This window comes from Streptomyces sp. NPDC025806, from assembly GCF_055558275.1.
Genome location: NZ_JBVHMU010000012.1, coordinates 102,778 through 157,306, shown reverse-complemented (window position 1 = coordinate 157,306; position 54,529 = coordinate 102,778). Strand labels below are relative to the sequence as shown.

The window sequence follows — 54,529 nt, the reverse complement described above, 5'->3', positions numbered from 1 at the left end:
TCCGTCTTCCGGAGCGCCGTCCGAAACGCCTCGTACCTCACCGGAGAGGGGCAGAGCGTGCGAGGCGGTGATGTGCCGTCAAATCGGTCATCTCCCAGGTGGAAGGGGCGAATGCCTCCTACCGGACCCCCTCTCCGGGTGCCGGGGAAGATGTGCCAGAGTTGCCACGTCCGGCCTGTCAGCACGTACCGTACGGCGGAACAGGCGTTACGGCGGGTAGGACGGTCGCGCGCGGACCACGCGGGGCCCAGGCCGCCGCCGATGCGCACGGCCGGACATCGGGAAGGGGCAGCCGGCTTTGACCACGCACGCACCGCAGGCGACACAGGCCGCGGTACTTCCGGGTTCGCTCGACGAGGCGGTCGCGGCGCTCGCCGCCCTGCCCGCCGCCGTGCCCGTCGCCGGCGGCACCGATCTCATGGCGCAGGTCAACGCGGGTCAACTCCGTCCCGCCGCCCTCGTCGGACTCGGCCGGATCAGCGAGATCCGCGGCTGGCAGTACCAGGACGGGCACGCGCTCCTCGGCGCCGGACTCACCCACGCCCGCATGGGCCGCCCCGACTTCGCCGCGCTCATCCCCGCCCTCGCCGCCGCCGCCCGCGCCGCCGGACCGCCCCAGATCCGCAACGCCGGCACCCTCGGCGGCAACATCGCCTCCGCCGCGCCGACCAACGACTCGCTGCCCGTGCTCGCCGCCCTCGAGGCCACCCTCGTCATCGCGGGGCCCGGCGGCGCCCGGCGCGAGGTGCCGGTCTCGCACCTGCTCGCCGGCATGGAGATGCTCCGGCCCGGCGAACTCATCGGCTTCGTACGGGTACCGCTGCTGCACGCCCCGCAGGTCTTCCTCAAGGCGACCGGCCGCACCGGGCCCGCCCGCGCGACCGCCTCCGTGGCCCTGGTGCTCGACCCGGCCCGGCGCGGGGTGCGCTGCGCCGTCGGAGCCATCGCGCCCATGCCGCTGCGGCCCCTGGAGGCCGAGCAGTGGGTGGCCTCGCTCATCGACTGGGACGGGGAGCGCGGGGCGCTCGTGCCCGAGGCCGTGCAGGCGTTCGGCGAGTACGTCGCCGCGGCCTGCATCCCCGATCCGGAGCCCGACGCGGACGGCACGCAGCAGCAACTGCCGCCCGCCGTACTGCATCTGCGGCGCACCGTCGCCGTACTGGCCCGGCGTGCACTTGGGAGGGCGCTGTCGTGACGAACGAGTACCACGGTCCGGGACCCGACCCCTCCGGTTCTGACGTCCCCGGCGCCGACGGCTGGCAGCCGGTGCCGCCCGGCGAGTACGACTCCGACGCGACCGCCTTCGTCCAGCTGCCGCCCGAGGGCTTCCCGGAGACCGCGCCGCTGGCCGCGCCCGGGCACAACTACGTCCCGCCGCAGATAACGGTGAGCCCGGCCACGGGCGCCGCCGCGGTCGATCCCGCGGCGACCGGGGTGTGGGTGCTTCCGCCCGAGCTGACCGGCGCCGCGCCGGAGCAGCCCCCGCATCCCGAGCACGTAGAGCACGCCGAGCACGTCGAACGCGCCGAGCACGCCGAGTATCAGACCGGGCAGTGGTCGATCCCTGTCGTGTCGGAGGGTGAACTCGCGGACGACTCCGGCGAGTTCACGACCTCGTCGATCGCCGAGCAGTGGGGCGACCGGACCCCGCCGCCCGCCACGCTGCCGGGCGGCGCGACCGCGCCGTGGGCCCACGAGGCCTGGGCCCAGCCCGGTCCGGAACCGGAGCCCGTACCGGTCGAGGTCCCGGAGCCGGTGGAGGCCGCCGCAGCGCCGGAACCGGAACCCGAAGCGGAACCAGAACTGGAAGCGGCGGTGGGCGGGGCCACCGAGCCGGCCGCCGACGGCACACCCGGTGACGGCGACAGTGATGGTGGGACCGAGGTCGAGGCCGAAGGTGACGGTGACGCCGCCGTCGAGGAGGCCGCCCCCGCCCCCGCCGTCATGCCCCTGCACGACGACCACCCCCTGGTCAGTTACGTCCTGCGGGTCAACGGCAGCGACCGCCCCGTCACCGACGCCTGGATCGGCGAGTCCCTGCTCTACGTGCTGCGCGAGCGCCTCGGCCTGGCCGGCGCCAAGGACGGCTGCTCACAGGGTGAGTGCGGCGCGTGCAACGTCCAGGTGGACGGCCGCCTCGTCGCCTCCTGCCTCGTCCCGGCGGCCACCACCGCCGGCAGTGAGGTCCGTACGGTCGAGGGCCTGGCCGCCGACGGGCAGCCCTCGGACGTGCAGCGGGCCCTCACCGCCTGCGGCGCCGTCCAGTGCGGCTTCTGTGTGCCCGGCATGGCGATGACCGTCCACGACCTGCTCGAGGGCAACCCGGACCCGAGCGACCTGGAGGCCCGCCAGGCGCTGTGCGGCAACCTGTGCCGCTGCTCCGGCTACCGCGGTGTGCTGGACGCGGTGCGCCAGGTGACCGCCGAGCGCAAGGCGTCCGCCGAGGCCGGCGAGCCGAGCGAGACCGACGGACCGGGCCTGCCCGAGGGCGGCGAACCACGCATCCCGCACCAGGGCGGCCCCGTGCACGGCGAGGGCGTGGCCCCGCCGCCCGGCGCACCCGGCCCGTACGGCGAGACCGGCGCGGGCGACGGCGCATTCGGTGACTTCCGGAACGGAGGGCAGGCATGACGAACGAAGCGACCGAGGCCACCACCCTGCTCACCGGGACCACGCCGGTCCCGGGCACGCCCCCCGGTCCGCCCGAGACCGAGGAACTCCCGCACGGCCTCGGCGTCACGCTGCCGACCGTGGAGGCGGCCCCCAAGGCCGAGGGCACGTTCCCGTACGCCTCCGACCTGTGGGCCGAGGGACTGCTCTGGGCCGCCGTGCTGCGTTCCCCGCACGCCCACGCGCGCGTGGTGTCCATCGACACCACCCACGCGCGCGAGATGCCCGGCGTGCGCGCCGTCGTCACGCACGAGGACGTCCCCGGCGGGCCCGTGCCCGGCCATCGCGCCGCCGACCGCCCGGTGTTCGCCTCCGACCTCGTGCGCCACCATGGCGAGGCGCTCGCCGCCGTCGCCGCCGACCATCCGGACACGGCCCGGATCGCCGCCGCCGCGATCATCGTCGAGTACGAGGTCCTCGAACCCGTCACCGATCCCGAACAGGCCTTCGCTGCCGAGCCGTTGCACCCCGACGGCAACCTGATCCGGCACATCCCGCTGCGCCACGGCGACCAGGAGGCGACCGGCGAGACAGTCGTCGAGGGCCTCTACCGCATCGGCCGCCAGGACCCCGCCCCCATCGGCGCCGAGGCCGGCCTCGCCGTCCCGCGCCCCGACGGCGGCGTCGAGCTGTACATCGCCTCGACCGACCCGCACGGCGACCGCGACCTCGCCGCCGCCCGCTACGGCCTGGAGCCCGAGCGCGTGAAGGTCGTCGTCACGGGCGTCGCCGGCGCGACCGCCGACCGCGAGGACCCGAGCTTCCACCTCCCGCTCGGCCTGCTCGCGCTGCGCACCGGCCACCCGGTCAAGCTCACCGCCACCCGCGAGGAGTCCTTCCTCGGCCACCCGCACCGCCACCCGACGCTGCTGCGCTACCGCCACCACGCCGACGCCGAGGGCCGGTTGGTGAAGGTCGAGGCGCAGATCCTGCTCGACGCGGGCGCCTACGCCGACACCTCCTCCGACGCCCTCGCGGCGGCCGTCTCCTTCGCCTGCGGCCCGTACGTCGTGCCGAACGCCTCGATCGAGGGCTGGGCGGTCCGTACGAACAACCCGCCCTCCGGTCACGTACGCGGCGAGGGCGCGCTCCAGGTCTGCGCCGCCTACGAGGCCCAGATGGACAAGCTCGCCAAGAAACTGAACCTCGACCCGGCCGAGCTGCGCCTGCGCAACGTCCTGGCCACGGGCGACGTCCTGCCCACCGGCCAGGCCGTCACCTGCCCGGCCCCCGTCGCCGAACTCCTCACCTCGGTACGGGACTTCCCGCTCCCCGAGCTGCCCATGGACACCCCGGAGGAGGACTGGCTGCTGCCCGGCGGCCCCGAGGGCGCGGGCGAGCCGGGGGCCGTGCGGCGCGGTGTCGGCTACGGCATCGGCATGGTGCACATGCTCGGCGCGGAGGGCGCCGACGAGGTCTCCACCGCCACGGTGAAGGTCCACGACGGGGTCGCCACCGTCATCTGCGCGGCCGTCGAGACGGGCCAGGGCTTCACGACGCTCGCCCGCCAGATCGTCCAGGAGACGCTCGGCATCGACGAGGTCCACGTGGCGCCCGTCGACACCGACCAGCCCCCGGCGGGCCCCGGCTGCCGGGGCCGGCACACCTGGGTCTCGGGCGGCGCGGTGGAGCGGGCGGCCAAGATGGTCCGCACCCAGCTCCTCCAGCCGCTGGCCCACAAGTTCGGCATGTCGACCGAGCTGCTCCAGATCGCCGACGGCAAGATCACCTCCTACGACGGCGTCCTGTCGACCACGGTCGAGGAGGCCATGGACGGCAAGGAACTCTGGGCCACCGCCCAGTGCCGCCCGCACCCCACCGAACCCCTCGACGCGGACGGCCAGGGCGACGCCTTCGTCGGCCTCGCCTTCTGCGCGATCCGCGCCGTCGTGGACGTCGACATCGAGCTCGGCGCCGTCCGGGTCGTCGAACTGGCCGTGGCCCAGGACGTGGGCCGGGTCCTCAACCCCGGCCAGCTCGCGGCCCGGATCGAAGCGGGTGTCACCCAGGGCGTCGGCGCGGCCCTCACGGAGAACCTCCGCACCTCCCAGGGCATCGTCCGCCGCCCCGACCTCACCGGCTACGCCCTGCCGACCTCCCTCGACGCCCCCGACATCCGCATCGTCAAACTCGTCGAGGAACGCGACGTGGTGGCCCCCTTCGGCGCCAAGTCCGCCGGCGCGGCCCCGGTCGTCGCCTCCCCGGCAGCGGTGGCCTCCGCCGTCCGCGCGGCAACGGGCCGCCCGGTCAACCGCCTCCCGATCCGACCCCAGGCGGCGGTCGTCACGGAACCGGCCACGACGTCGACGTGAACCTAGGCTGGGTCCGTGACCGATGACATCGCGTACGACATACGGATCCGGCCCGGCAGCGGGGACGACGCGCCCGCCATTCTCGGGATGCTCGACGGTGCCGTGGCCTGGATGAACTCCCGGGGGAACACGGAGCAGTGGGGGACCGTGCCGTACTCGCGGACGCGGGGCGGCACCGAGCGCGTCGAGCGGTACACCACCGTCAACCAGCCCTTCGTCGCCGAGCTGGACGGCGTGCCCGTCGGGGCCGTTGTGCTGGACACCGGCCCCAGCCCGCAGATGCCGATCGCTCCGGCCGGCGAACCCGAGCGCTACGTACGGCTGTTGATCAGCGACCGGCGGCGGGCGGGGCTCGGGATCGGGGCGGCGCTGCTCGCGCGGGCCGTGGAGGAGACGCGGCGGGCCGGCGTGGACCTGCTGCGGGTGGACTGCTGGGCGGGTGGCGGAGGACAGCTCGTCGCGTACTACGAGCGGAACGGTTTCGTCCGTACGGAGAGCTTCCGGTCCGGTCAGTGGCCGGGGCAGGTGCTGGCCCGGCGGGTCGGCGAGGGCTGACGCCGAAGGGGCGCCCCCCCCTCGCGGAGATCGTCCGCGGGCAGAGGCGCCCCTTCGTCTTCGCGCAGCCCAGCGCCGTTGGGCTGCGACCGAGGCCGTGACCGGAATCGAACCGGCGTGCTTCGCTTTGCAGGCGAATCCCTAAGCCACTCGGGCACACGGCCAAGCGCTGCAACGACCGTACGAGGGTCGGCGCGGCCTCCTCAAGGGATCCGGGCGGGGCGCAACACGACTGCCATACCCCGTTCACGGGCGGGGGCGGGGAGTGGCGGGTCGTACGACCAAGGGACCAGGCAGAAGGCGGTCTTCCGACAGGGGTCAGGCGGCGCTACGCCCCTTACTCTGATGCGCATGGCCGCCCTCGAAGACGACGTCACCGCCGCATCCGTCCCGGCACCCGCATCCGAGTCCACCGCCGACACCGAGGACGGCGGTGTGCTGGGGCGGGACTATCGCGCGCTCAGCATCGGGATCGTCACCGTCGTGCTGCTGATCGCCTTCGAGGCGACCGCCGTGGGCACCGCGATGCCGGTCGCCGCGCGGGAGCTGGACGGGGTGTCGCTGTACGCGTTCGCGTTCTCGGGGTACTTCACGACGAGCCTGTTCGGGATGGTCCTCGCCGGGCAGTGGGCGGACCGGAGCGGACCGCTGGGAGCGCTGAGCGCCGGGATCGGGGCGTTCGCGGCCGGGCTCGTGCTGGCCGGGACCGCCGGGACCATGTGGCTGTTCGTCGCCGGGCGGGCTGTGCAGGGGCTGGGGGGCGGCCTGGTCATCGTCGCGCTGTACGTCGTCGTCAGCCGGGCCTACCCGGAGCGGCTGCGGCCCGCGATCATGGCGGCGTTCGCGGCCAGCTGGGTCGTGCCGTCCATCGTCGGGCCGCTCGCCGCCGGAGCCGTCACCGAGCACCTGGGATGGCGCTGGGTGTTCCTCGGGATCCCCGTGCTCGTGCTGCTGCCGCTCGGGCTCGCGGTGCCGCAGATCCGGCGCCGGGCCGGCGGCCCGGCCGTCGCCGACGCCCCCGCGGAGGGGAAGGGGGCCGGGCTCGACCGGCGGCGGATCCGGCTCGCGTTCGGGATCTCGCTCGGGGCGGGCCTGCTCCAGTACGCCGCCCAGGACCTGCGCCCGCTGTCCCTGCTGCCCGGCGTCGCGGGCGTCGCGCTGCTCGTGCCGTCCGTGCTCGGCGTGCTGCCCCGCGGCACGTACCGGGCGGTGCGCGGGCTGCCGTCGGTGGTGCTGCTGCGCGGGATCGCGTCCGGGGCGTTCATCGCGGCCGAGTCGTTCGTCCCGCTGATGCTGGTCACGCAGCGGGGCCTGTCGCCGACGCTGGCCGGGTTCTCGCTGGCCGCGGGCGGCGCGACCTGGGCGCTGGGCTCCTGGGTGCAGTCCCGGCCCCGCCTGGAGCCGTACCGGCAGCGGATGGTCGCCGGTGGCATGGTGCTGGTCGCCGCCGCGATCGCGACCGCGCCGAGCGTGCTGATCGCGGCCGTGCCCGTGTGGATCGTCGCGGTGGCCTGGGCCTTCGGCTGCCTGGGCATGGGGCTCGTGATCTCGTCCACCAGCGTGCTGCTGTTCCAGCTGTCCGCGCCGCAGGAGGCCGGGGCGAACTCCGCCGCGCTGCAGATCTCCGACGGCCTGACCAGCGTGGTCCTGCTCGCGGCGGGCGGCGCCGCGTTCGCCGCGCTCGGCGGGGGAGCGGTCGGGCACGGGGTCGCGCAGGGGGCGGGCGGCTCGCACCCGGGGGCGTTCGCCGCCGTGTTCCTGCCGATGGCGGTGGTCGCACTCGCCGGGGCCTGGGTCGGGACGCGGCTGCGGGCCGCGCGCTGAGCGGGCCGCCGGGCGTGACGTGATCGCGACTGCCTGTGAGAGACGGCCAGTTGATCTGTGACCCGCGTCCCAACCGCCCCCGCCGCGGCCTCGTCCGCCGCGCTCGTCGACCGGGCCCCCGGTAAGGTGGCCCGGTTGTCATACGTGGCCGTGCTGCCGGGAACGGCCGACGCAGCCCGCGTAGCGACGACGCCTACGTAGCCGTGCCGTCCAGCCCTGAGTAATCGGAGACCGTGACTACCACCGCCGCCACCAGCTCCTCGTCCCACCACCTCTCCCCGGCCTTCCCCGGCCGCGCCCCCTGGGGCACCGCCAACAAGCTGCGTGCCTGGCAGCAGGGCGCGATGGAGAGGTACATCCAGGAGCAGCCCCGCGACTTCCTCGCGGTCGCGACGCCGGGCGCCGGCAAGACGACCTTCGCGCTCACCCTCGCCTCCTGGCTGCTGCACCATCACGTCGTGCAGCAGGTGACCGTGGTCGCGCCCACCGAGCACCTGAAGAAGCAGTGGGCGGAGGCGGCGGCCCGCATAGGGATCAAGCTGGACCCCGAGTACAGCGCGGGCCCGCTCAGCAAGGAGTACCAGGGCGTCGCCGTGACGTACGCGGGCGTCGGCGTGCGGCCCATGCTGCACCGCAACCGCTCCGAGCAGCGCAAGACGCTGGTCATTCTTGATGAGATCCACCACGCCGGTGACAGCAAGTCGTGGGGCGAGGCCTGCCTGGAGGCGTTCGAGCCGGCCACCCGCCGCCTCGCCCTCACCGGCACCCCGTTCCGCTCCGACACCAACCCGATCCCCTTCGTCACGTACGAGGAGGGCAACGACGGCATCCGGCGCTCCTCCGCGGACTACACGTACGGCTACGGCAGCGCCCTCGGCGACGGCGTCGTCCGCCCCGTGATCTTCCTCAGCTACAGCGGCAACATGCGCTGGCGCACCAAGGCCGGCGACGAGATCGCGGCGCGGCTCGGCGAGCCCATGACCAAGGACGCCGTCAGCCAGGCCTGGCGCACCGCGCTCGACCCGCGCGGCGAATGGATGCCCAGCGTGCTGCGCGCCGCCGACGCCCGCCTCACCGAGGTCAGGAAGGGCATCCCCGACGCGGGCGCCCTCGTCATCGCCTCCGACCAGGAGTCGGCCCGCGCCTACGCCAAGCTCATCCGGGAGATCACCGGGAGCAAGGCGACGCTCGTCCTCTCCGACGACACCGGCGCCTCGAAGCGGATCGACGACTTCGCCGCGAGCGAGGACCGCTGGATGGTCGCCGTCCGCATGGTGTCCGAAGGCGTCGACGTGCCGCGCCTCGCGGTCGGCGTGTACGCGACGACGATCTCCACCCCGCTGTTCTTCGCGCAGGCCGTCGGCCGTTTCGTACGGTCCCGGCGGCGCGGCGAGACGGCCTCCGTCTTCCTGCCCACCGTCCCCGACCTGCTCGGCTTCGCCAACGAGATGGAGGTCGAACGCGACCACGTCCTCGACAAGCCGAAGAAGGAAGGCGAGGAGGACCCCTACGCCGAGTCCGAGCAGGAGATGGACGAGGCGAACAAGCAGCAGGACGAGGACACCGGCGAGCAGGAGCAGTTCTCCTTCGAGGCGCTGGAGTCCGAGGCCGTCTTCGACCGGGTCCTCTACGACGGCGCCGAGTTCGGCATGCAGGCCCACCCGGGCAGCGAGGAGGAGCAGGACTACCTCGGCATCCCCGGGCTCCTCGAACCCGACCAGGTGCAGCTGCTGCTCCAGAAGCGGCAGGCCCGGCAGATCGCGCACAGCAAGAAGAAGCCCGACACCGAGGCCGACCTGCTGGAGCTGCCCGCCGAGCGGCGGCCCGTCGTCTCCCACAAGGAGATGATGGAGCTGCGCAAGCAGCTGAACACGATGGTCGGCGCGTACGTCCACCAGAGCGGCAAACCGCACGGCGTCATCCACACCGAGCTGCGCCGGGTGTGCGGCGGGCCGCCGAGCGCGGAGGCCACCGCGGGGCAGCTGCGCCAGCGCATCGCCAAGGTCCAGGAGTGGGCCACGCGCATGTCCTGAGCGGCGCGGGGCGCAGTTCCTGCGGGGTGTGCGGACCGGGGCATTCCCGATGATCTCCGGCTTGTTACTGACCGGATTCTGGACGGAGTCTTCCGCTGAGCGGACCTTCCTCGCTAGATTCCCGGGCAACGCACACGCCCCGTGGCAGAGCCGCCGCGGAGCGCAGCCGGTACGCCCGAAGACTTGCCGTACGCACCAGACGCACGCGGCGCAGGGCCTGCTGCCGACCGGCGGCCTCTGACGCGCGTCGCCGAACGGGACCGGTGGCGCAACCGCCGCGGAGGAGACCGCCTACCTCACACTAAGGAGTGGGCGTCGTGACCGCGGAGACCTCCCAGACGCTCGACCGGGGACTACGAGTCCTCAAACTGCTCGCCGACACCGACCACGGCCTGACCGTGACCGAGCTCTCCAACAAGCTCGGGGTCAACCGGACCGTCGTCTACCGCCTCCTCGCCACGCTGGAGCAGCACGCCCTGGTCCGCCGCGACCTCGGCGGCCGGGCCCGCGTGGGGCTCGGGGTGCTGCGGCTCGGCCGGCAGGTGCATCCGCTGGTGCGCGAGGCCGCGCTGCCGGCGCTGCGCTCGCTGGCCGAGGACATCGGGGCGACGGCGCACCTGACCCTCGTGGACGGTACGGAGGCCCTGGCCGTGGCCGTCGTCGAGCCGACCTGGACGGACTATCACGTGGCGTACCGGGCCGGGTTCCGGCATCCGCTCGATCGCGGGGCGGCGGGGCGGGCCATTCTCTCCGCCCGCCAGGGCGGGTCCCTGGAGCCCGGGTACACGCTGACGCACGGGGAGCTGGAGGCGGGTGCGAGTGGTGCGGCCGCGCCGCTGCTCGGGGTGACCGGTCTTGAGGGGTCGGTCGGGGTCGTCATGCTGGCGGATGCCGTTCCGGAACGGGTGGGGCCGCGTGTGCTGGACGCCGCGCGTGAAGTGGCCGACGCCTTGCGCTGAGGGTTCGTCCGCGGCTCCGGTGGGGCTTCTCGCGCAGTTCCCCGCGCCCCTGGAAGGCATGCGGCTTCGCCGCGCCTTCCCCCGACAGAAGGCGCCCGGCGCCTTGATCGGGGAAATGCGACCCGAAGGGTCTGCATTTCAGGGGCGCGGGGCTGTGTCCATCAGCGGCTCCGCCGCGGGGCGCGACCAGCCCCCACCGGGCCCGCAGACGAAGACCCGCCCCGATACATTGGCTGCGTGTTCAATCGCCTCAGCCGTAACACTCGCCTCGCCCTGTGCGCCGTCCCCTTCGTGGGGCTGGTCGCGACCGCGGCCTTCGCCCCGCTGCCGTTCGCCGTGGCGCAGCCCGGGCCGACGACGAACGTGCTGGGGGAGGCCGGGGGCAAACCCGTCATCGAGGTGAGCGGCGCCCCCACCCGGGACACGGGCGGTCAGCTGCGCGCGGTGACGATCCTCGCGACGGGGCCGGACGCCACGCTGCACCTGGGCGGCCTGCTCGACGCCTGGTTCCGTGACGACCGGGCGGTGATGCCCAAGGACTCGGTGTATCCGCAGGGCGACACCACCAAGGAGATCGAGCAGCACAACCAGCAGGAGATGAAGGGCTCGCAGGACGCCGCGACCGAGGCCGCCCTGGACTACCTCGGCGAGGACTCCGGCAAGGTGAAGGTGTCGTTGCAGCTCGGCGACGTCGGCGGGCCCAGCGCGGGCCTGCTGTTCTCGCTCGGCATCGTCGACCTGCTCGACGGCGACGGCGCGGGCGGCGACCTGACGGGCGGGAAGTCGATCGCGGGCACCGGCACGATCGACGACAGCGGCCGGGTCGGCGCGGTCGGCGGTGTCTCGCTCAAGGTGCAGGCCGCCCACCGCGACGGGGCGACCGTCTTCCTCGTACCGAAGGCGGAGTGCCGGGACGCGAAGGCGTCGGCGCCGAAGTCGATGCGGCTCGTCCCGGTGACCACGCTCAAGGGCGCGGTCACCGATCTGACGGACCTCACGAAGGGCTCCGGGGCCGTACCGAAGTGCTGACCCGGTGCCGGGCGGGCCGGGTCACTCCTTGACGAAGCCCTCCTGCACCAGCCAGTCCTTCGCCACGTCGTGCGGGTCCTGCCCGTCGACGTCGACCTTGGAGTTCAGGTCCTGGGCGACGGTGTTGTTCAGCTTCTTGGTGATCGGCTCGATGACCTCGGCCATCTTCGGGTACTTCTTCAGCGCCTTGCTGTTGATCACCGGGGACGCGTTGTAGTTCGGGAAGAACTTCTTGTCGTCGTCCATCACCGTGAGGTTCATGGCCTTGATGCGGCCGTCGGTGGTGAAGACCTCGCCGTAGGTGCAGGTGCCCTTGGCGGCCTGCGTGTAGATGATGCCGGTGTCCATCTGCGTGATGTTCTTGGCCGGCAGCTTCATCCCGTACTTCTTCTCCATGCCGGGCAGCCCGTCTGCCCGGTTGGCGAACTCGCTCTCCACGCACAGCGTGACCGCGGCCGGGTCCTTCTTCGCGAGCGCGGCGACGTCGGAGAGCGTCTTGGTGCCGTACTTCTTGTAGTTGGCCTGGTTCATGGCGAGCGCGTACGTGTTGTTGAGCGCGGCCTTCGGCAGCCAGGTGACACCGTTCTTCGCGTCGGCGTCGCGGACCGCCGTCCACTGCTTCTGCGGGTCGGGGATGGGCGCGGAGTTGCCGAGGTACGTGATCCAGCCGGTGCCCGTGTAGTCGTACATGGCGTCCGCGTCACCGGACTTGATGGCCTCGCGGGCGCCGATGGAGCCCTGGATGCCGGTCCGGTCGAGGACGTCGGCGCCGGCCGCCTTGAACGCGATGCCCATGATCGCGCCGAGGATCAGCTGCTCGGTGAACTCCTTGGACGCGACCGTGATGTCCGCGCCCTTCAGCGGCTCGCCCTGGCCGACCGAGCCCGGGTGCACGTCGTCGACGAGCGGGCTGCCGCTGGTGAGCCCGCAGCCCGAGAGCCCGGCCAGCAGGGCCAGACCGGACAGCGCGGCGGCACCGGCCCGTACGCGGTACCTCATGAGCGCACCTCCAGACCGCGCGGCCGCAGCAGGAGCTCGGCCAGCGACGCCAGCCAGTCCACGAGCAGCGCGAGCGCGATCGTCAGGATCGAGCCGAGCATCAGGACCGGCATGCGCTGATTGGTGATGCCGGTGGTGATCAGGACGCCGAGCCCGCCGCCGCCGCCGAACGTGGCGAGCGTGGCCGTGCCGACGTTGAGGACGAGGGCCGTGCGCACACCGGCCAGGATCAGCGGTACGGCCAGCGGCAGTTCGACCTTGGTGAGGACGCCGAGCGGCGACATGCCGATGCCGCGGGCCGCCTCCAGGAGCGTCGGGTCGTTCGCCTTCAGGCCCGCGATCGTGTTGGAGAGCACTGGCAGGATCGCGTAGATGATGATGCCGATCAGGGCCGACTTCTCGCCGATGCCGATCCAGATGACGAGCAGGGCGAGCAGGCCGATCGCCGGGGTGGCCTGCCCCATGTTCGCGATTGCCAGGGCGACCGGGGTGGCCTTGCGGAACATCTTGCGGGTCAGCAGGATCCCCAGCGGGATCGCGATGATCAGCACGAAGAACGTGGAGATCACGGTGAGGCTGATGTGCTGGCGCAGCGCCTTCCACACCTGGCCGTTGGAGAGCGCGTTCTCGGAGATCGGGTCGAGGTCGGCGTTCGCGAACCACAGCCAGGTGGCGAGGAGGATCACGATCAGCACGGCCGGCAGGAACGTCAGCTTCTGCCAGGTGATGCGGCGGGCCGGCCGGGGAGCGGGCGGCTGGGCCTCCTGCTCGCCCTCGCCGTCGTCGCGGAACGCCAGGCCCTTGACCTCGTGCTCGCCCTCGGGGCGGGCGGCGTCCTGCTTGCGGGGACTGCTCACGCCTTCGCCTCCCCCTCCGCGGCCGTCGCGCCCTCCTGCTCCTGGTGGGTCTGCTGGGCGCGGTGCTCCTCCAGCTCGTGCTGGTGCTCGACGGCCTCCAGGCGGTCGGCCTCCAGGAGTTCGTGCACGGAGTTCATGAGCGTCTCCATGTCGACGACGCCCTCGTACTCGCCGCGCCGGCCGGTGACCGCGACCCGGCCCGCGTTGTCCGTGAGGACGGCCTCCAGCGCGTCGCGCAGGGTCGCGTCCCAGGTCACCGTGTCGTGGACCAGGGTGCCGGCGCGGGCCAGGGAGCCCTTGGCGCGCATCAGGTCGCCGCGCCGCAGCCACTTGTAGGGGCGGCGGCGCTTGTCGAGCAGCAGCAGCTCGTTCGTCCCCGCCGCGCGGAGCTTGTTGAAGATCTCCTGGAGCGGGTCGTCGACCTGGACGGTGGGGTAGTCGGTCACCTCGACGTCGCGGACGCGGGTCAGGTTGAGGCGCTTGAGCGCGGCGCCCGCGCCCACGAAGCCGGAGACGAAGTCGTCGGCCGGGTTGGTGAGGATCGCCTCGGGGGTGTCGAACTGGGCGATGTGCGACTTCTCGCGGAGCACCGCGATCCGGTCGCCGAGCTTGATCGCCTCGTCGAAGTCGTGGGTGACGAAGACGATCGTCTTGTGCAGCTCGTGCTGGAGCCGGATCAGCTCGTCCTGGAGGTGGTCGCGGGTGATCGGGTCGACGGCGCCGAACGGCTCGTCCATCAGCAGCACGGGCGGGTCGGCGGCGAGCGCCCGGGCCACGCCGACGCGCTGCTGCTGGCCGCCGGAGAGCTGGCGCGGGTAGCGGCCGTGGAACTCGCCGGGGTCGAGCCCGACGAGGTCCAGCATCTCCTCGACCCGCGACTTGATCCTCGACTTGGACCAGCCGACCATCTTCGGGACGAGCGCGATGTTCTGGGCGACGGTCATGTGCGGGAACAGGCCCGAGGACTGGATCGCGTAACCCACCTTGCGGCGCAGCTTCACCGGGTCCATGTCGGTGACGTCCTCGCCGCCGATGCGGATGCGGCCGCCGGTCGGCTCGATCAGCCGGTTGATCATCTTCAGGGTCGTCGACTTCCCGCAGCCCGAGGGGCCGACGAAGATGATCAGCTCGCCCGCCTTGATCTCCATGTTCACGCTGTCCACGGCCGGATCGGCCGAGCCGGGGTAGCGCTTGGTGAGGTTCTCCAGCTCGATGCTGGCCCCGGACGCGCTCGTCGCGTTCGTCGCGGGCGCGTCGGCAGTGGCTTCAGACACGGATCCCCCTCGGGATGGTCAGCCGTCCGATGAGGACGTACGCGGCGTCGAACAGCAGGGCCAGGATGATGATGCCGAGGGTGCCCGCGAGCACCTGGTTGAGCGCGTTCTTGCTGCCCAGCGAGGCGATGCCGCGGAAGATCTCGTTGCCGAGGCCGGGGCCCGAGGCGTAGGCGGCGATGGCCGCGATGCCCATCAGCATCTGCGTGGAGACCCGGATCCCGGTGAGGATCGGCGGCCAGGCCAGCGGCAGCTCGACCTTGACGAGCCGGGCGAGACGCGACATCCCGATGCCCTTCGCCGCGTCGATCAGCGAGGGATCGACGCCGCGCAGCCCGACGATCGAGTTCCGCACGATCGGCAGCAGCCCGTACAGGGTCAGCGCGATGACGGTCGGGGCGACGCCGAGGCCGACGATCGGGATGAGCAGACCGATCATGGCGAGGGACGGGATCGTCAGGATGGTGGAGGTGGCGGTCGTCGCCAGGTTCCCGCCCCATTCGCTGCGGTACGTGAGGACGCCGACGAGGACGCCGATCACGGTGGCGACGACCATGCACTGGAAGACGGCGCTGGCGTGCTGGGCCGCGTCCGCGAGCAGCTGCTGGTGCCGGTTGACCAGGTAGTCCCAGAAGTTCATCGGCCCTCCCGGAAGCAGTCCAGGAACAGGAGGCGGTCCCGGAAGTCCGACACCCGCACGTCCATCGCGCCTCACCGCCGGGCCGTGCTCGTAACCGTCAGGAATCTCCCGACGCCTGCTCCACCAGCGGGATGATCCGCAGCGGAACGGGATTTTCCATGACGATCGCCGTGGAAGCCCGGACGATGCCATCAAAGCCGACGACCAGGTCGATCACCCGCTGGAGATCCGCGTTCGAACGGGCCACGAGCCGGCACAGCATGTCGCCGCTGCCCGTCGTCGTGTGCAGTTCCAGAACCTCGGGGACGGTCGCCAAATGGGCTCTGACATCGGCCCCTTGGCCCTGCCGGATCTGCAGCGTGGCGAACGCGGTGACCGGGTAGCCGAGCGCCGCCGGATCCACCTGGGGGCCGAAGCCGCGGATGACTCCATTCGACTGAAGCCGGTCGAGCCGGGCCTGCACGGTGCCGCGCGCGACGCCGAGTCGCCGCGACATCTCCAGCACACCGATCCGCGGCTCCCGTGCCAGCAGCAGGATGATCCGGCCGTCCAGATGATCGATCGCCATGCGCCCCTCCAGGGTGGTCATCCTGTACACACAGCCCGCAGAAACGGACCCGGCACTGGTCAGATTGCCCAGCGAATACGCAAACTATTGCGCACCTTGTGGAACGGCGAGAGCCTCCCCGTATGACGCAGACCACAGACCACACCCCCGACACCGCCCGGCAGGCCGACCCCTTCCCGGTCAAGGGGATGGACGCGGTCGTCTTCGCCGTGGGCAACGCCAAGCAGGCCGCGCACTACTACTCGACGGCCTTCGGCATGAAGCTGGTCGCCTACTCCGGACCGGAGAACGGCAGCCGCGAGACCGCCTCCTACGTCCTGACGAACGGCTCCGCCCGCTTCGTGTTCACCTCCGTCATCAAGGCCTCCACCGACTGGGGCCACTTCCTCGCGGAGCACGTGGCGGCGCACGGCGACGGCGTCGTCGACCTCGCCATCGAGGTGCCCGACGTGCGCGCCGCCTACGCGTACGCCACCGAGCACGGCGCCCGCGGCCTGACGGAGCCCTACGAGACGAAGGACGAGCACGGCACCGTCGTGCGCGCGGCCATCGCCACGTACGGCAAGACCCGCCACACCCTCGTCGAGCGCTCCGGCTACGACGGCCCGTACCTGCCCGGCTTCGAGGCCGCCGCCCCGATCGTCGAGCCCCCGGCCAAGCGCACCTTCCAGGCCATCGACCACTGCGTCGGCAACGTCGAACTCGGCCGCATGAACGAGTGGGTGGCGTTCTACAACAAGGTCATGGGCTTCACGAACATGAAGGAGTTCGTGGGCGACGACATCGCGACCGAGTACAGCGCGCTGATGTCCAAGGTCGTCGCCGACGGCACGCTCAAGGTCAAGTTCCCGATCAACGAGCCGGCCGTCGCCAAGAAGAAGTCCCAGATCGACGAGTACCTGGAGTTCTACGGCGGCGCCGGCGTCCAGCACATCGCGCTCGCCACGAACGACATCGTCGCCTCGGTGCGCGCCATGCGCGCGGCCGGCGTCCAGTTCCTCGACACCCCCGACTCGTACTACGACACCCTCGGCGAGTGGGCCGGCGAGACCCGGGTGCCCGTCGAGACGCTGCGCGAGCTGAAGATCCTCGTCGACCGCGACGAGGACGGCTACCTGCTGCAGATCTTCACCAAGCCGGTCCAGGACCGGCCGACCGTCTTCTTCGAGATGATCGAGCGGCACGGCTCCATGGGCTTCGGCAAGGGCAACTTCAAGGCCCTGTTCGAGGCGATCGAGCGGGAGCAGGAAAAGCGCGGCAATCTGTGATCCTCGCTCGTAGTCTGGCCGCATGGCCAGGATCAACGACGTAGGCGGCATGACAGGGTTCGGCGTCATCGACACCAGCGACGACGCCGAACCCTTCCACGCGGACTGGGAGGCGCGCGTCTTCGCGCTCCAGCGCGCGCTGCTCGTGAAGAAGGTGTTCAACCTCGACGAGTTCCGGGACGCGATCGAGACGATGCCGCCGCAGGAGTACCTCGCGGCCTCGTACTACGAGCGCTGGTTCCACGCGATCCGCACGCTCCTGGAGCGCAAGGGCGTCATCGAGGCGGGGGCGCTGGACCATGCCTGAGGCCGCCGCGCTCTTCTCACCGGGCGACACGGTCCGTACGTACGGCCACGACCCGGTCCACCACACCCGGCTGCCGCGCTACGCCCGCGGCAAGCTCGGCGTCGTCGTCGAGCCCGAGGGACTCGCGCCGCTCGCCGACGTCCGCTCCCAGGGGCGCGACGACGCCCCCGTCGAGATGATCTACGCCGTGCGGTTCAGCGCGCGCGAGCTGTGGGGCGAGGGCGACCACGACGTCGTCCTCGACCTGTCGCAGAGCTACCTGGAGGCAGCCGATGTCCGGTGACCACGACGACGCGGTGATCTCCCGTCAGGTACGGCGCCTGGAGACCCTGCTGGAGGAGCAGGGCATCGTCGGCGGCGACACCGTCGACGAGGTCATCGACGGATTCCTGTCCGGGGCCTCGCCGCTGAACGGGGCGAAGGTCGTGGCCCGCGCCTGGACCGACCCCGACTTCAAGGCCCGGCTCCTGGAGGACGGGACCGCCGCCGTCGGCGAGCTCGGATTCAGCTCGGGCGGAGTCCAGAAGCAGCGGCTGCGGGTCGCCGAGAACACGGACTCCGTCCACAACGTGATCGTGTGCACGCTCTGCTCCTGCTACCCGCTGCGGCTGCTCGGGCCCTCGCCGGGCTGGTACAAGAGCGAGGCGTACCGCTCGCGTGTGGTGCGGGAGCCGCGGGCGGTGCTCGCGGAGTTCGGGGTCGAGCTGGAGGAGACCGTCTCGGTCCGCGTCTGGGACTCCAGCGCGGAGACCCGCTACATGGTCCTCCCACGCCGGCCCGCCGGCTCGGAGGGCCTGTCGGAGGCGGAGCTGGTGTCTTTGGTGACCCGGAACGGGCTGATCGGCACGGCCGTCGTCTAACCGCGGCTCTCGTCGTGGCTGGTCGCGCAGTTCCCCGCGCCCCTGAAATGCAGACGCTTCGCGTCGCATTTCCCCGACGTGTCAGCGCCCCTGAGATGGCGCACGAAGTGCGCATCTCAGGGGCGCGGGGAACTGCGCGACCAGCCCCCACCGGCCGGTGGTCGCCCGACAGGCGGGGGACTAACGGCGCGGCGGGGCCCACATCTGCTCCGGGCCACCTTCGTCCGGCTCCCCGAGGGACTTCAGCTCCGCGCGGCAGCGATCCGCGTCCAGGGGGGAGAACGCCGGGTTGATCCGGAGGGCCTCGTCGAGGTGCCGCCGGGCGGGACCGGCGAGGTCCAACTCCCGTTCCACCGCACCCCGGTGATACATGAACAAGGCGACCCGCACCGTACCGGCCTTCTGCCGATCCGTCGCCCGCCGCAGATACCCCAGCGCCTCCCGGTCGTCCCCGGCCCGGTGCAACGCCCACCCCAGCGCATCCGCGACCGCCACACTCGGCGCCCGCTTCCACTCCGCCCGCAGCCGCGACACGGCCGCCCCCGCGTCCCCGTGATCGGCGTCGAGCCGCCCGAGCACCACCGCGTCCACCTCGCCCGCCCCGCGCTGCCGCAGCGCGTCGTACTCCGTGCGGGCCGCGTCCGCCATCCCCAGCGACTCGTACAACTCGCCCAGCTCCAGCACGTACACGGGCGCGGGCCGCAGCTCGATCGCCCGCCGGTACGCCCGCAGCGCCTCCGAGGACCGCCCCAGCGAGGCGAGCGCACGGCCCCGCCCGGCCAGCGCGGCGGCACTGGCCGGATCGGCGCCGAGCGCCGCGTCGAAGTGCCGCAGCGCCCCCGCCGCGTCACCCCGCTCCCAGGCCAGGTCACCCCCTTGTGCCAGCAGCGCGGCCTGCTCGGCGGGCGTCCCGGCACGGGCCTGCGCGTCGGACAGCGCCGCCTCCGCGTCCTCCCGCCAGCCCCGGTCCCGGTACACGGCGACGGTGCGCAGCGTCACCGCCGTCCCCGAGGCCAGCTCGGTCAGCTTCTCCAGGTTCTTCCCGGCCGCCTTGCCGTTCCCGAGCCCCTCATAGGCGTCGACCAGATACGCGTACGAGGACCAGCGGCCCGGCGCCAGCTTCCGTGCCCGCTCGCCGAAGGTGCGGGCCCCGGGCCAGTCGCCGCGCGCGACGGCCAGCGCGGCGAGCCCGTCGAGCGCCGCCGCGTTCCCCTTCGGCCGCACCCGCAGCGCCTCGCGCAACACCCGTTCGGCGCGCGGGAAGTCGGCCGTCCGCGCGGTGCGCGTGCCGCGCTCCACGTACGCGGCCCCGAGTTCGGCGAGCGCCCCGTCGTCGCGCGGGTGCTCCCGGACCTCGGCCTCGCGTTCGCGGATCAGCGCCGTGAGGTCGGGCAGCGCGGCGGGCGCCCCGACCGCGGCGGCGATCACCGCCCGCCCGGCCGGACCGGGCAGCGCGCCCGCCGGGGGCGGCTCCTCACCGGGCAGCAGTACGAGCACTCCGCCGAGCACCGCGCACCCGGCGACGGCGGCGCCCGCGCCGATCAGCGCCCGCCGCACCGTGCGGGTCCGGCCCCGCGGCGGACGGTTCCAGGTATCGGGCCCGCCGCTCCCGCCGGTCTCGTCGTGCGCCGGACCCGCGGCGTTCCCGGAGTTCTCGAGGGTCTCCATAGGGCACACATTGGGTCAATACGAAGAGCGCATCACGGCAACATTCCGCCTGGCGGGAGGGCATCGCTCATTCGGTTCACACGCGTGGCCCCGAGTGCCACGCTGAGGACATGACCAGCACACTTGTCGAACGACTCCAGGAAGCCCTGCCGGCCGGGTCGGTCATCGCCGACCCCGACATCACGACCGCGTACGCGAACGACATGGCGAGCTTCTGCGACGCGGGCGCCCCGGCCGTCGTCGTCCTGCCGCGCACGGTCGAAGAGGTCCAGCACGTCATGCGCACGGCCACGGCCCTGAGGGTCCCGGTCGTTCCGCAGGGCGCCCGCACGGGACTGTCGGGCGGGGCCAACGCCTCCGACGGCTGCATCGTGCTGTCCCTGGTCAAGATGGACCGCATCCTGGAGATCGACGTCGTCGACCGGATCGCGGTCGTCGAACCGGGCGTCGTCAACGCCACGCTCTCCCGCGCGGTGAACGAGCACGGCCTCTACTACCCGCCGGACCCCTCCAGCTGGGAGATGTGCACCATCGGCGGCAACATCGGCACGGCCTCGGGCGGCCTGTGCTGTGTGAAGTACGGGGTGACGGCCGAGTACGTGCTCGGCCTCGACGTCGTCCTCGCCGACGGGCGCCTGCTCTCCACCGGCCGGCGCACGGCCAAGGGCGTCGCCGGCTACGACCTGACGCGGCTGTTCGTCGGCTCCGAGGGCAGCCTCGGCATCGTGGTCGGCGCGACCCTCGCGCTCAAGCCGCAGCCGCCCCAGCAGCTCGTCCTCGCCGCCGAGTTCGCGTCGACGGACGCCGCCTGTGACGCCGTCTGCAGGATCATGGCGGACGGGCACGTCCCGTCCCTGCTCGAACTGATGGACCGTACGACGGTCAAGGCGGTCAACGACCTCGCCCACATGGGGCTGCCCGAGACCACCGAGGCGCTGCTCCTGTGCGCCTTCGACACCCTGGACCCGGCCGCCGACCTGGCCGCCGTCGGCGCGCTGTGCGAAGCCGCGGGCGCCACCCAGGTCGTCCCCGCCGAGGACGCCGCCGAGTCCGAACTGCTGCTCCAGGCCCGCCGCCTGTCGCTGACCGCCCTCGAAGCGGTCAAGGGCACGACGATGATCGACGACGTGTGCGTGCCCCGCACCCGGCTCGCCGAGATGCTCGCCGGCGTGGAGCGGATCGCCGAGAAGTACGGGCTGACCATCGGCGTCTGCGCGCACGCGGGCGACGGCAACACCCACCCCACCGTCTGCTTCGACGCACAGGACGCCGACGAGGGCCGCCGCGCCCGCGAGTCCTTCGACGAGATCATGGCCCTCGGTCTGGAGCTCGGCGGCACCATCACCGGCGAGCACGGCGTCGGCGTACTGAAGAAGGAGTGGCTGGCGCGCGAGCTCGGGCCGGTCGGGGTCGAGGTCCAGCAGGCGGTGAAGGCGGCCTTCGACCCGCTGGGTCTCCTCAACCCCGGCAAGCTGTTCTGAGCGTTCCCGCGAACACCCCGTGATCCGGACCCGGCGTCGCCGGGTCCGGATATCGGTTCCTGGACGTGCCCCCGTTGCCCGCCGCTCACCGCTCGTCGGACGAGGACTCGTCCGACGGCCACGGGTCGCGCAGGTACAGGTCGTCGGCCATCAGGGGCGCGAGCAGCTCGGCGAGGCCGTCGTCGATGCCGAGCCGCTCGGCCTCAGAGCCCGGAGGAACCACCCGCAGCGTCCGCTCCAGCCAGGCCGACACCTGCGGGGCGGGCGCCTCCAGGAGCGCGTCGCCGTCGGGGGAGCTCAGCGCCATCAGCACGACGCTGCGCCCCTCGACCTTCGTCGGCCACACCCGCACGTCGCCGTGCCCGCACGGCCGGAAGACGCCCTCGACGAGCAGTTCGCGCGCGAACGTCCAGTTGACCGGGTGCTCCGAACCGATGTGGAAGGAGATGTGGACGGCGAAGGGGTCGTCCGAACGGTAGGTGAGGCGGGCCGGGACGGGGATGCTGCGCTCCGGTGAGAGCACCAGCCTGAGCTCGAGTTCACGTTCCACCGTGGTGTGCATGGCGTGCGCTTCCTTTCCTCGCGAAGGGCCCTCGGGTGGGCCCGTGCAAGGTGAGAGCGCGAGGTGGGCTCGGCATTACGCGACTTCTCGAAGTTTTCTCAGAAGTTTTTTCCCGGGGCCCGGACCGGCCCTCCGCGAGCTCCCGTACGGGGGTCGGTACGGGCGGAGCGGCACGGGCACGGGCGGCGGTCTGATAGATGTGGAGGCCACAACAAGACCCCCGAGCAGATACGGGACGACGGACATGAGCGCCCCAACCCCGGCCCCCGGCGACGACAGGCCCCGCGAAGGCTATTACCCCGACCCGTCCATTCCCGGATATGTCCGGTACTGGAACGGGGCCGCCTGGGTCCCCGGCACCAGCCGCCCCGCCCCGTCCGACGGCGAGCCCCTGCCGGCCCCGGCCGGCGCCGCCTCCGCGCAGGCCCCCGCGGCCACCGCACCGGAGCCCGCGCCCGCCGAGGAGACCGGCCCCGTCTTCCTCGACGAGGAGCCCTCCGTCCGCACGGAGCGCGGCCCCGACACGGCCGCCTCCCCGCAGGTCCCCGCACCCGGGCCCGCCGCGCAGGAGCCGGCGTCCGCCTGGCAGGCCGACGCCGCGCGCCAGGCGGGCTTCGGCGGCGAGCAGGACCGCCGGGTGTCCTGGGGCTCCAAGGAGCAGGCCGAGGAGCCGCAGGCACCCACCCCCACCCCCACCCCCACCCCCACTCCCACTCCCACGCCCACGCCCACGCCCGCGCCCGCCGACGGAACCGTCGCGATCCGCGCCGTGCGCCCCGGGCCCGAGCAGCGGCCCCCGCGCACCGACGGCACCATGACCATGCGCGCCGTGCCGCAGCAGGCCCCCGCGTCCGAGCCGACGGACCCTCAGGGCCCGCGCTCCGCCCCGGCCGACCCCCGCGTCGGCGCCCAGGCCGCCCCGCCCGCGGCCCCCGCCCCGGCGCCCGCTCCCGCCCCGGCCCCGCAGCAGCCCGCCACCCCGCAGGGCCCCGGCTACGGCTACCCCCAGCCCCAGCCTCAGCAGCAGCCTCAGCAGCCTCAGCAGCCTCAGCAGCAGCCGCACCAGCCGCAGTCCGGCTACGGCTACCCGCAGCAGGCGCAGCCCGCGCAGCCCGCCGCGCCGGGTCCGGTCACCCAGGGCCCCGGTGGCGGTTCGCCGTCCTGGGCGCAGCAGGTCCACCACCTGGCGACGCCGGGTCAGGAGGCGCAGGGCGCGCCCGTCACGCCGTTCAAGCCGGTCGCCGAGGACCCGTTCCTCGCCGCCGCGCAGGCCGCCGCGGCAGCCCGCCCGGCGGGGCTCGGCAAGCGGTTCGTGGCCCGGCTGATCGACTCGCTCGTCGTCGGCGCCGTCACCGCGGTCGCCGCCGTCCCGCTCGGCACCAAGGCCCTTGACCACGTCACCGGGAAGATCGACGAGGCGAAGGCCTCCGGCCGCCAGGTCACCGTCTGGCTGCTCGACGGCACGACCGGCACCTACCTCGGCATCGTCCTCGCCGTGCTCCTCGTCGCCGGCGTCCTCTACGAGGCACTGCCGACCGCCAAGTGGGGCCGGACCCTCGGCAAGAAGCTGATGGGCCTGAGCGTGCGCGAGATCGAGGGCAACGACGCGCCGAGCTTCGGCGCGGCCCTGCGCCGCTGGCTCGTGTACAGCGTCCCGGGCCTGCTCGCCATCGGTGTCCTGGGCGTCCTGTGGGGCGCGTTCGACCGCCCCTGGCGCCAGTGCCTGCACGACAAGGCGGCCGGAACCTTCGTGGCCGGCTAGTCGCCGGGGGGCCGGGGTCATCCGTCCGGCGGCCCGCCGGATGCGGGGCGCCCGGCTTCGCGGTCCACTCGGGCCATGAGCACCGAACCGCCCCCCGACGGATCCGGCAGCCCGCCGGACGACGACCCGTTCCGCAAGCCGCCGCCGGAGAACCCCCCGGGCGGCGGCTCGCCGTACGGCAGTTCGCAGAACCCTCCGCCTCCACCGGGCGGCGGAGGCCAGAACCCGTACGACTCACCGCAGAACCCCTACGGCGGCGGGGATCAACCCCCGTACGGCGGCGGTACCCCACCTCCGTACGGCGGCGGTACGCCCCCGCCCTACGGCGGGGACCCCTACGGCGGCGGCTACGGCGCCGGTGACCCGCTCGCCGGGATGCCGCCGCTCGCCGACAGCGGCAAGCGGGTCCTGGCCCGCATCATCGACCTGATCCTCGTGGGGGCCGTCGCCGCACTCCTCGCGTGGGCCTTCGGGATCGCCGAGTACGAGACCGACCCCGACAAGATCCAGTACGGCAAGCAGTTCGGCTCCTCGCTGCTCGCCGCCGTGCTCTACATCGGGTACGACACGTTCCTCACCTCGCGCACCGGGCAGACCCTCGGCAAGAAGCTGATGAAGCTGCGCGTGGCCAACCTCTCCGACGGGGCGACGCCCGGCGTGCAGACCAACCTCGCGCGCGCGGCCGTCCTGTGGCTGCCCAGCGTCTTCTGCTGCGCCTGCCTGTGGCTGATCATCTCCGGTGGCTGGAGCTTCTTCGACAAGCCCTACAAGCAGGGCCTGCACGACAAGGCGGCGAAGACGGTGGTGGTCAGCACCGGCTGAGCGCGGCGCGGCGGTGCGCGTACGAGGAACCGGCGGGTCCGTGTCTCACGGGCCCGCCGGTTCGCGTACCGGCTCGCGCGGGGACTCGGTGGCGCCGGTCGCGGCGGGGGAGGCCAGCGTGGCGGCCAGGGGGCGCTCCGGAGCGGGGTCCGGGGCGGGTGCCGCCGGCTTGGGCTTGGGCACCGACATCGCCACGAACACACCGAGGATGAGCGCCGACACGGCGATGACCCCGACTCCGGGGCCCGCGCTGGTGCGTGACAGCAGCAGCATCGCGATCGTGGAGCAGATGACGGTGGCCGAACCGTAGGCCAGCTGTGCGACAGTCGGGCGAGGCATGGCGTTGTCCGTCCTCGTGACATCGGGGGTGCGGGGCGCGGGCCGGTCGGTACCCGTGGGTACACCGTCGACTTCACCCTATTCCGCACTGTGCCCGAGCGGAACGGCCGGTAAGCATGACCTAACCCACAGTGCCGGAGCACAGGGGGCGCACGGAGTCATCGCGTCCACCAAGTGGACGGTCAGGCGCGCCCGTTGTCCGGTGTTGTCCGGTGGCTGGGAATCGACGGGCTTGTCCGGATTCCGGAGCGCGTCTCCTGCATAGTGAAACGTAAACGTCATCGTCAAGGTCTGTTAATTTTCCTCTACCTCCGGTCAAATGGCGTCACTTGTGACACGTGGCCTTCGTGCCACGGAGGAGGGGACCACTCAAGTGACCACCAAGAGACGGGCGTTGAGAAGCGCCGCCGTGCTCGTGACCCTGGCCGCCACCGCGGCCACCGGGTCCATAGCGGCGACGACCGCCCAGGCCGACACCCCGGCCGCCGCGAACAAGGCCTCCGACGGGAAGACCTTCGGGGGCAAGGGCCACGTCATGGACGGCCCGTTCAGCCAGCAGATGGAGCAGCAGCGGAAGACCGCCCTGCAGAACGTGCTCCAGGGCAAGTCGAAGGTCCAGGAGAAGAACGGCTCGAAGGTCGTCGAGCTCTCCAAGGGCAAGTACGTCGAGCTGGGCCGCGAGCGCACGGACAAGATCTTCACGATCCTGACCGAGTTCGGCGACAAGGTCGACAACACGACCCTGGTGGACCGCCAGGACGACGACACGGACGAGCTGAAGCCCAAGTACGGGGGCACGCCCGGTCCGCTGCACAACCAGATCGCCGAGCCGGACCGCACCAAGAACAACAGCACGGCCTGGCAGAAGAACTACGACTCCCAGCACTTCAAGGACCTGTACTTCGGTACGGGCAAGGGCGTCGACTCCCTCAAGACCTACTACGAGAAGACGTCCTCGGGCCGGTACTCGGTCGACGGCGAGGTCTCCGACTGGGTCAAGGTCGAGTACAACGAGGCCCGTTACGGCTCCAACTACTGCGGCGCCGACAACTGCCCGAACGTCGAGGACCTGGTCCGTGACGGCGTCAACGCGTGGGTCGCGCAGCAGAAGGCGGCGGGCAAGTCCGACGCCGACATCAAGGCCGACATGGCCCAGTACGACCAGTGGGACCGTACGGACCACGACAACGACGGCAACTTCAACGAGCCGGACGGCTACATCGACCACTTCCAGATCGTCCACGCGGGCGAGGACGGGTCAGCCGGCGGCGGCGCGCAGGGCGGCGACTCCCTGTGGGCGCACCGCGGTTACGCCTACAGCCGCGACGACGGCAACACGGGCCCCCAGGGCTTCAAGGCCGGCGGCACCCCGATCGGCGACACCGGCATCTGGGTCGGCGACTACACGATGCAGCCGGAGAACGGCGGCCTCGGCGTCTTCGCCCACGAGTACGGCCACGACCTGGGCCTGCCCGACCTGTACGACACCACGTACACGGGTGAGAACTCGGTCGGCTTCTGGTCGCTCATGTCGGCCGGTTCCTGGCTGGGCACCGGCAAGGACTCGATCGGCGACATGCCGGGCGACATGACCGCCTGGGACAAGCTGCAGCTGGGCTGGCTCAACTACGACAAGGCGAAGGCGGCGACGAAGTCGACGCACAAGCTGGGTGTGTCGGAGTACAACACCAAGCTGAAGCAGGCGCTCGTCGTCGAGCTGCCGAAGAAGAACGTCACCACCGACATCGTCAAGCCGACCCAGGGCGCCAAGCAGTGGTGGTCCGACTACGGCGACGACCTCGACAACACCCTGGAGCGCACGGTCGATCTGACCGGCAAGTCCAAGGCCGCGCTCGAGCTCGACGGCTGGTGGAACATCGAGAAGGACTACGACTACCTGTACACGCAGGTGTCCACGGACGGCGGCGCGAGCTGGCAGACCATCGACGGCACCGCCGACGGTCAGGCCATCACCCGTGACGGCGGCGACAAGCCGGCCCTGACCGGCGACTCCACCAAGTTCCAGCACCTGGTCTTCCCGCTCGACGAGTTCGCGGGCAAGAAGATCGGCGTCCGCTTCCGCTACAAGACGGACGGCGGCGCGGGCGGCATGGGCTTCACCGCCGACAACCTGACGGTCAAGGCGGACGGCGCGGCCGTCTTCTCGGACGACGCCGAGGGCGACGACAACGGCTGGACCGCGCGCGGCTTCTCCCGCGTCGGCGCCTCCATCAGCGGCGACTTCCCGCAGTTCTACATCGCCGAGAACCGCCAGTACGTCTCGTACGACAAGACCCTCAAGGTCGGCCCGTACAACTTCGGTTGGCGTGACGGCGGGGCGAAGGACGACTGGGTCGAGCACTACCAGTACCGTCCCGGCCTGATGATCTGGCAGTGGGACACCTCGCAGCGCAACAACAACGTGGGCCAGCACCCGGGCAAGGGTCTGATCCTGCCGATCGACGCGCACGCGAAGCCGATGTACTGGGCCGACGGCAAGACCAAGATCACCAACAAGATCACGCCGTACGACGCCGCCTTCGGCAGGTACCCGGTCCCCGGCATGACGCTGCACCGCCTGGGTGTCGAGAAGAAGATCCCGGCGCAGCTCGGCAACCCGGTCTTCGACGACCACAAGGGCGTCTACTGGTACGCCGAGAACCCGACGGGCAGTGTTCAGACAACTGACACCAACACCCGCATCGCGGTCGTGAAGCAGCCTCTCGACGGCTCCTCGATCACGGTGAAGGTCGGCCCCTCGGTCAAGTAACGAGAAAAACCGCAGGTCAAAGGCGTATCGGCCGCGACTGAGCTAGCTGGGGCTAGCGGGTCGCGGCCGATCGTGTTTAGGTGCGTCCTGTGGGTTTCTTATTGACACTACGTCTCACGGGGGTGTGACAGTCATGTCCGCAGGAGGGTTCTGCAAGCTGCCGGGCGGCAGCGTGGTGGTGGCACTGACCTTGCCGGCACCGGACGCCGCCGAGGGGGCGGTACGGGTCCTGGTGCACGCCGCGAACCGGGCCCGCGCCCTGACCCGCCTGCGCAATCTGGGCCTGCGCGCGGTCTACCTGCGGGGCAACAGCCACCCGCCGACCCCGGACGAGATCACCGCCGTCCTGCATCATCCGGACGGCCTCCTGTGGCGCGCGGCCCCGGACCCGGCCGTGGGCGAGCTCTGGCACCCGATACGCGCCCTGTTCCGCTCGACGGCCCCCGCAGGCGGCATAGCGAGCTGACCCCCGAGCCGGCACATCAAGCCCCTCCGGCGGTTGAGGAGCGGGGTCCGGCAAATCAGCCTGTCCGGCGGCCGAGGAGCGGGGGTCGGCAAATGAAGCCCCTCCGGCGATTGAGGAGCGGGGTCCGGGGCGGAGCCCCGTGGCCTAGGCGACGACGGGCTTGCCGGTGAGCTCGACCCCGGCGCGACGCAGCTCCTCCAGCGCCGCCTCGGTCGTCGGCGCGGCGACCCCGGCCGTCAGGTCGAGCAGCACATGGGTGCGGAACCCTTCACGGGCCGCGTCCAGCGCCGTGGCCCGCACACAGTGATCCGTGGCGATCCCGACGACGTCGACTTCGGAGATCTCCCGGTCCCGCAGCCACTCCGCCAGCGGCACCCCGTTCTCGTCGGCCCCCTCGAACCCGCTGTACGCGGCCGAGTAGGCACCCTTCGAGAACACGGCGTCGATCGCGCCGGAGGCGACCGCGGGCGCGAAGTTCGGGTGGAATCCGACGCCCTCCGTGCCGGCGACGCAGTGCGCGGGCCAGGTGGCGACGTAGTCCGGGTGCTCCGAGAAGTGGTCGCCCGGCGCGATGTGGTGGTCCCGGGTCGCCACCACGTGCCGGTAGCCACCACCGCCGGCCTGACCGATCAGATCCGTGATCGCGGCAGCGACATCGGCACCTCCCGCCACGGCGAGGCTGCCGCCCTCGCAGAAGTCGTTCTGCACGTCTACGACGATCAGGGCGCGGCGCATGGTCGGTGTCCTTCTGCTGGGAGACTACGAGCGTAGAAGCTCGGCTCGCGGAACGGGAGAGGGCGGGCGGGAGAGGGCACGGGCCCCCTCCCGGTGACCGCGGGCGCTCAGGCGTACTCGGTGGGGATGACGGCCTCGCCCTTCGAGAGCTGGGTCGCCGACAGCGGCAGCGCGTCGCGCGCCGCGATGTGCCGCTCGCGCACGGTGTCCAGCGGCTCCCGGGCCAGCACCTCGCCGCCCCGGACCAGCTCGACGAGCAGCTGCCGGTCGGCGAGCTCGTCGGGGACCGGGCCCAGGCCCACGACCTCGGCCTCGGCGACCCCGTCCGCGTCGAGCCGGCGCGCGGCCCACTTGCGGCCGCCGACGGAGGCCTTCCCGCCCACCGACTTCTTCGCGACCGGCACGAGCGGCGCCTTCGGGTCGGCGGACTCGGCGCGGGCGACCAGCTTGTAGACCATGGAGCAGGTCGGGTGGCCCGAACCGGTGACGAGCTGGGTGCCGACCCCGTACGCGTCCACGGGCGCGGCGGCGAGCGAGGCGATGGCGTACTCGTCGAGGTCGGAGGTGACCACGATCTTGGTGTCCTTGGCGCCGAGGTCGTCGAGCTGCTGGCGCACCCGGTGCGCGACGAGCAGCAGGTCGCCGGAGTCGATCCGGACGGCCCCGAGCTTGGGCCCGGCGATCTCCACGGCCGTGCGGACGGCCTCCTGCACGTCGTACGTGTCGACGAGCAGGGTCGTTCCCTCGCCGAGCGTGTCGACCTGGGCGCGGAACGCGTCGCGCTCGGAGTCGTGCAGCAGGGTGAAGGCGTGGGCCGAGGTGCCGACGGTCGGGATCCCGTAGCGGAAACCGGCCGCCAGGTCCGAGGTCGTGGCGAAGCCGCCCACGTACGCGGCGCGGGACGCGGCGACCGCGGCCAGCTCGTGGGTGCGCCGGGCGCCCATCTCGATCAGCGGCCGCTCGCCCGCGGCCGAGGCCATGCGGGAGGCGGCGGCGGCGATCGCCGAGTCGTGGTTGAGGATCGAGAGGATCACCGTCTCCAGGAGCACGCACTCGGCGAAGGAGCCCTCGACGCGCAGGACCGGGGAACCGGGGAAGTAGACCTCGCCCTCGGGGTAGCCCCAGATGTCGCCGGAGAACCGGTAGTCCGCGAGCCACTGGAGGGTCGGCTCGTCGACGATGCCCGCCTCGCGCAGGAAGCCCAGCTCGCCGGCGCCGAACCGGAAGTTCTCGACGGCGTCCAGGACGCGCCCGGTGCCCGCGACGACGCCGTAGCGGCGGCCCTCGGGCAGACGCCGGGTGAAGACCTCGAAGACCGAGTGCCGGTCGGCGGTGCCCGCTCGGAGGGCGGCCTGCAGCATCGTCAGCTCGTAGTGGTCGGTGAAGAGCGCTGTCGACGGAACGTCCACCGGCAGGCCAAGGTCCGCTGTGTTCATGTTCAGGATGCTACCCCGAATTAGCGTCAGTGTGACGATTTCTGTGGCGCGTGTGGGCGAGGCCACGTGGCGCGCACCCGAGCGGCTCGTTTGTGCGGTTCACGCCTCCTGGTGGCAGCATGGGCCGTGTGACGGCTCCCGCACCCCTTGAGATCGAAAGCCCCGAGACGACGGAGGACCTCTCCGCGGTCCCCGAGCCGGACGTCCCCTGGATCACCCTGGTCCACAACGACCCGGTGAACCTGATGAGTTACGTGACGTACGTCTTCCAGACGTACTTCGGGTACTCCAAGGACAAGGCCACCAAACTGATGATGGACGTCCACCACAAGGGTCGGGCCGTGGTCTCCTCCGGCACCCGCGAGGAGATGGAGCGGGACGTCCAGGCCATGCACGGATACGGCCTGTGGGCCACGCTGCAACAGGATCGGAAGTAACGCCGTACTCATGCCCGGACACTTCGAACCGATCCCCGGCGGCGGCGCCGCCGTCGCTCTCGACGATGTGGAGATCTCCATCATCCGCTCGCTCGCCGTCCAGCTCCTGGAGCTGATCGGCCCCGGACCCGGCGGCGAGGTCTCCGACGACCCGCTCGCCGAGCTGTTCGCCGAGGGCCCCAGCGAGCCGCCCACCGACGCGGTGCTGCGCCGGCTGCTCCCGGACGCGTACGGCGGCCCGGGCGTCTCCGAGCGGGAGGACCCCGACGAACTGCGGGCGTACTCCTCGGAGTTCCGCCGCTTCACCGAGAACGACCTGCGGGCCGGCAAGCGTGAGGACGCCCTCGCGGTGATCCGCTCGCTGGACGCGCTGAGCCCGGCGGGTGACGGGGGAGCGGTGCTCAAGCTCTCGCCCGAGGAATCGGTGCGATGGATGCGCGCGCTCAACGACCTGCGCCTGGCCATCGGCACCCGGCTTGAGATCACCGACGAGGAGGACACGGACCTCCTCTACCGGCTCCCGGACGAGGACCCGCGGAAACCCATGGTGATGGCGTACCTGTGGCTCGGCGGTCTCCAGGAGACTCTGGTCGAAACCCTTATGCCCTGACCTGTCGGGACAAGTCGGGCGGAGCGCAGGCATCCACTTCCTGGACGTTCGCTCAGCGGACGCTCAAATCCGCATAACGATCCAGTCACCGTGACGCTCCGTAATGCCGCTCGGTGCGGCATTTGTCCCCTTGTTCCCGTGACGTGCGCCACACGCGCCTCGCCCGATCACGGTGAACGCCGTGATAAATCTTCACGACCGCCCGGCAGGCGCCACCCCCTGCCCGCCGGGGGCGCCCCGACCGGCAGACCGCCGGTAGGCACAGCTCCATCCATCCAGGGGTTCGACCCCGAAGGATCGTCACAGTCGATCCGAGCCGCGTACGGCACGGATCGGCATGGAGAAAGGCGCACCACCATGACCTCAGTGCAGGTCGACGACAAGCACCACGACGCCGGCAATGAGGCCGTGCAGGACGCCGAAGCGTCCAGCGAGGGCTACCAGCGGGGCCTCGGCTCCCGCCAGATCCAGATGATCGCCATCGGCGGCGCCATCGGCACGGGTCTCTTCCTCGGCGCGGGCAAGGGCATCTCCAAGGCGGGCCCCAGCCTGATCCTCGCGTACGCCATCGCGGGCGTCGTCATCTTCTTCATCATGCGGGCGCTCGGCGAGCTCCTCATGTACCGCCCGGTCTCCGGCTCGTTCTCGGAGTACGCGCGCGAGTTCATCGGCCCCTTCGCGGGCTTCGTCACCGGCTGGACGTACTGGCTGTTCTGGGTCATCACCGGCATGACCGAGGTGACGGCCGCCGCCGTCTACATGACGTTCTGGTGGGACATCCCGCAATGGCTGTCCGCACTGGTCTTCACCGTCATCCTCTTCGGCGCCAACCTGATCTCCGTGAAGCTCTTCGGTGAGCTGGAGTTCTGGTTCTCCACCGTCAAGGTCACCGCCATCGTCGGCATGATCCTGATCTGCGCCGGCATCCTCACCATCGGCTTCTCCGACGTCGGTGACACCGCGTCCGTCACGCACCTGTGGGACCTGGGCGGCTTCTTCGCCGGCGAGAACGGCATCGGTTCGACGCTGATGACCCTCCAGATGGTGATGTTCGCGTTCCTCGCGGTCGAGCTCGTCGGTGTCACCGCGGGCGAGGCCAAGGACGCCAAGACCGTCCTGCCGAAGGCCATCAACACCGTGCCGTGGCGCATCGCCGTCTTCTACGTCGGCGCCCTGATCATGATCCTCTCGGTCATCCCGTGGACCTCCTTCAAGGCCGGCGAGAGCCCCTTCGTCCACGCCTTCGACGAGATGGGCCTGGGCATCGGCGCCGCCATCGTCAACTTCGTCGTGCTGACCGCCGCCCTGTCCTCCTGCAACTCGGGCATGTACTCCACCGGCCGCATGCTGCGCGACCTCGCGCTCAACGGCCAGGGCCCGCGTCTGTTCACCAAGCTGAGCAAGAAGGGCCTGCCGGTCGTCGGCACCACGTTCTCCGCCGCGATGATGCTGGTCGGCGTCTGGATCAACTACCAGTGGCCCGGCGAGGCGTTCAACTACGTCGTCTCCTTCGCCACCATCTCCGGCATGTGGGCCTGGATCGTCATCCTGATCTGCCAGATCCGCTACCGCCTCAAGTCCGACCGGGGCGAGCTGCCCAAGTCCACGTTCCGCGCCCCGGGCGGCATCTGGGCGAGCGTCTTCTCGCTGGCCTTCATCGCGCTCGTCATCGTCACGATGGGCATGGACAAGGACAACCGCGTCGCCCTGTACGGAGCACCGGTCTGGGGCGTGATCCTCGCGGTCGCCTACGTGGCGCTCAAGGCCGGCAAGACCGCGGGCACCGCGTCCGTCAAGAGCGACTGACCCGCACCGTCTCACCAGTCGGGCCGTCCCGTACCGCGATCCGGTACGGGGCGGCCCTCCTGCTTATCCTGACCGCATGCTGACGATTTCCAAGGCGCTGTACGACCAGATCGTGGAGCACGCCCGCAAGGACCACCCCGACGAGGCCTGCGGCGTCGTGGCCGGCCCGGTCGGCGAGGGCCGCCCCGAGCGCTTCATCCCGATGCTGAACGCCGCCCGCTCGCCCACGTTCTACGAGTTCGACTCCGGCGACCTGCTCAAGCTCTACCGCGAGATGGACGACCGCGACGAGGAGCCGGTGATCATCTACCACTCCCACACCGCGACCGAGGCCTACCCGTCCCGCACCGACCTCACGTACGCCAACGAGCCGGGCGCCCACTACGTCCTCGTCTCCACCGCCGACACCGACGACGCGGGCCCCTTCCAGTTCCGCTCGTTCCGCATCGTCGACGGCGAGATCACCGAGGAAGAGGTCGAGGTCACGGCCTGAGTCCCGGGGTCATCTCGCCATGCAGACGATTTTCGACCGCATGATGAGATCACACTCCTGGGAGCGGGGCGGGAATCGATACGATGAGCGCATGGTTTTCCACGACGTGAGCGAAAAGACGCCGGGCATGCTGCTCGTGGCGCGGCTGCACGTCGACCTGTGCCGCCTCGCCAGCGCCATCTGTCCGCGCTGAGCCGCACCGCCGTCAGGCCCTGAGCCGCGGCCCCGCCACACCCCGCTCCGCCCGACCGCGCCGCCGCGCGCTCACCGCACGACTCGGCACGACCCACACGACTTCCGACTCCTGACAGGAGCCCAGCATGGCCATCGAGGTCCGCATCCCGACCATCCTCCGCACCTACACCGACGGCGCCAAGGCCGTGGAGGGCAAGGGCGAGACCCTCGCCGAGCTCTTCGCCGACCTGGAGACCCGCCACACCGGGATCGAGGCCCGCATCGTGGACGGGGGCCAGCTGCGCCGCTTCGTCAACGTCTACCTGAACGACGAGGACGTCCGCTTCCTCGACGGCATCACCACCAAGCTCGCCGACGGCGACAACGTCACGATCCTGCCGGCCGTCGCCGGCGGCATGCGCTGAGCAAGGCGAATCGACCTATGCGCTACGACAGCCCGCTGGCCGCGGTCGGCAACACCCCCTTGGTGCGCCTGCCGCGGCTGTCGCCCTCCGAGGACGTACGGATCTGGGCGAAGCTGGAGGACCGCAACCCGACCGGCTCGGTCAAGGACCGCCCCGCGCTCCACATGATCGAACAGGCCGAGAAGGACGGCCGGCTCACCCCCGGCTGCACCATCCTCGAGCCCACGTCGGGCAACACCGGCATCTCGCTGGCGATGGCCGCCCGCCTCAAGGGCTACCGCATCGTCTGCGTCATGCCGGAGAACACCTCCCAGGAGCGGCGCGACCTGCTCGCCATGTGGGGCGCGGAGATCATTCCGTCCCCCGCGGCGGGCGGCTCCAACACGGCCGTGCGCATGGCCAAGGAGCTCGCGGGGCAGCACCCCGACTGGGTGATGCTCTACCAGTACGGCAACCCGGACAACGCGGGGGCGCACTACGCCACGACGGGCCCGGAGATCCTCGCGGACCTCCCCTCCGTCACCCACTTCGTCGCCGGGCTCGGCACCACCGGCACCCTGATGGGCGTCGGGCGCTACCTGCGCGAGCACAAGCCGGACGTCAAGATCGTCGCGGCCGAGCCGCGCTACGACGACCTCGTCTACGGCCTGCGCAACCTGGACGAGGGCTTCGTCCCCGAGCTCTACGACGCCTCCGTCCTCACCACCCGTTTCTCCGTCGGGTCCGCCGACGCGGTGACGCGGACGCGGGAGCTCCTCCAGCAGGAGGGCATCTTCGCCGGGGTCTCGACCGGGGCCGCGCTGCACGCCGCGATCGGGGTCGGCCGCAAGGCCGTCAAGGCCGGCGAGTCCGCGGACATCGTGTTCGTCGTCGCCGACGGCGGCTGGAAGTACCTCTCGACGGGCGTCTACACGGCGGCCACGACGGAGGAAGCGATCGAGGTCCTCCACGGCCAGCTCTGGGCCTGAGCCTTTTCGCTTCGTCCGCGGGTCCGGTGGGGCTTCTCGCGCCCCGCGGCGGAGCCGCTGATGGACACAGCCCCGCGCCCCTGAAATGCAGACCCTTCGGGTCGCATTTCCCCGATAGAGGCTGAGCGGCGAAGCCGCTCGCCTCCAGAGGCGCGGGGAACTGCGCGACCAGCCCCCACCCACCCGCACCCGGCGACGAACGGGGAACTCACCACCCCAGATGCCGCACCTGGTCCCAGACCAGCGGATCGACCAGCCCCGCCCGGCGACGAAACGCCGCGACCCCCACCTCGCGAAGCTCATCCGTCTCCAGGAAACTCGCCCGCCCCTGCGCATCGCCCACAGACCCCGGCGGCAACGCGATCACCCCGGGCCGCTCGTCGTGGTACTTGCTGGTGATCTTCGCGACCAGCGCCACGCCCCCGCGCACCCCGAGCACCAGACACGGCCGGTCCTTGCCCCCGGGCCCGTCCTCGTAGGGCACCCGCGCCCACCAGATCTCCCCGGGCTGCGGCCCCCCGGCCCGCCGCCCGCGCGGCACCCGGGTCCGGCGGCGCTCCGTCGTCCCCCGCCGCCCCCACCCGTCGACCAGCGTCGCGACGAGCGCGAGCAGCACGACGGCAGCGAGCGCGAGCCACCAGGACGTGTCCATAGCCCGACGGTACCGGTGGGCCGCCGGGGGCGCGCCATCGGCGCCGACACGCCACAACGCCCCCCGAACCGGTGACAGCACAGGTGAGTTCCCCCACAACAGCCCGTGACGGAGGAGCCACTCGCCCTTTTGCGCCTTACGCTCGACGGACCCCATGGGGCTCCACCCTCTGTGGCTCCACCCCGCATTCCGACCGCCAGCGCGGAGGTTCCGGCTCTCATGAAGCTCACCGTCGTCGGCTGCTCGGGGTCGTTCCCGTCCGCGGATTCGGCCTGTTCGAGCTACCTCGTCGAGGCCGACGGCTTCCGGCTGCTCCTCGACATGGGCAATGGCGCCCTGGGCGAGCTGCAGCGTCACTGTGGTCTCTACGACCTGGACGCGATCTTCCTCAGCCATCTGCACGCGGACCACTGCATCGACATGTGCGCGTACTTCGTCGTGCGTTACTACCGCCACGAGGGTGGCCGCTGCGAGCCCATGCCCGTGTACGGGCCCGAGGGCACCGAGCAGCGCCTGACCACCGCGTACGCCGACGCCCCGTCGCCCTCCGCGTTCAGCGAGGTCTTCGACTTCCAGACGGTGAAGTCGGGCTCGTACCGGATCGGGCCGTTCTCGGTGCGGATGGAGAAGGTCTGCCACCCCGTCGAGTCCTACGCGATCCGCGTCGAGCACGAGGGCCGCTCGCTCACGTACTCCGGGGACACCGGCCCCTGCGAGGCGCTGGAGGAACTGGCCGAGGGCACGGACCTGTTCCTGTGCGAGGCCGCGTTCACGCACGGCAAGGAGAACATCCCGGCGCTGCACCTCAACGGCCGCGAGGCGGGGGAGGCGGCGCGTCGCGCGGGCGCCGGCAAGCTGGTCCTGACGCACGTCCCGCCGTGGACGGACCCGCAGGTGAACCTGGCGGACGCGCGGGACGTGTACTCCGGCCCCGTCGAACTGGCGGCGCCCGGGGTCTCGTACGAGATCTGACGCACGGGCGGCGACGCCGAAGGCCCCGGAACCGTACGGTTCCGGGGCCTTCGGCGTGATGGCTCAGGCGCGCTCAGTCGAGGATCACTTGGTGATGTCCTCGATCTCCTCCTCGGGCTCGCGGCCCGGGGTGGTGAGGTTGAACTTGGTGATCGCGAAGCGGAAGAGCGTGTAGTAGACCGCCGCGAAGACCAGGCCGATCGGGATGATCAGCCAGGGCTTGGTGGCCAGGTTCCAGTTCAGCGCGTAGTCGATGAAGCCCGCGGAGAACGTGAAGCCCGCGTGGACGCCCAGGGCCCAGGTGATCGCCATGGAGACGGCCGTGAGCACCGCGTGGATCGCGTACAGGACCGGCGCGATGAACATGAACGAGAACTCGATCGGCTCGGTCACACCGGTGACGAACGAGGTCAGGGCCAGCGAGACCATCATGCCCATCACGGCCTTGCGGCGCTCGGGGCGGGCGGAGTGCGCGATGGCGATCGCGGCGGCCGGCAGGCCGAACATCATGATCGGGAAGAAGCCCGACATGAACTGGCCGGCGGTCGGGTCACCGGCGAAGAAGCGGTTGAGGTCGCCGTGCACGACGGCGCCCGTGGCGTCGGTGAAGTCGCCCAGCTGGAACCAGGAGACGGTGTTCACGAACTGGTGCATGCCCACCGGGATGAGCGCGCGGTTGATGAGACCGAAGAGGCCGGCACCGCCGGCGCCGAGGCCGGTCATCCACTCGCCGAAGTTCGAGATGCCCTCGCCGATGGGCTCCCAGACCAGGCCGAAGAAGACGCCGACGAAGACGCCGACGAAGGCCATGATGATCGGGACGAGACGGCGGCCGTTGAAGAAGCCGAGCCAGTCGACGAGCTTCTTGCGGTGGAACTTCTGCCACAGCACGGCGGCCAGCAGACCCATGATGATGCCGCCGAGGACACCCGGGTTGTTGTACGTCGCCGCGACGTCGACGCCCTTGTTCTTCGTCGTGTTGACGACGGCCTCGGCGACCGGGAACGCCTTCAGCACGTTGCTGTAGACGAGGAAGCCGACCAGCGCGGCGAGCGCCGTCGAGCCGTCGGACTTCTTCGCGAAGCCGATCGCGACGCCGATGCAGAAGAGCATCGGGAGGTTGTCGAAGATCGCGCCGCCGGCCGTGGCGAAGACCGCCGTGACCTTGTCGGGCAGGTGCAGCTTGTCCTGGACGTCTTGCTGCCCGAGCCGGAGCAGGATGCCCGCGGCCGGAAGGACGGCGATCGGCAGCTGAAGGCTGCGGCCGACCTTCTGCAGACCCTGGAACAGGCCGGAGCCCCGCTTCTTCGCGGGCGCCGCCGTGGCGGTGGCCGTACTCATTGCTTCCTCCAAGATGGCAAGGCGCCGCCCTGGACGTCCGTCGGACACCCCTCGGACAACCCTCGTTGGTCTACACCACTCACTGGTGTAGACCAGTTTTAACATGTGAGTTCCGCGTAAGGAACCCGCTGTGGCGGCCGTTACGGCTTCGTGAGGTCTCAGCATGACGAAGGGCCCCCGGACCAGAGGTCCGGGGGCCCTTCGCGGAGGGGGCGATCGGCAGGAAGCCGGTCACGCCTTGGTGACGTCCTCGACCTCCTCCTCGGGCTCGCGGCCCGGGGTCTTGAGGTCGAACTTCGTGATCGCGAAGCGGAAGACCGTGTAATACACGACTGCGAAGCCCAGGCCGATCGGAATGATCAGCCATGGCTTGGTCGCCAGCCCCCAGTTGATGACGTAGTCGATCAGGCCCGCGGAGAAACTGAAGCCGTCCTTCACCCCGAGCCCCCAGGTCACCGCCATCGAGACACCGGTGAGGACCGCGTGCACCGCGTACAGGGCGGGGGCGATGAAGACGAAGGAGTACTCGATCGGCTCGGTGATGCCCGTGACGAACGAGGTCGCCGCGATCGAGACCATCATGCCGCCGACCGCCTTGCGCCGCTCCGGCCGCGCGCAGTGGTACATCGCGAGGCAGGCCGCCGGCAGGGCGAACATCATGATCGGGAAGAAGCCCGTCTGGTAGATGCCCGCGTGCGGGTCGCCGCTGAGGAACATGTTGATGTCGCCGTGCACCGTGGTCCCGTCGGGCTTGGTGTACGAGCCGAACTGGAACCACAGCGGGACGTTCAGGAACTGGTGCAGGCCGATGACCAGCAGCGCACGGTTCGCGACGCCGAAGATGCCGGAGCCGATGGCGCCCAGGTCCTGGAGCCAGTTGGAGAAGCTCTCCAGGCCGTCACCGATCGGCGGCCAGACCCACAGGCACAGGACGGCGACCACGATGCCGACGAACGCCATGATGATCGGGACGAGCCGGCGGCCGTTGAAGAAGCCCAGCCACGACACCAGCTTGGTGCGGTGGAAGCGGACCCAGAAGAAGGCCGCGAGCAGGCCGATGACGATGCCGCCGAACACGCCCGGGTTCTGGTACGTGGCGGCGGCTGCGGCCTTGCTCGAGTAGTCGACGCACACCGCGCCCACGAGGGCCTGGCCCTTGGGGCAGTCCACCGGGAACTGGTGCAGCACGCCCCGGTAGACGAGGAAGCCGGCCACCGCCGCGAGCGCGGTCGAACCGTCCGCCTTCTTCGCCATGCCGATCGCGACACCGATGCAGAAGAGCAGTGGCAGACCCAGGTCGGAGTCGAGCAGCGCACCGCCCGCACCTGCAAACACCTTCGCGACATCGGTCCAGCCGAGACCGTCCGCGCCGAACACGTCGGGCTGACCGAGCCGGTTGACGATGCCCGCGGCCGGGAGCACGGCGATGGGCAGCTGAAGGCTGCGGCCCATCTTCTGCAGGCCTTGGAAGAAGTTGCTCCAGGGGCTCGGGCGGGCTGCGGCTGCTGCTGAGCTCATGGGCGTCCTCCCGGAACAAAGCCACGTCTGGCGGGCGTTGGATAGAGTGGGCAACTGGTGTAGACCAGTTGTGGGACGGGTCGGCCCACGTGCTCGTCATCTTTCGTCACGGGTGGCGCCACCGCTCGCGAAGTTGAGCCAACCGTGGGTTACCGTGACAAAGCGGCCCAAAGGCGGGCCCGAAGAAACAGGGAGAACGAAATGGCCACGAAGGCTGAGAAGATCGTCGCCGGGCTCGGCGGGCTCGACAACATCGAAGAGGTCGAGGGCTGCATCACCCGCCTGCGCACCGAGGTCATCGACCCCTCCAAGGTCGACGAGGCCGCCCTGAAGGCCGCCGGCGCCCACGGCGTCGTCAAGATGGGCACCGCCATCCAGGTCGTCATCGGCACCGACGCCGACCCGATCGCCGCCGACATCGAAGACATGATGTGACGGACTGACCCCCGTCACCCGAAGGCCCCGCCGCCCCCGAACCGGGCAGCGGGGCCTTCGCCGTACCGGGATACGCTCACCCCTATGTCTCGCATCGACGGCCGCACCCCCGAACAGCTCCGCCCGATCACCATCGAACGCGGCTGGAGCAAGCACGCCGAAGGCTCCGTACTCGTCTCCTTCGGCGACACCAAGGTCTTCTGCACGGCCTCCTTCACCGAAGGCGTCCCCCGCTGGCGCAAGGGCAGCGGCGAGGGCTGGGTCACCGCCGAGTACTCGATGCTCCCCCGCGCCACCAACACCCGCGGCGACCGCGAGTCCGTCCGCGGCAAGATCGGCGGCCGCACCCACGAGATCAGCCGCCTCATCGGCCGCTCGCTGCGCGCCGTCATCGACTACAAGGCCCTCGGCGAGAACACGATCGTCCTCGACTGCGACGTCCTCCAGGCCGACGGCGGCACCCGCACCGCCGCCATCACCGGCGCCTACGTGGCCCTCGCCGACGCCATCGCCTGGGGCCAGGGCAAGAAGCTCGTCAAGGCCGGCCGCAAGCCCCTCACCGGCACCGTCGCCGCCGTCTCCGTCGGCATCGTCGGCGGCGTCCCGATGCTCGACCTCCGCTACGAGGAGGACGTCCGGGCCGACACCGACATGAACGTCGTGTGCACCGGCGACGGCCGCTTCGTCGAGGTCCAGGGCACCGCCGAGGCCGAGCCCTTCGCCCGCGACGAGCTCAACTCCCTGCTGGACCTGGCCGTTCTGGGCTGCGACGAGCTGGCCGCCGCGCAGCGCGCGGCACTTGAGAGCACCCTCGGCAAGGACCTCGCGTAGACCTCGCGCCGGCCTCGCGTAGGTAAAGAACCTCCCAAGTAGGGTGGCAACCACCCAGCCACCGACTGCGTCACTACGGACAGGTGGACGGCGCACCACAACGGCCGTCGCCCGCCCGTCCGTACATCAGGGGAGGACCGTTCCATGCCCGCGCGCCGACGATCCCGTCACCACCGTCTCGCCGTACTCGCCGCCACCGCGGCGCTGATCGCCGTCCCGGCCGCCACCGGCTGCTCCGCCGTCGACAAGGCCCTCGACTGCGTCCGGACCGCCGACGCCATCGCCGACAGCGTCGTCGACCTCCAGCAGGCCGTGGAGAACGCGGCGAACGACCCGACGCAGGCGAGCGAGGCGCTCGACTCCATCGACAAGAACCTCGACGAGATCGGCGACAAGACCGGCAACGCCGACGTGTCGAAGGCCGTCGACGACCTCGGCACGGCCGTGGACAACGCCCGTACGGCCATCAAGAACGGCGACGCGACCCCGAACGTCAAGCCCGTCACCGACGCCGCGAGCGAACTGACCAAGGTCTGCACCCCGTAGCCGGGCCGCGAGGGCCGGGGCCGCGATACTGGGGGGCATGACCCGCCTCATCCTCGCCACCCGCAACAACGGCAAGATCGTCGAACTCCGCTCGATCCTCGCCGACGCAGGCCTGCCCCACGACCTCGTCGGCGCGGACGCGTACCCCGACGTCCCGGACGTGCGCGAAACCGGCGTCACCTTCGCCGAGAACGCCCTCCTCAAGGCGCACGCCCTGGCGAAGGCCACCGGTCTGCCCGCCGTCGCCGACGACTCCGGCCTCTGCGTCGACGTCCTCGGCGGCGCCCCCGGCATCTTCTCGGCGCGCTGGGCCGGCCGCCACGGCGACGACCGGGCCAACCTCGACCTGCTCCTCGCCCAGCTCGGCGACATCGACGAGGACCGCCACCGCACCGCCCACTTCGCCTGCGCCGCCGCCCTCGCCCTGCCCGACGGCACCGAGCGCGTCGTCGAGGGCCAACTCCGCGGCATCCTGCGCCACAAGCCCTCCGGCACCAACGGCTTCGGCTACGACCCGATCCTCCAGCCCGACGGCGAGACCCGCACCTGCGCGGAACTCACCCCGGCCGAGAAGAACGCGATCTCCCACCGCGGCAAGGCGTTCCGCGCGCTGGTGCCGGTGGTGAAGGAGCTGCTGGGCTGAGGCGCGGCTGAGCCCGCGTCAGGTGCGACGAAGGGGCCGTCCGGTGGTCCGGGCGGCCCCTTCGCGGTGCCGCGTGCGGTCGGAGGGACTCGAACCCTCACGGGATTTCTCCCACCGGGACCTAAACCCGGCGTGACTGCCAATTCCACCACGACCGCAATAAAACAGACATTCAGCCTCTCGGGTGAATGCCGCTCCGTCAGTGTACGGCCGGGGGTGGCGGCCCCGGGCGGGAGATCCGCAGGCGGTCCGAACTAGATCCCCAGGTCCTTGATGATCTTGGCGACGTGGCCGGTGGCCTTCACGTTGTAGAGGGCCCGCTCGACCTTGCCCTCCTCGTCGACGATCACCGTGGAGCGGATGACTCCGGTGACGACCTTGCCGTAGAGCTTCTTCTCGCCGTAGGCGCCGTAGGCCTCCAGGACCTTCTTGTCGGGGTCGCCGACCAGGGTGACCTTGAGGTTCTCCTTCTCGCGGAACTTGGCGAGCTTCTCCGGCTTGTCGGGCGAGACGCCGATGACGTCGTAGCCGGCGCCGGCCAGCACGTCGAGGTTGTCGGTGAAGTCGCAGGCCTGCTTGGTGCAGCCGGGGGTGAGGGCGGCCGGGTAGAAGTAGACGATCGTCTTGCGGCCCTTGTGGTCGGCGAGGGAGACCTCGTTGCCGTCGGCGTCGGGAAGGGTGAAGGCGGGGGCGGTGTCGCCGGGCTGCAGTCGCTCGCTCATGTCGCTCGCATCTCCTCGCGGGTGGGTGACTCAGCCCGAGCGTAATGCGGGGAATGGGGGTGCCGGGGGGTGCGGGGGGCGGTGAGCTGACAGACTGTCCGTCAGCAGGGTCCAGAAGCAACAAGCAGAATGCGGTAAACGCAGCGATCACGGAGGCAGCGCGGTGTCGGACACGTCCAGCAGGTCGGATACGCCGGAGACGCGGACGCCGGCGCAGATCGAGGCGGACATCAAGCGCCGCCGTGACGCCCTGGCCGAGACGCTCGACGAGATCGGGGTGCGGGTGCACCCCAAGACGATCGTCGGCGACGCGAAGGCCAAGGTCGCAGCGCAGGTCGACCACACGCTCGGCCGCGCCTACGTCAGCGCCAACCGGTTCGTCTCGGACGTCAAGGGACAGCTGGTCACCGACGAGGGCGCGCCGCGCCTGGAGCGGATCGTGCCGGTCGCGCTGCTCGCCGTCGGGGTCGTCGGGCTCCTCACGGTGCGTTCGCGGCGCCGCAAGGGCTGACCCTGGGGAGTCGTCGGGCGCGGGGGCAGGTAAGTTCGTCGCCGTGAGCGCCAACGACAAGCACAGCACCCCCCACGACGACAAGCTGCCCATCCGGATGCTCCACGACCGGGTGCTCGTGCGGCAGGACGCCTCCGAGGGCGAGCGGCGCAGTGGTGGCGGCATCCTCATCCCCGCCACGGCGGCGGTCGGCAAGCGGCTGGCCTGGGCCGACGTCGTCGCGGTCGGGCAGAACGTGCGGACCGTCGAGCCCGGTGACCGGGTGCTCTACGACCCCGAGGACCGGGCCGAGGTCGAGGTGCGCGGGGTGGCCTACGTGCTGATGCGCGAGCGGGACCTGCACGCCGTCGCCGCGGACCGCTTCGAGGGCTCCGAGGACTCCACGGGGCTGTATCTGTAACTCTTGCCCGAGGGGCTGGTGACCGTTGTCACCAGCCCCTTTTGCGTGCCCTTTGCTATCGTGGGGGGAACCCGACGAGACGCGCCGTACCGGGACCCGAAAAGACGACGCACCCCTGTTGAGAACCACTGACGGAGGTGCCAGTCATGGCCTGGGTTCTGATCGTGATCGCCGGACTTCTCGAGGTCGCCTGGTCGATCGGCATGAAATTCACCGAGGGCTTCACCCGCCTGTGGCCGAGTGTCTTCACCGGCGCGGGCATCGTCGCCAGCATGCTTCTGCTCTCCTACGCGGCGAAGTCGCTGCCCATCGGGACGGCGTACGGGGTGTGGGTCGGGATCGGGGCGGCGGGGGCGGCGATCGTCGGCATGCTGGCCCTTGGTGAACCGGCGACGGTTTCCCGGGTCTTCTTCATTGCGCTGCTTCTGGTGGCGATCATCGGTCTGAAGGCCACGTCCGGGCATTGATCTTGCGCGGGGCGCCGCCGTAGGGGCTGATCATCGTCGCCGACTGCTGCGCCGTCGTGGCTGGTCGCGCAGTTCCCCGCGCCCCTGAAGGGGCACACTTCGTGCGCCCCCAGGGGCGTCTTGCTCGCGCCCCGCGACGGAGTCGCTGTTCGGGTACAGCCCCGCGCCCCTGAAGGCACGCTCCGCGTGCCCCAGGGGCCCGTTGCTCGCGCCCCTGAAGGCACGCTCCGCGTGGTCCGGTTCTCAGTGATGTGCCGCCTGAGGGGAGCGGCGGGGGGACGTGGGGGTCAGGTTGTTGAGGACGCCCTCTTCTTCGCCGCCTGTCGTGCCGCCGGGGCGGCCTCCCGGGCGATCGGCTCCTGGGGGTGTGGTCGTCGGGGAGTCGGGGGCGGGGGACGTGGGGCCGGTGGGGGTCGGGGAGCCGGACGGGGTGGGCTTGCGGGTGGTGGTGGGGGACGTGGTGCCGGAGGGTTCGCGGGTTTCCGGGGCGGGGGGCGGGGGCGGTTCCTCGGCGCCTTCCTCCAGTTCCAGGTCGAAGTCGTGGGCCGGGGTGCCGGCCAGGGCCTTGCGGGTGTACTGGGCCCAGATCTGCGCCGGGAACCCGCCGCCGTTGATGCGCGGGAGGCCCGCAGCGCCGTACAGCGGGGTGTGCGCGGCGGTGTCCGGGTCCTGGCCCATCACGGCGACGACGGTGGCGAGGTCCGGGGTGTAGCCCGCGAACCAGGCCGCCGTGTCCTCCTCCGCGGTGCCGGTCTTGCCGGCGGCGGGGCGGCCCGCGGCCTGCGCGGCGACGCCGGTGCCGTCCTCGACGACGGACTGGAGGATCGCGGTCGTCGTGTCGGCGGACTCGCGGCTGACGGCCCGGCTGGTCTCCCGCTCGGGCAGGCCGATCTTCTGCCCGTCCTTGCTGAGTCCGTCGAGCAGCGTGTACGTGCCGTGGCGGCCGTGGTTGGCGAGGGTCGCGTAGGCCTCGGTCATGTCGAGGACGCTGGCGGTGGCCGGGCCGAGCGCGATGGAGGGGGAGGCTGTCAGGTCGGGGGTGGTGGCGGGGAGGCCGAGGTCGATCGCCGTCTGTTTCACCTTGTCGGAGCCGACGTCGACGGCCATCTGCGCGTAGACCGCGTTGACGGACTTGTCGGTGGCCTCGCGGACGGTGAGGGGGCCGTAGGAGATCTCGTCCTCGTTCTCGGGGGCGTAGTAGCCGCCGTCCCAGCCCTGGACAGGGCGGGCGTTGGTGCCGTCGTAGACCGTGTTGGGGGTGATGACGCGGCCGTCGTCGGTCGTCGAGCCGTGTTCGACGGCGCTGGTGAAGACGAACGGCTTGAAGGTGGAGCCGACCTGGTAGTCGCGGCGGGTGGCGTTGTTGACGTACTGCTGCGTGTAGTCGATGCCGCCGTACATGGCGAGGACCTTGCCGGTGCGCGGGTCGATGGAGGCGCCGCCCGCGCGGACGTTGCGGTCGGCGGCGCGGCCCTTCTTGTCGATCTTCGACATGAGCTGCTTCTCGACGGCGGTGACGAACGCGTCCTGCTTCTTGCGCTGCAGGGTGGTGGTGATGCGGAAGCCGCCGGTGGCGAGGGTGTCCTCGTCGAGGATCTTGTGCTCGACGATGTAGTCGCGGACGGCGTCGCGGATGTAGCCGCGCTGTCCGGACAGTCCGGCCTGGCTGTTGTGGGCCTCGTCGGGCACGGGGAAGGTCGTCTTCGCGCGGGTGGCGGGATCGAGCCACTTCTCCTTGACCATGCCGTCGAGGACGTAGTTCCAGCGGGCGACGGCCCGGCCCTTGTTCTCGGGGTGGGCGACGACGTCGTAGGCGCTGGGGGCGTTCAACAGGGCGGCCAGATAGGCGCCCTGAGCAGTGGTCAGGTGCTGGACGTCGACGCCGTAGTAGGCCTGGGCGGCGGCCTGGATGCCGTACGCGTTGCGGCCGAAGTAGCTGGTGTTGAGGTAGCCCTCGAGGATCTCGTCCTTGCTCGCCTCGCGGTCCAGCTTGATGGAGATGAAGAACTCCTTCACCTTGCGCGAGATCGTCTGTTCCTGGCCGAGGTAGTAGTTCTTGACGTACTGCTGGGTGATCGTCGAACCGGACTGCTTGCCCTTGCCGGTGACGGTGTTCCAGGCGGCGCGGAGCATCGCCTTGGGGTCGATGGCGGACTCGGAGTAGAAGTCGCGGTCCTCGGCGGCGAGCACGGTGTGCTGGACGGTCTCGGGGATCTGGGCGAGCTGGACGTTCTCCCGGTTGACCTCGCCGTCGCGGGCGATGGGGGTGCCGTCGGCGTACAGGTAGACGTTGGACTGGGCGGTGGCGGCGGAGTTGGCGGCGGGGATGTCGACGAGGGCGTAGCCGAGGGCGAACAGGCCGGCGCACAGCAGGAGGAAGCCGAGGAGGGCGCCGAGCAGCATGCGCCAGGTCGGGACGAGGCGCCGCCAGCCGGTGCGCCGGGGCCTCCTGGGCTTCCTGCCCTTCTTGCCCTGGGCGCCCTGCTGGGCCTGTTCGGGCGTCTGGGGCCGCTCGTCGCTGCTCATGTCCTGTGGAACTCCTGGTTCGCGTCGTACGTCACGTACGCCTCGTATGACACATAAGCCTCCTACATCACCCTGCAAATACGGGCATCGTGCCGAAAAAGGGGTGGAAGGCGTCGCGCGCGGCGGTTAGGCTCCTGCGCTTCGGCCGGAATCGGGGGAGGTGCGGTGGGAGCTGTGGGGCTGTACGGGGCCGTGGCCGCGGGGGCCTTCCGGCGCTACGCGACCTACCGGCGGGCCACCGTCGCGGGGATCTTCACCAACACGGTGTTCGGCCTGATCATCGCGTGCACGTACGTGGCGCTGTGGGACGAGCGGCCGCATCTGGGCGGCTACGACCAGGCGCAGGCGCTCACCTTCGTCTGGGTCGGGCAGGCGCTGTACGCGGTGATGATGCTCGGCATCCCGAGCGGGTTCGAGGCCGAGCTCGCCGACCGGATCCGCAGCGGGGACGTGGCCGTCGACCTGTACCGGCCGGTCGATCTGCAGGGCTGGTGGCTGGCGCAGGACCTGGGGCGGTCGGTCTTCCAGCTGCTGGGGCGCGGGGTGGTGCCGATGGCCGTCGGGGCGCTGGTCTTCGAACTCGCGCTGCCCACGAGCCCCGCGCGCTGGCTCGCGTTCCTGATCTCGGTCCTGCTCGGACTCCTCGTCAGTTTCGCGCTGCGCTATCTCGTGGCGCTGTCCGCGTTCTGGCTCCTGGAGGCGGGCGGTGTCGCCCAGATGTACGGGATCAGCGCGACGTTCTTCTGCGGGATGCTGCTGCCGCTGAACGTGTTCCCGGGCGCGTTCGGCGACGTGGCGCGGGTGCTGCCGTTCTCGGCGCTGCTCCAGGTACCCGCGGACGTGCTGCTGGGGACGGGGTCCGTGGCCGGCGGCTGGCTGTTCCAGGCGGCGTGGGCGGTCGTGCTGCTCGGCGCGGGGCGGCTGGTGCAGGGTGTGGCGACGCGGCGGGTGGTGGTGCAGGGTGGCTGACCGTACGCGTACGGCCGCCGCGGAAGGCGTACGGGCCTTCGGGATGGTCAGCGCGATGTGGATCCGCTCCACGCTGGCCTACCGGGCGTCGTTCGTGATGACGCTGCTGGGCAACTGCGCGCTGACCGCCCTGGACTTCGTCGGGATCCTGCTGATGTTCTCGCAGGTCGACCGGCTCGGCGGCTACGGCCTCGCGGAGATCGCCTTCCTCTACGGCACGGCCGGCACCGCCTTCGGGCTCGCCGACCTGTTCGCGGGTTCCCTGGGCCGGCTCGGGACGCGGGTGCGGGACGGGACGCTCGACGCGTTCCTGGTGCGGCCCGCGCCGGTGCTCGCGCAGGTCGCCGCCGACCGGTTCGCGCTGCGCCGGGTCGGCCGGCTCGTCCAGGGGCTGGTCGTGCTCGGCTGGTCCGTGACGGCGCTCGATGTGGCGTGGACGCCGGTGAAGGTGCTGCTGGTGCCGGTGCTGCTGGTCAGCGGGGCCGGGATCTTCGTCGCCGTGTTCATGGCGGGGGCCGCGTTCCAGATCGTGGCGCAGGACGCGGCCGAGGTGCAGAACGCGGCGACGTTCGGCGGCAACACGATGCTCCAGTACCCGCCGACCGTCTTCGGCGACGGCCTGCTGCGCGGCGTCACGTTCGTCCTGCCGCTGGCCTTCGTGAACTGGCTGCCCGCGCTCTACATCCTGGGCCGCCCCTATCCGCTGGACCTGCCGCGTGCGGTCGCGTTCGCGCCGCCGCTCGTGGCCGCCTGCTGCCTCGCGGCGGCGGGACTCGCGTGGCGGGCCGCGCTGCGCGCCTATCGCAGTACGGGGAGTTGAGGACGGGACATGGGCGAGGCGGGCGAGCCGGGATTCATCGAGGTCGACGGGGTCGAGAAGGTCTTCGACGTGCGGCGCAGGGCCGGGCTGCTGCGGCGCGAGCGGCACCGGGTGCGGGCCGTGGACACGCTGAGCTTCCGCGTGCCGCGCGGCGAGATGGTCGGCTACATCGGGCCGAACGGGGCCGGGAAGTCGACCACGATCAAGATGCTGACCGGGATCCTCACGCCGAGCGCGGGACGGATCCGGGTCGCCGGCATCGAGCCCGCCCGCGAGCGCTCACGGCTCGCCCACCGCATCGGCGTCGTCTTCGGCCAGCGCACCACCCTGTGGTGGGACCTGCCGCTCATCGACTCGTACCGGCTGATGCGCCGCATGTACCGGATCGAGGAGCGCCGGTACGCGGAGAACCTCGACCGCTGCGTCGAACTCCTCGAACTGGGCGGCCTGTTGGAGACGCCGGTGCGACAGCTGTCGCTCGGGCAGCGGATGCGCGGCGACATCGCGGCGGCGCTCCTGCACGACCCCGAGGTGCTGTACCTGGACGAGCCGACGATCGGCCTGGACGTCGTCTCCAAGGTCAAAGTCCGGGGATTCCTGAGGGACTTGAACCGGGACCGGGGCACGACGGTGCTGCTGACCACGCACGACCTGACCGACATCGAGCAGCTGTGCCGGCGCGTGATGGTCATCGACCACGGGCGGCTCGTGTACGACGGGGAGCTGAAGGGGCTGCACGCGGTGGGCGGCGGGGCGGCGGCGGAACGCACGCTGGTGGTCGACCTCGAACGTGAACTCCCGCCGCTGGAGGTCGAGTCGGCGCGGGTGGTGAAGGTGGAGGGGGCGCGGCAGTGGCTGGCGTTCCCGGCCGGGCAGTCGGCGGCGCCGCTGGTCGCGCGGATCGCCGAACGGTATCCGCTGGCGGACCTGTCGGTGCGGGAGCCGGACATCGAGAGCGTGATCGCACGGATGTACGCGCGAGATCCCTCCGCCGTCACCTCCCGCCCGTAGGCTGGCCGCCATGACCGACGATGCATCGCACCTCCCCGAACTGCGGGCCTCCGACGCCGACCGCGAGAAGGTCGCCGAGCGGCTGCGGGACGCGCTCGCCGAAGGGCGGCTCGACATGGGGGAGTTCGAGGAGCGGCTGGAGGCGACGTACGCGGCGCGTACCTACGGGGAACTGGCGCCGCTGACCCGGGATCTGCCGGCCGCGGGCAGCACCGCGCCGGTGGACCTGGTGAAGGCGCCGGTCGCGGAAGGCACCGTCGACTGGGCGGCGCGGACCGGTGGGCAGGCGACGTCGAACGGCGCGTTCGCGTTCTGGAGCGGGTTCGGCCGCAAGGGGCGGTGGACGGTGGGGGAGCGGTTCACGGCCTTCGCCATGTGGGGCGGCGGCGAGATCGATCTGCGCGAGGCGAACTTCGCGGCGCGGGACGTCGAGATCCGCTGCTACACGATCATGGGCGGGATCCATGTGAAGGTGCCGCCGGAGCTCGACGTCACGGTGAAGGGCTTCGGCATCATGGGCGGTGTCGACGACCGCGCCACGGGCACCGGCACACCGGGCTCGCCCCGGGTCGTCGTCCGCGGCTTCGCCCTGATGGGCGGCGTCGGGGTCGAGCGCAAGCTCCGCCGGGAGGAGCGGCTGCGGCTCAAGGACGAGCGACGGCGCGGGAAGCTGGAGCGGCGGGACCGCGGCGCCGACGACTGACCCGGAGCGCATGGGCACCCCGCGCCGGGGTGCCGGGGCGCGGGGCTGGGTCTGTCAGCGGCTCAGCCGCGGGGCGCGAGAAGCCCCACCGGCGGGTGGGCGCGCCCGGGGCGGGCGGGGCCCGAGGCTCAGAGTTCGGCGCCGCGGGTCGAGGTGAGGGTCGACGGGTCGAAGGACTCGGCCATCTTGCGGTAGCCCGCGTCGCTGGGGTGCAGGTGGTCACCCGAGTCGTACGCCGCCAGCAGCCGGCGCGGGTTGTACGGGTCCCGCAGGGCCCGGTCGAAGTCGACGTAGCTGTCGAAGACCTTGCCGGACCGGATCTGCGCGTTGACCTCTTCCCGTACGGCTTCGAGGCGGGGCTCGTAGCCCCGGTGCCCCTGGAACGGCATGAGGGTCGCCCCGACCACCCGCAGCCCCCGCGCGTGCGCCTGCCGCACCAGCTCCCGCAGCCCGTCCGCGATCCGGGAGGCGTCCGTCTGGTGCGGGTTGCGCAGGATGTCGTTGATCCCGAGGTCGACGATGACGGCCCGCACGCCGGCCCGGCCGAGCACGTCCCGGTCGTAGCGCGCCAGCCCGCTCGGGTTCCCGGCCGGGCGGCCGTAGCCGTCGGACAGCAGCCGGTTCCCGCTGATGCCCTGGTTGAGGACCCCGTAGCGCGGCGCCCCGGGCTCGCTGCGCAGGCGCTCGGCGAGGACGTCGGTCCAGCGCCGGTTCGCGCCCACCGTGGACGTGATGCCGTCGGTGAGCGAGTCGCCGAGGACGACGACGGTGCCCTCCGCCTCGTTGCTGAGCACGTCGAGCGCGCTGAGGTAGCGCCAGTACGGGCTCTGCTCCGTGTACCGCGCCCCGCTCTCCTCCTCGGTGAGGTCCCCGTTCGCCACGTAGGACATCTGGCGGGCCTGCGGGTGGTACGTGACCGGTCCCGACGGCGTCGGCGAGTACGTCGTGACGAGCATGTCCGCGTCGGCGGGCACCCGCAGCCGCACGGCGTCGCTGAGCACCTGCTGCCCGGCCGGTACGACCACCGACGTGTTCCCGGAGAACGTCAGCCGGCGCACCGTGCCGGCCAGCGCGGTCGGGCTGTTCGGCGCGGAGGCGACGGCGAGGGAGGCGTGGGTGATGCTGAGCGGCTGCTGGCCGTACAGGTTGGAGAGCGTGATGCGGGCGCTGGAGCCGCCGATGCTGGTGTGGATCACGTTGCGGATCGAGCGGCCGAAGTAGCCGTTCGTCTCCGTGCCCGGTTCCGCGCCGGCCGGGGCCGCCGACCAGCTGCCGGCCCAGGTGCCGGTCGAGGCGGGTGCGGCGGAACTGCGCGGGCGCGCGCCGTCCGCGCGGACGGAGCCGTCCTTGCCGCGCAGCAGGCCGGAGAACCCGAGGTAGATGCCGCCGGAGATCAGCACGACGACGGCGACGAGCGCCGCCAACAGGGCATAACCGTTTCGCCTGGTCATGCGGTGGGTGTCTCCTCGGGCAGGGGGAGCCCGAGGCTCCGATGTGATCATCCCATGATGAGGCATGGGGTGCGACGGATGACGAGGGGGCCGACTCTGCCCCCCTCCGATCCTTGAGACGCCGGGAACTTGTGGTTCGTTCCGGGAGTAGGTCAGGTAGGGACAATGTGTGAGCGGAATGACATATGACGGACGCGGCGAGCTGGAGTGACCGATGAGCGGGTCGGAGAAACCGGACGGATCGGACGTCGGTGACATGGGGCAGCATGCCCGGCGGCCCGTACGGTCATCCCTTCCCGCGGCCGGGGTTCCTGAGCCCGCGTCCCGGCCCGCCCGGCGCTTCGGCGCCGAGTTCACCGCCGCCGACGAGGAGAAGCGGCGCGGGGTGCGCCGGATGAAGACGATCGCCACCGGGATGCTCGGCGTCGTCGCGGTGATCTACGCCCTCGCCACCTGGGCGGAGCACTCCGGCGCCGGTTCCTGGGCGGGGTACGTCGCGGCGGCCGCCGAGGCCGGCATGGTCGGCGCGCTGGCGGACTGGTTCGCCGTCACCGCCCTGTTCCGCCATCCGCTCGGCATCCCCATCCCGCACACCGCGATCATCCCCCGCAAGAAGGACCAGCTGGGCGTCTCGCTCGGCGAGTTCGTCGGGGAGAACTTCCTGTCCTCGGACGTCGTACGGGACCGGCTGCGCGCCGTCGGCATCGGCTCCCGGCTCGGCGCCTGGCTCGCCGAACCCGAGCACGCCGACCGCGTCACCGCCGAACTGGCCACCGCGCTGCGCGGCGCGCTCACCGTGCTGCGCGACCAGGACGTGCAGGCCGTCGTCGGCGAGGCCATCACGCGCCGCGCGGACAGCGCCGAGATCGCGCCCGGGCTCGGCAAGATGCTGGAGAAGGTCGTCGCGGACGGCGGTCACAAGCGGGTCGTCGACCTCGTGTGCACGCGAGCCCACGACTGGCTGGTGCTGCACGGGGACTCGGTGATGGACGCGGTGCAGGGCGGCGCGCCCGGCTGGACCCCGCGCTTCGTCGACAAGCGGATCGGCGAGCGCGTCTACAAGGAACTGCTCCGCTTCGTCACCGAGATGCGCGACATGCCGCAGCATCCGGCGCGCGGCGCCGTCGACCGGTTCCTCACCGACTTCGCCGCCGACCTCCAGTCCGACTCCGACACGCGGGCTCGCGTGGAGCGCCTCAAATCCGAGGTCATCGGGCGCTCCGAGGTGCAGGACCTGATCGCCTCCACGTGGTCCGCGGTCCGGCAGATGATCGTGGCCGCCGCCGAGGACGAGCGCAGCGAGCTGCGGCTGCGCGTGCGGGCCTCGCTGCTGTCGCTGGGGGCGCGGATGTCCAGCGATCCGAAGGTGCAGGCGAAGGTCGACGGGTGGGTGGAGGGCGCCGCCGTCTACGTCGTCACGACGTACCGCGCCGAGATCACCTCCCTCATCACGGACACCGTCGCCGGCTGGGACGCCGAGCACACCTCCCGCAAGATCGAGGCCCACATCGGCCGCGACCTGCAGTTCATCCGCATCAACGGCACGGTGGTGGGCTCTTTGGCGGGGCTGGTGATCTATGCGGTGTCGCGGGGTTTCGGAGCGTGATCCCTCCGGGGGTTTCGCGGTGGTCTCCGCCCGGGCGTTCTTCGGCTCACCCGCCGTCGTGGCTGATCGCGTCCCGCGACGGGGTCGCTGATCGAGGGCGACTCCCTGCCGGGCCCTGCCCCGCCCCTTGAGGCTCGCGCCACGCCGGGGGCCTGGCCTGAGCCCTTTCCCTCGCGCTGCCGGGGGCCGCTTGGTCCTCCCCGCGCGCTGCTGCGGGGCTGTCGCTGCCCGGGCGTGGCCCTCTCCCTGGCGCCACCGCGGGGTCCTGGCCTGAGCCCTGCTCCCACCCACCCGCCCCCTCCGGGGGCGTCGGCCCGGCGGCCTGCCTTGGGTGGGGCCTTGGCCACGGGTGCGCGTTCTGGTCAGCCTTCGATGCGGCGCCGCTACGGGGCACCGGCCCTCGCCCTGACGCCACGGCGGGGGCCTTGGCCTGAGCCCTGCTCCCACCCGCCCGCCCCCTCCGGGGGCGTCGGCCCGGCGGCCTGCCTTGGGTGGGGCCTTGGCCACGGGTGCGCGTTCTGGTCAGCCTTCGACGCGGCGCCGCTACGGGGCACCGGCCCTCGCCCTGACGCCACGGCGGGGGCCCTGGCCTGAGCCCTGCTCCCACCCGCCCGCCCCCTCCGGGGGCGTCGGCCCGGCGCCCGGCCTCGGGCAGTGCATCAGCCGTGGGCGCGCATCCAGTTGCCCCGCCGCGGGCAGAACCCCGGCCTCGGGATGCGCTCAGGGCGCCCTGGCCTCGGGCCTGCGCCCAAGCTCCGGGTACGTACCCGGTCGGGTCGACCTAGCCTTGGGCAGTCTGCCGCCTGGGGCGGCACGGGTGGGCAAGGCGGCACCCAGGTGCCGGGTGCGCGATTCATCGGGCCTTGGTTACAGCGCCGCCGCCGTAGGGGTCGCCGATCGTCGCCGGGTGCGCCACCGTCGTGGCTGGTCGCGCAGTTCCCCGCGCCCCTGAAGGGCACACTCCGTGCGCCCGCAGGGGCATGTCGGTCGCGCCCCGCGACGGAGTCGCTGATCGGGTACAGCCCCGCGCCCCTGAAGGGCACACTCCGTGCGCCCGCAGGGGCATGTCGGTCGCGCCCTGCGACGGAGTCGCTGATGGGGTACAGCCCCGCGCCCCTGAGGGGCAGACTCTGTGCGCCCGCAGGGGCATGTCGGTCGCGCCCTGCGACGGAGTCGCTGATCGGGTACAGCCCCGCGCCGCTGAAGGGCACACTCCGTGCGCCCGCAGGGGCATGTCGGTCGCGCCCTGCGACGGAGTCGCTGATGGGGTACAGCCCCGCGCCCCTGAGGGGCAGA

Annotated in this window: 53 protein-coding genes, 2 tRNA genes and 1 riboswitch; of the genes, 37 read left to right on the top strand and 18 right to left on the bottom strand. The window is 71.5% G+C overall.

Translation table 11 applies throughout. The features are described from left to right. Positions 1 to 298 precede the first annotated feature (298 nt). The 4 genes from ACZ4E1_RS26750 to ACZ4E1_RS26735 all read left to right on the top strand — a co-directional run bounded on the left by ACZ4E1_RS26750 (position 299) and on the right by ACZ4E1_RS26735 (position 5,537). Positions 299 to 1,195, top strand: coding sequence for an FAD binding domain-containing protein (locus ACZ4E1_RS26750; RefSeq protein WP_399125449.1), 897 nt, complete (start codon positions 299 to 301; stop codon positions 1,193 to 1,195). After that, positions 1,192 to 2,631: a (2Fe-2S)-binding protein gene (locus ACZ4E1_RS26745; RefSeq protein ID WP_467543648.1), complete on the top strand. Its 1,440-nt coding sequence runs from the start codon at positions 1,192 to 1,194 to the stop codon at positions 2,629 to 2,631. Before ACZ4E1_RS26750 ends, ACZ4E1_RS26745 begins: the two co-directional genes overlap by 4 nt. Continuing rightward, positions 2,628 to 4,982: a xanthine dehydrogenase family protein molybdopterin-binding subunit gene (locus tag ACZ4E1_RS26740; protein WP_467543645.1), complete on the top strand. Its 2,355-nt coding sequence runs from the start codon at positions 2,628 to 2,630 to the stop codon at positions 4,980 to 4,982. The genes ACZ4E1_RS26745 and ACZ4E1_RS26740 overlap by 4 nt, the downstream gene beginning before the upstream one ends. 87 nt (positions 4,983 to 5,069) lie before the next feature. Then, a complete protein-coding gene (locus ACZ4E1_RS26735) occupies positions 5,070 to 5,537 on the top strand; it encodes a GNAT family N-acetyltransferase (RefSeq protein ID WP_467543874.1) in 468 nt (155 codons plus the stop codon). 92 nt (positions 5,538 to 5,629) lie between these two features. Here the strand turns inward: ACZ4E1_RS26735 and ACZ4E1_RS26730 are convergent. Further along, a tRNA-Cys gene (locus ACZ4E1_RS26730) sits at positions 5,630 to 5,701 on the bottom strand. A gap of 187 nt (positions 5,702 to 5,888) precedes the next feature. On the opposite strand from ACZ4E1_RS26730, the gene ACZ4E1_RS26725 reads away from it, so the two are divergent. The 4 genes from ACZ4E1_RS26725 to ACZ4E1_RS26710 all read left to right on the top strand — a co-directional run bounded on the left by ACZ4E1_RS26725 (position 5,889) and on the right by ACZ4E1_RS26710 (position 11,382). Next, positions 5,889 to 7,361: an MFS transporter gene (locus ACZ4E1_RS26725; protein WP_467543642.1), complete on the top strand. Its 1,473-nt coding sequence runs from the start codon at positions 5,889 to 5,891 to the stop codon at positions 7,359 to 7,361. Positions 7,362 to 7,594: 233 nt separating this feature from the next. Beyond that, positions 7,595 to 9,394, top strand: coding sequence for a DEAD/DEAH box helicase (locus ACZ4E1_RS26720; protein ID WP_467543639.1), 1,800 nt, complete (start codon positions 7,595 to 7,597; stop codon positions 9,392 to 9,394). Positions 9,395 to 9,711: 317 nt separating this feature from the next. Next, entirely contained in the window at positions 9,712 to 10,353 is a 642-nt protein-coding gene (locus tag ACZ4E1_RS26715; protein ID WP_467543636.1) for an IclR family transcriptional regulator, read from the top strand. A 237-nt stretch (positions 10,354 to 10,590) separates the two neighbouring features. Then, on the top strand, positions 10,591 to 11,382 hold the full coding sequence (locus ACZ4E1_RS26710; RefSeq protein ID WP_467543632.1) for a S16 family serine protease: 792 nt from the start codon (positions 10,591 to 10,593) through the stop codon (positions 11,380 to 11,382). Positions 11,383 to 11,403: 21 nt separating this feature from the next. On the opposite strand, the gene ACZ4E1_RS26705 is transcribed toward ACZ4E1_RS26710, so the two are convergent. The 5 genes from ACZ4E1_RS26705 to ACZ4E1_RS26685 all read right to left on the bottom strand — a co-directional run bounded on the left by ACZ4E1_RS26705 (position 11,404) and on the right by ACZ4E1_RS26685 (position 15,720). Beyond that, entirely contained in the window at positions 11,404 to 12,381 is a 978-nt protein-coding gene (locus ACZ4E1_RS26705; RefSeq protein WP_467543630.1) for a glycine betaine ABC transporter substrate-binding protein, read from the bottom strand. Next, positions 12,378 to 13,238 carry an ABC transporter permease gene (locus ACZ4E1_RS26700; RefSeq protein ID WP_467543627.1) on the bottom strand — a complete coding sequence of 287 codons (861 nt, stop codon included), beginning with the start codon at positions 13,236 to 13,238 and terminating at the stop codon, positions 12,378 to 12,380. The genes ACZ4E1_RS26705 and ACZ4E1_RS26700 overlap by 4 nt, the downstream gene beginning before the upstream one ends. After that, on the bottom strand, positions 13,235 to 14,512 hold the full coding sequence (locus ACZ4E1_RS26695; RefSeq protein ID WP_467543624.1) for a betaine/proline/choline family ABC transporter ATP-binding protein: 1,278 nt from the start codon (positions 14,510 to 14,512) through the stop codon (positions 13,235 to 13,237). The genes ACZ4E1_RS26700 and ACZ4E1_RS26695 overlap by 4 nt, the downstream gene beginning before the upstream one ends. Beyond that, entirely contained in the window at positions 14,505 to 15,152 is a 648-nt protein-coding gene (locus ACZ4E1_RS26690) for an ABC transporter permease (protein ID WP_399125463.1), read from the bottom strand. Before ACZ4E1_RS26690 ends, ACZ4E1_RS26695 begins: the two co-directional genes overlap by 8 nt. A gap of 97 nt (positions 15,153 to 15,249) precedes the next feature. Next, the gene (locus ACZ4E1_RS26685) at positions 15,250 to 15,720 is read right to left on the bottom strand and encodes an Lrp/AsnC family transcriptional regulator (RefSeq protein ID WP_188338630.1); all 471 of its coding nucleotides are present in this window, start codon (positions 15,718 to 15,720) and stop codon (positions 15,250 to 15,252) included. Between the two features lie 122 nt (positions 15,721 to 15,842). Here ACZ4E1_RS26685 and hppD point away from each other — a divergent pair, with 122 nt between their 5' ends. From hppD to nthA, 4 genes are read left to right on the top strand one after another with little or no spacing between them, the layout of a single operon-like run. Then, positions 15,843 to 16,988, top strand: a complete 1,146-nt coding sequence (hppD, locus tag ACZ4E1_RS26680) for a 4-hydroxyphenylpyruvate dioxygenase (RefSeq protein WP_467543620.1) — start codon at positions 15,843 to 15,845, stop codon at positions 16,986 to 16,988. A gap of 22 nt (positions 16,989 to 17,010) precedes the next feature. After that, the gene (locus tag ACZ4E1_RS26675; protein WP_399125465.1) at positions 17,011 to 17,295 is read left to right on the top strand and encodes a hypothetical protein; all 285 of its coding nucleotides are present in this window, start codon (positions 17,011 to 17,013) and stop codon (positions 17,293 to 17,295) included. Then, positions 17,288 to 17,578 (top strand): SH3-like domain-containing protein, encoded by a 291-nt coding sequence (locus ACZ4E1_RS26670; RefSeq protein ID WP_467543615.1) that lies wholly within the window; start codon positions 17,288 to 17,290, stop codon positions 17,576 to 17,578. The genes ACZ4E1_RS26675 and ACZ4E1_RS26670 overlap by 8 nt, the downstream gene beginning before the upstream one ends. After that, positions 17,568 to 18,155, top strand: a complete 588-nt coding sequence (nthA, locus tag ACZ4E1_RS26665; protein WP_467543612.1) for a nitrile hydratase subunit alpha — start codon at positions 17,568 to 17,570, stop codon at positions 18,153 to 18,155. Before ACZ4E1_RS26670 ends, nthA begins: the two co-directional genes overlap by 11 nt. Before the next feature lie 180 nt (positions 18,156 to 18,335). On the opposite strand, the gene ACZ4E1_RS26660 is transcribed toward nthA, so the two are convergent. Then, positions 18,336 to 19,823, bottom strand: coding sequence for a tetratricopeptide repeat protein (locus ACZ4E1_RS26660; protein ID WP_467543609.1), 1,488 nt, complete (start codon positions 19,821 to 19,823; stop codon positions 18,336 to 18,338). A 110-nt stretch (positions 19,824 to 19,933) separates the two neighbouring features. Here ACZ4E1_RS26660 and ACZ4E1_RS26655 point away from each other — a divergent pair, with 110 nt between their 5' ends. Then, a complete protein-coding gene (locus tag ACZ4E1_RS26655; protein WP_467543606.1) occupies positions 19,934 to 21,304 on the top strand; it encodes an FAD-binding oxidoreductase in 1,371 nt (456 codons plus the stop codon). A gap of 85 nt (positions 21,305 to 21,389) precedes the next feature. Here the strand turns inward: ACZ4E1_RS26655 and ACZ4E1_RS26650 are convergent, their stop codons facing one another. Further along, positions 21,390 to 21,866 carry an SsgA family sporulation/cell division regulator gene (locus tag ACZ4E1_RS26650; protein ID WP_467543603.1) on the bottom strand — a complete coding sequence of 159 codons (477 nt, stop codon included), beginning with the start codon at positions 21,864 to 21,866 and terminating at the stop codon, positions 21,390 to 21,392. Between the two features lie 244 nt (positions 21,867 to 22,110). On the opposite strand from ACZ4E1_RS26650, the gene ACZ4E1_RS26645 reads away from it, so the two are divergent. Further along, positions 22,111 to 23,628, top strand: a complete 1,518-nt coding sequence (locus ACZ4E1_RS26645) for an RDD family protein (protein ID WP_467543600.1) — start codon at positions 22,111 to 22,113, stop codon at positions 23,626 to 23,628. Positions 23,629 to 23,703: 75 nt separating this feature from the next. Further along, positions 23,704 to 24,450 (top strand): RDD family protein, encoded by a 747-nt coding sequence (locus ACZ4E1_RS26640; protein ID WP_467543597.1) that lies wholly within the window; start codon positions 23,704 to 23,706, stop codon positions 24,448 to 24,450. A 45-nt stretch (positions 24,451 to 24,495) separates the two neighbouring features. Here ACZ4E1_RS26640 and ACZ4E1_RS26635 read toward each other — a convergent pair whose 3' ends face one another. Further along, complete coding sequence (locus ACZ4E1_RS26635; RefSeq protein WP_467543593.1) at positions 24,496 to 24,789, bottom strand: hypothetical protein; 294 nt, start codon at positions 24,787 to 24,789, stop codon at positions 24,496 to 24,498. Positions 24,790 to 25,162: 373 nt separating this feature from the next. Between ACZ4E1_RS26635 and ACZ4E1_RS26630 the strand changes: the two genes are divergently transcribed. Both ACZ4E1_RS26630 and ACZ4E1_RS26625 read left to right on the top strand, forming a co-directional pair. Continuing rightward, positions 25,163 to 27,559: an immune inhibitor A domain-containing protein gene (locus tag ACZ4E1_RS26630; RefSeq protein ID WP_467543590.1), complete on the top strand. Its 2,397-nt coding sequence runs from the start codon at positions 25,163 to 25,165 to the stop codon at positions 27,557 to 27,559. Between the two features lie 133 nt (positions 27,560 to 27,692). Further along, positions 27,693 to 28,025 (top strand): hypothetical protein, encoded by a 333-nt coding sequence (locus ACZ4E1_RS26625; RefSeq protein ID WP_467543587.1) that lies wholly within the window; start codon positions 27,693 to 27,695, stop codon positions 28,023 to 28,025. Between the two features lie 144 nt (positions 28,026 to 28,169). Here the strand turns inward: ACZ4E1_RS26625 and ACZ4E1_RS26620 are convergent, their stop codons facing one another. Next, complete coding sequence (locus ACZ4E1_RS26620; RefSeq protein ID WP_467543584.1) at positions 28,170 to 28,760, bottom strand: isochorismatase family protein; 591 nt, start codon at positions 28,758 to 28,760, stop codon at positions 28,170 to 28,172. 107 nt (positions 28,761 to 28,867) lie between these two features. Then, on the bottom strand, positions 28,868 to 30,196 hold the full coding sequence (locus tag ACZ4E1_RS26615) for a nicotinate phosphoribosyltransferase (protein WP_467543581.1): 1,329 nt from the start codon (positions 30,194 to 30,196) through the stop codon (positions 28,868 to 28,870). A 119-nt stretch (positions 30,197 to 30,315) separates the two neighbouring features. Here ACZ4E1_RS26615 and clpS point away from each other — a divergent pair, with 119 nt between their 5' ends. The 7 genes from clpS (at position 30,316) to ACZ4E1_RS26580 (ending at position 35,109) form a co-directional block, all read left to right on the top strand. Continuing rightward, positions 30,316 to 30,633, top strand: a complete 318-nt coding sequence (gene clpS / locus ACZ4E1_RS26610) for an ATP-dependent Clp protease adapter ClpS (protein WP_188338645.1) — start codon at positions 30,316 to 30,318, stop codon at positions 30,631 to 30,633. Positions 30,634 to 30,643: 10 nt separating this feature from the next. Then, positions 30,644 to 31,243 (top strand): DUF2017 domain-containing protein, encoded by a 600-nt coding sequence (locus tag ACZ4E1_RS26605; RefSeq protein WP_467543577.1) that lies wholly within the window; start codon positions 30,644 to 30,646, stop codon positions 31,241 to 31,243. A 357-nt stretch (positions 31,244 to 31,600) separates the two neighbouring features. Further along, positions 31,601 to 33,049, top strand: a complete 1,449-nt coding sequence (locus tag ACZ4E1_RS26600; RefSeq protein ID WP_467543574.1) for an amino acid permease — start codon at positions 31,601 to 31,603, stop codon at positions 33,047 to 33,049. Between the two features lie 76 nt (positions 33,050 to 33,125). Further along, positions 33,126 to 33,542, top strand: coding sequence for a M67 family metallopeptidase (locus ACZ4E1_RS26595; protein WP_467543571.1), 417 nt, complete (start codon positions 33,126 to 33,128; stop codon positions 33,540 to 33,542). Positions 33,543 to 33,633: 91 nt separating this feature from the next. Next, positions 33,634 to 33,735: a putative leader peptide gene (locus tag ACZ4E1_RS26590; RefSeq protein WP_317453331.1), complete on the top strand. Its 102-nt coding sequence runs from the start codon at positions 33,634 to 33,636 to the stop codon at positions 33,733 to 33,735. Between the two features lie 127 nt (positions 33,736 to 33,862). Further along, positions 33,863 to 34,141, top strand: coding sequence for a MoaD/ThiS family protein (locus ACZ4E1_RS26585; RefSeq protein ID WP_399125483.1), 279 nt, complete (start codon positions 33,863 to 33,865; stop codon positions 34,139 to 34,141). 17 nt (positions 34,142 to 34,158) lie between these two features. After that, on the top strand, positions 34,159 to 35,109 hold the full coding sequence (locus ACZ4E1_RS26580; RefSeq protein ID WP_467543565.1) for a PLP-dependent cysteine synthase family protein: 951 nt from the start codon (positions 34,159 to 34,161) through the stop codon (positions 35,107 to 35,109). 208 nt (positions 35,110 to 35,317) lie between these two features. Here ACZ4E1_RS26580 and ACZ4E1_RS26575 read toward each other — a convergent pair whose 3' ends face one another. Continuing rightward, positions 35,318 to 35,761 (bottom strand): type II toxin-antitoxin system PemK/MazF family toxin, encoded by a 444-nt coding sequence (locus ACZ4E1_RS26575; RefSeq protein ID WP_467543562.1) that lies wholly within the window; start codon positions 35,759 to 35,761, stop codon positions 35,318 to 35,320. Positions 35,762 to 35,980: 219 nt separating this feature from the next. Here ACZ4E1_RS26575 and ACZ4E1_RS26570 point away from each other — a divergent pair, with 219 nt between their 5' ends. Beyond that, positions 35,981 to 36,733, top strand: coding sequence for an MBL fold metallo-hydrolase (locus ACZ4E1_RS26570; RefSeq protein WP_467543559.1), 753 nt, complete (start codon positions 35,981 to 35,983; stop codon positions 36,731 to 36,733). 84 nt (positions 36,734 to 36,817) lie between these two features. Here the strand turns inward: ACZ4E1_RS26570 and ACZ4E1_RS26565 are convergent, their stop codons facing one another. Together ACZ4E1_RS26565 and ACZ4E1_RS26560 are read right to left on the bottom strand one after the other, a co-directional pair. Next, a complete protein-coding gene (locus ACZ4E1_RS26565) occupies positions 36,818 to 38,074 on the bottom strand; it encodes a PTS transporter subunit EIIC (protein WP_467543556.1) in 1,257 nt (418 codons plus the stop codon). 231 nt (positions 38,075 to 38,305) lie between these two features. Next, complete coding sequence (locus ACZ4E1_RS26560; protein WP_467543552.1) at positions 38,306 to 39,592, bottom strand: PTS transporter subunit EIIC; 1,287 nt, start codon at positions 39,590 to 39,592, stop codon at positions 38,306 to 38,308. 144 nt (positions 39,593 to 39,736) lie between these two features. Between ACZ4E1_RS26560 and ACZ4E1_RS26555 the strand changes: the two genes are divergently transcribed. The 4 genes from ACZ4E1_RS26555 to rdgB all read left to right on the top strand — a co-directional run bounded on the left by ACZ4E1_RS26555 (position 39,737) and on the right by rdgB (position 42,047). After that, complete coding sequence (locus ACZ4E1_RS26555) at positions 39,737 to 40,027, top strand: PTS sugar transporter subunit IIB (RefSeq protein WP_161303827.1); 291 nt, start codon at positions 39,737 to 39,739, stop codon at positions 40,025 to 40,027. A gap of 84 nt (positions 40,028 to 40,111) precedes the next feature. After that, positions 40,112 to 40,858 (top strand): ribonuclease PH, encoded by a 747-nt coding sequence (gene rph, locus ACZ4E1_RS26550; protein WP_467543546.1) that lies wholly within the window; start codon positions 40,112 to 40,114, stop codon positions 40,856 to 40,858. A 144-nt stretch (positions 40,859 to 41,002) separates the two neighbouring features. Further along, entirely contained in the window at positions 41,003 to 41,404 is a 402-nt protein-coding gene (locus ACZ4E1_RS26545; protein WP_467543544.1) for a hypothetical protein, read from the top strand. Positions 41,405 to 41,441: 37 nt separating this feature from the next. Beyond that, entirely contained in the window at positions 41,442 to 42,047 is a 606-nt protein-coding gene (rdgB, locus tag ACZ4E1_RS26540; protein ID WP_467543543.1) for an RdgB/HAM1 family non-canonical purine NTP pyrophosphatase, read from the top strand. A gap of 74 nt (positions 42,048 to 42,121) precedes the next feature. Here rdgB and ACZ4E1_RS26535 read toward each other — a convergent pair. Next, positions 42,122 to 42,205 (bottom strand) — tRNA-Leu (locus ACZ4E1_RS26535). A gap of 96 nt (positions 42,206 to 42,301) precedes the next feature. After that, on the bottom strand, positions 42,302 to 42,769 hold the full coding sequence (bcp, locus tag ACZ4E1_RS26530; RefSeq protein WP_188338658.1) for a thioredoxin-dependent thiol peroxidase: 468 nt from the start codon (positions 42,767 to 42,769) through the stop codon (positions 42,302 to 42,304). Between the two features lie 163 nt (positions 42,770 to 42,932). On the opposite strand from bcp, the gene ACZ4E1_RS26525 reads away from it, so the two are divergent. The 3 genes from ACZ4E1_RS26525 to ACZ4E1_RS26515 all read left to right on the top strand — a co-directional run bounded on the left by ACZ4E1_RS26525 (position 42,933) and on the right by ACZ4E1_RS26515 (position 44,147). Then, the gene (locus ACZ4E1_RS26525) at positions 42,933 to 43,280 is read left to right on the top strand and encodes a DUF3618 domain-containing protein (protein WP_188338659.1); all 348 of its coding nucleotides are present in this window, start codon (positions 42,933 to 42,935) and stop codon (positions 43,278 to 43,280) included. Positions 43,281 to 43,377: 97 nt separating this feature from the next. After that, entirely contained in the window at positions 43,378 to 43,680 is a 303-nt protein-coding gene (locus ACZ4E1_RS26520; RefSeq protein ID WP_399125788.1) for a GroES family chaperonin, read from the top strand. Between the two features lie 43 nt (positions 43,681 to 43,723). Continuing rightward, positions 43,724 to 43,794, top strand: a riboswitch (guanidine-III (ykkC-III) riboswitch). Between the two features lie 32 nt (positions 43,795 to 43,826). Continuing rightward, complete coding sequence (locus tag ACZ4E1_RS26515; protein WP_467543537.1) at positions 43,827 to 44,147, top strand: DMT family transporter; 321 nt, start codon at positions 43,827 to 43,829, stop codon at positions 44,145 to 44,147. Between the two features lie 243 nt (positions 44,148 to 44,390). Here ACZ4E1_RS26515 and ACZ4E1_RS26510 read toward each other — a convergent pair whose 3' ends face one another. Beyond that, positions 44,391 to 46,673 carry a transglycosylase domain-containing protein gene (locus ACZ4E1_RS26510; protein WP_467543536.1) on the bottom strand — a complete coding sequence of 761 codons (2,283 nt, stop codon included), beginning with the start codon at positions 46,671 to 46,673 and terminating at the stop codon, positions 44,391 to 44,393. Between the two features lie 174 nt (positions 46,674 to 46,847). On the opposite strand from ACZ4E1_RS26510, the gene ACZ4E1_RS26505 reads away from it, so the two are divergent. Genes ACZ4E1_RS26505 through ACZ4E1_RS26490 form a run of 4 tightly spaced genes read left to right on the top strand, consistent with a single transcriptional unit; the run spans position 46,848 to position 50,176 of the window. Further along, positions 46,848 to 47,642 carry an ABC transporter permease gene (locus ACZ4E1_RS26505; protein WP_467543867.1) on the top strand — a complete coding sequence of 265 codons (795 nt, stop codon included), beginning with the start codon at positions 46,848 to 46,850 and terminating at the stop codon, positions 47,640 to 47,642. Positions 47,643 to 47,685: 43 nt separating this feature from the next. After that, entirely contained in the window at positions 47,686 to 48,462 is a 777-nt protein-coding gene (locus ACZ4E1_RS26500; RefSeq protein ID WP_467543864.1) for an ABC transporter permease, read from the top strand. Positions 48,463 to 48,471: 9 nt separating this feature from the next. Beyond that, entirely contained in the window at positions 48,472 to 49,473 is a 1,002-nt protein-coding gene (locus ACZ4E1_RS26495) for an ABC transporter ATP-binding protein (protein ID WP_467543533.1), read from the top strand. Positions 49,474 to 49,483: 10 nt separating this feature from the next. Continuing rightward, the gene (locus ACZ4E1_RS26490; RefSeq protein WP_467543529.1) at positions 49,484 to 50,176 is read left to right on the top strand and encodes a DUF1707 SHOCT-like domain-containing protein; all 693 of its coding nucleotides are present in this window, start codon (positions 49,484 to 49,486) and stop codon (positions 50,174 to 50,176) included. A gap of 128 nt (positions 50,177 to 50,304) precedes the next feature. On the opposite strand, the gene ACZ4E1_RS26485 is transcribed toward ACZ4E1_RS26490, so the two are convergent. Continuing rightward, positions 50,305 to 51,627 (bottom strand): SGNH/GDSL hydrolase family protein, encoded by a 1,323-nt coding sequence (locus ACZ4E1_RS26485; protein WP_467543525.1) that lies wholly within the window; start codon positions 51,625 to 51,627, stop codon positions 50,305 to 50,307. A 214-nt stretch (positions 51,628 to 51,841) separates the two neighbouring features. Between ACZ4E1_RS26485 and ACZ4E1_RS26480 the strand changes: the two genes are divergently transcribed. Further along, positions 51,842 to 53,233, top strand: a complete 1,392-nt coding sequence (locus tag ACZ4E1_RS26480) for a DUF445 domain-containing protein (protein WP_467543521.1) — start codon at positions 51,842 to 51,844, stop codon at positions 53,231 to 53,233. Positions 53,234 to 54,529 lie beyond the last annotated feature (1,296 nt).

What these genes read in the sequence shown, in the direction of transcription:
- ACZ4E1_RS26670 (WP_467543615.1), top strand. Translation starts at nt 17,288, where the DNA reads ATGCCTGAGGCCGCCGCGCTCTTCTCACCGGGCGACACGGTCCGTACG.
- ACZ4E1_RS26490 (WP_467543529.1), top strand. Translation starts at nt 49,484, where the DNA reads ATGACCGACGATGCATCGCACCTCCCCGAACTGCGGGCCTCCGACGCC.
- ACZ4E1_RS26615 (WP_467543581.1), bottom strand. Translation starts at nt 30,196, where the DNA reads ATGAACACAGCGGACCTTGGCCTGCCGGTGGACGTTCCGTCGACAGCG.
- ACZ4E1_RS26485 (WP_467543525.1), bottom strand. Translation starts at nt 51,627, where the DNA reads ATGACCAGGCGAAACGGTTATGCCCTGTTGGCGGCGCTCGTCGCCGTC.
- clpS (WP_188338645.1), top strand. Translation starts at nt 30,316, where the DNA reads ATGGGCCGTGTGACGGCTCCCGCACCCCTTGAGATCGAAAGCCCCGAG.
- ACZ4E1_RS26740 (WP_467543645.1), top strand. Translation starts at nt 2,628, where the DNA reads ATGACGAACGAAGCGACCGAGGCCACCACCCTGCTCACCGGGACCACG.
- ACZ4E1_RS26635 (WP_467543593.1), bottom strand. Translation starts at nt 24,789, where the DNA reads ATGCCTCGCCCGACTGTCGCACAGCTGGCCTACGGTTCGGCCACCGTC.
- rph (WP_467543546.1), top strand. Translation starts at nt 40,112, where the DNA reads ATGTCTCGCATCGACGGCCGCACCCCCGAACAGCTCCGCCCGATCACC.
- ACZ4E1_RS26725 (WP_467543642.1), top strand. Translation starts at nt 5,889, where the DNA reads ATGGCCGCCCTCGAAGACGACGTCACCGCCGCATCCGTCCCGGCACCC.
- ACZ4E1_RS26495 (WP_467543533.1), top strand. Translation starts at nt 48,472, where the DNA reads ATGGGCGAGGCGGGCGAGCCGGGATTCATCGAGGTCGACGGGGTCGAG.
- ACZ4E1_RS26585 (WP_399125483.1), top strand. Translation starts at nt 33,863, where the DNA reads ATGGCCATCGAGGTCCGCATCCCGACCATCCTCCGCACCTACACCGAC.
- ACZ4E1_RS26590 (WP_317453331.1), top strand. Translation starts at nt 33,634, where the DNA reads ATGGTTTTCCACGACGTGAGCGAAAAGACGCCGGGCATGCTGCTCGTG.
- ACZ4E1_RS26560 (WP_467543552.1), bottom strand. Translation starts at nt 39,592, where the DNA reads ATGAGCTCAGCAGCAGCCGCAGCCCGCCCGAGCCCCTGGAGCAACTTC.
- ACZ4E1_RS26595 (WP_467543571.1), top strand. Translation starts at nt 33,126, where the DNA reads ATGCTGACGATTTCCAAGGCGCTGTACGACCAGATCGTGGAGCACGCC.
- ACZ4E1_RS26580 (WP_467543565.1), top strand. Translation starts at nt 34,159, where the DNA reads ATGCGCTACGACAGCCCGCTGGCCGCGGTCGGCAACACCCCCTTGGTG.
- ACZ4E1_RS26655 (WP_467543606.1), top strand. Translation starts at nt 19,934, where the DNA reads ATGACCAGCACACTTGTCGAACGACTCCAGGAAGCCCTGCCGGCCGGG.
- ACZ4E1_RS26645 (WP_467543600.1), top strand. Translation starts at nt 22,111, where the DNA reads ATGAGCGCCCCAACCCCGGCCCCCGGCGACGACAGGCCCCGCGAAGGC.
- ACZ4E1_RS26480 (WP_467543521.1), top strand. Translation starts at nt 51,842, where the DNA reads ATGAGCGGGTCGGAGAAACCGGACGGATCGGACGTCGGTGACATGGGG.
- ACZ4E1_RS26735 (WP_467543874.1), top strand. Translation starts at nt 5,070, where the DNA reads ATGCTCGACGGTGCCGTGGCCTGGATGAACTCCCGGGGGAACACGGAG.
- rdgB (WP_467543543.1), top strand. Translation starts at nt 41,442, where the DNA reads ATGACCCGCCTCATCCTCGCCACCCGCAACAACGGCAAGATCGTCGAA.
- bcp (WP_188338658.1), bottom strand. Translation starts at nt 42,769, where the DNA reads ATGAGCGAGCGACTGCAGCCCGGCGACACCGCCCCCGCCTTCACCCTT.
- ACZ4E1_RS26515 (WP_467543537.1), top strand. Translation starts at nt 43,827, where the DNA reads ATGGCCTGGGTTCTGATCGTGATCGCCGGACTTCTCGAGGTCGCCTGG.
- ACZ4E1_RS26570 (WP_467543559.1), top strand. Translation starts at nt 35,981, where the DNA reads ATGAAGCTCACCGTCGTCGGCTGCTCGGGGTCGTTCCCGTCCGCGGAT.
- ACZ4E1_RS26660 (WP_467543609.1), bottom strand. Translation starts at nt 19,823, where the DNA reads ATGGAGACCCTCGAGAACTCCGGGAACGCCGCGGGTCCGGCGCACGAC.
- ACZ4E1_RS26600 (WP_467543574.1), top strand. Translation starts at nt 31,601, where the DNA reads ATGACCTCAGTGCAGGTCGACGACAAGCACCACGACGCCGGCAATGAG.
- ACZ4E1_RS26620 (WP_467543584.1), bottom strand. Translation starts at nt 28,760, where the DNA reads ATGCGCCGCGCCCTGATCGTCGTAGACGTGCAGAACGACTTCTGCGAG.
- hppD (WP_467543620.1), top strand. Translation starts at nt 15,843, where the DNA reads ATGACGCAGACCACAGACCACACCCCCGACACCGCCCGGCAGGCCGAC.
- ACZ4E1_RS26705 (WP_467543630.1), bottom strand. Translation starts at nt 12,381, where the DNA reads ATGAGGTACCGCGTACGGGCCGGTGCCGCCGCGCTGTCCGGTCTGGCC.
- ACZ4E1_RS26650 (WP_467543603.1), bottom strand. Translation starts at nt 21,866, where the DNA reads ATGCACACCACGGTGGAACGTGAACTCGAGCTCAGGCTGGTGCTCTCA.
- ACZ4E1_RS26675 (WP_399125465.1), top strand. Translation starts at nt 17,011, where the DNA reads ATGGCCAGGATCAACGACGTAGGCGGCATGACAGGGTTCGGCGTCATC.
- ACZ4E1_RS26510 (WP_467543536.1), bottom strand. Translation starts at nt 46,673, where the DNA reads ATGAGCAGCGACGAGCGGCCCCAGACGCCCGAACAGGCCCAGCAGGGC.
- ACZ4E1_RS26690 (WP_399125463.1), bottom strand. Translation starts at nt 15,152, where the DNA reads ATGAACTTCTGGGACTACCTGGTCAACCGGCACCAGCAGCTGCTCGCG.
- ACZ4E1_RS26575 (WP_467543562.1), bottom strand. Translation starts at nt 35,761, where the DNA reads ATGGACACGTCCTGGTGGCTCGCGCTCGCTGCCGTCGTGCTGCTCGCG.
- ACZ4E1_RS26625 (WP_467543587.1), top strand. Translation starts at nt 27,693, where the DNA reads ATGTCCGCAGGAGGGTTCTGCAAGCTGCCGGGCGGCAGCGTGGTGGTG.
- ACZ4E1_RS26640 (WP_467543597.1), top strand. Translation starts at nt 23,704, where the DNA reads ATGAGCACCGAACCGCCCCCCGACGGATCCGGCAGCCCGCCGGACGAC.
- ACZ4E1_RS26565 (WP_467543556.1), bottom strand. Translation starts at nt 38,074, where the DNA reads ATGAGTACGGCCACCGCCACGGCGGCGCCCGCGAAGAAGCGGGGCTCC.
- ACZ4E1_RS26685 (WP_188338630.1), bottom strand. Translation starts at nt 15,720, where the DNA reads ATGGCGATCGATCATCTGGACGGCCGGATCATCCTGCTGCTGGCACGG.
- nthA (WP_467543612.1), top strand. Translation starts at nt 17,568, where the DNA reads ATGTCCGGTGACCACGACGACGCGGTGATCTCCCGTCAGGTACGGCGC.
- ACZ4E1_RS26520 (WP_399125788.1), top strand. Translation starts at nt 43,378, where the DNA reads ATGCTCCACGACCGGGTGCTCGTGCGGCAGGACGCCTCCGAGGGCGAG.
- ACZ4E1_RS26500 (WP_467543864.1), top strand. Translation starts at nt 47,686, where the DNA reads ATGGTCAGCGCGATGTGGATCCGCTCCACGCTGGCCTACCGGGCGTCG.
- ACZ4E1_RS26605 (WP_467543577.1), top strand. Translation starts at nt 30,644, where the DNA reads ATGCCCGGACACTTCGAACCGATCCCCGGCGGCGGCGCCGCCGTCGCT.
- ACZ4E1_RS26545 (WP_467543544.1), top strand. Translation starts at nt 41,003, where the DNA reads ATGCCCGCGCGCCGACGATCCCGTCACCACCGTCTCGCCGTACTCGCC.